Annotated in this window: 51 protein-coding genes, 2 tRNA genes and 1 pseudogene (1 of these 54 running past the window's edge); 17 read left to right on the top strand and 37 right to left on the bottom strand. The window is 44.7% G+C overall.

Annotation, left to right across the window (positions count from 1 at the left end; genetic code table 11):
• Nucleotides 1-251: 251 nt before the first annotated feature.
• Nucleotides 252-428 (bottom strand): annotated as a pseudogene (locus AB204_RS21215) (ABC transporter permease); the annotation flags it as partial.
• 436 nt (nucleotides 429-864) lie between these two features.
• Here AB204_RS21215 and AB204_RS05455 point away from each other — a divergent pair.
• The 4 genes from AB204_RS05455 (at nucleotide 865) to AB204_RS23765 (ending at nucleotide 6,686) form a co-directional block, all read left to right on the top strand.
• Nucleotides 865-3,873 (top strand): inverse autotransporter beta domain-containing protein, encoded by a 3,009-nt coding sequence (locus AB204_RS05455; RefSeq protein ID WP_047962374.1) that lies wholly within the window; start codon nucleotides 865-867, stop codon nucleotides 3,871-3,873.
• A 160-nt stretch (nucleotides 3,874-4,033) separates the two neighbouring features.
• Complete coding sequence (locus AB204_RS05460) at nucleotides 4,034-5,731, top strand: sensor histidine kinase (RefSeq protein WP_047962375.1); 1,698 nt, start codon at nucleotides 4,034-4,036, stop codon at nucleotides 5,729-5,731.
• Nucleotides 5,732-5,733: 2 nt separating this feature from the next.
• Complete coding sequence (gene btsR / locus AB204_RS05465) at nucleotides 5,734-6,453, top strand: two-component system response regulator BtsR (protein WP_047962376.1); 720 nt, start codon at nucleotides 5,734-5,736, stop codon at nucleotides 6,451-6,453.
• Nucleotides 6,454-6,554: 101 nt separating this feature from the next.
• Complete coding sequence (locus tag AB204_RS23765; RefSeq protein WP_268802283.1) at nucleotides 6,555-6,686, top strand: hypothetical protein; 132 nt, start codon at nucleotides 6,555-6,557, stop codon at nucleotides 6,684-6,686.
• Between the two features lie 126 nt (nucleotides 6,687-6,812).
• Here AB204_RS23765 and AB204_RS05470 read toward each other — a convergent pair whose 3' ends face one another.
• The 16 genes from AB204_RS05470 to rlmE all read right to left on the bottom strand — a co-directional run bounded on the left by AB204_RS05470 (nucleotide 6,813) and on the right by rlmE (nucleotide 25,120).
• Nucleotides 6,813-8,807, bottom strand: coding sequence for a DEAD/DEAH family ATP-dependent RNA helicase (locus tag AB204_RS05470; protein WP_047962377.1), 1,995 nt, complete (start codon nucleotides 8,805-8,807; stop codon nucleotides 6,813-6,815).
• Between the two features lie 170 nt (nucleotides 8,808-8,977).
• Nucleotides 8,978-9,862 (bottom strand): lipoprotein NlpI, encoded by an 885-nt coding sequence (gene nlpI, locus AB204_RS05475; protein WP_047962378.1) that lies wholly within the window; start codon nucleotides 9,860-9,862, stop codon nucleotides 8,978-8,980.
• Nucleotides 9,863-10,049: 187 nt separating this feature from the next.
• Entirely contained in the window at nucleotides 10,050-12,188 is a 2,139-nt protein-coding gene (pnp, locus tag AB204_RS05480) for a polyribonucleotide nucleotidyltransferase (protein WP_047962379.1), read from the bottom strand.
• A gap of 235 nt (nucleotides 12,189-12,423) precedes the next feature.
• Nucleotides 12,424-12,693 carry a 30S ribosomal protein S15 gene (gene rpsO, locus AB204_RS05485; RefSeq protein WP_047962380.1) on the bottom strand — a complete coding sequence of 90 codons (270 nt, stop codon included), beginning with the start codon at nucleotides 12,691-12,693 and terminating at the stop codon, nucleotides 12,424-12,426.
• Nucleotides 12,694-12,868: 175 nt separating this feature from the next.
• Nucleotides 12,869-13,816 (bottom strand): tRNA pseudouridine(55) synthase TruB, encoded by a 948-nt coding sequence (truB, locus tag AB204_RS05490; RefSeq protein ID WP_047962381.1) that lies wholly within the window; start codon nucleotides 13,814-13,816, stop codon nucleotides 12,869-12,871.
• Nucleotides 13,816-14,226 carry a 30S ribosome-binding factor RbfA gene (rbfA, locus tag AB204_RS05495; protein ID WP_047962382.1) on the bottom strand — a complete coding sequence of 137 codons (411 nt, stop codon included), beginning with the start codon at nucleotides 14,224-14,226 and terminating at the stop codon, nucleotides 13,816-13,818. Before rbfA ends, truB begins: the two co-directional genes overlap by 1 nt.
• 75 nt (nucleotides 14,227-14,301) lie before the next feature.
• Complete coding sequence (gene infB, locus AB204_RS05500; RefSeq protein WP_047962383.1) at nucleotides 14,302-17,073, bottom strand: translation initiation factor IF-2; 2,772 nt, start codon at nucleotides 17,071-17,073, stop codon at nucleotides 14,302-14,304.
• Between the two features lie 25 nt (nucleotides 17,074-17,098).
• Nucleotides 17,099-18,607, bottom strand: coding sequence for a transcription termination factor NusA (nusA, locus tag AB204_RS05505; protein WP_047962384.1), 1,509 nt, complete (start codon nucleotides 18,605-18,607; stop codon nucleotides 17,099-17,101).
• Between the two features lie 21 nt (nucleotides 18,608-18,628).
• The gene (rimP, locus tag AB204_RS05510) at nucleotides 18,629-19,081 is read right to left on the bottom strand and encodes a ribosome maturation factor RimP (RefSeq protein WP_047962385.1); all 453 of its coding nucleotides are present in this window, start codon (nucleotides 19,079-19,081) and stop codon (nucleotides 18,629-18,631) included.
• Between the two features lie 224 nt (nucleotides 19,082-19,305).
• A tRNA-Met gene (locus AB204_RS05520) sits at nucleotides 19,306-19,382 on the bottom strand.
• A gap of 58 nt (nucleotides 19,383-19,440) precedes the next feature.
• Nucleotides 19,441-19,530, bottom strand: a tRNA-Leu gene (locus tag AB204_RS05525).
• 87 nt (nucleotides 19,531-19,617) lie between these two features.
• Nucleotides 19,618-19,956, bottom strand: coding sequence for a preprotein translocase subunit SecG (gene secG / locus AB204_RS05530; RefSeq protein WP_047962387.1), 339 nt, complete (start codon nucleotides 19,954-19,956; stop codon nucleotides 19,618-19,620).
• A 200-nt stretch (nucleotides 19,957-20,156) separates the two neighbouring features.
• Nucleotides 20,157-21,494, bottom strand: coding sequence for a phosphoglucosamine mutase (glmM, locus tag AB204_RS05535; protein ID WP_047962388.1), 1,338 nt, complete (start codon nucleotides 21,492-21,494; stop codon nucleotides 20,157-20,159).
• A gap of 34 nt (nucleotides 21,495-21,528) precedes the next feature.
• Nucleotides 21,529-22,404, bottom strand: coding sequence for a dihydropteroate synthase (gene folP, locus AB204_RS05540; RefSeq protein WP_047962389.1), 876 nt, complete (start codon nucleotides 22,402-22,404; stop codon nucleotides 21,529-21,531).
• Between the two features lie 124 nt (nucleotides 22,405-22,528).
• Complete coding sequence (gene ftsH, locus AB204_RS05545; protein WP_047962390.1) at nucleotides 22,529-24,442, bottom strand: ATP-dependent zinc metalloprotease FtsH; 1,914 nt, start codon at nucleotides 24,440-24,442, stop codon at nucleotides 22,529-22,531.
• Between the two features lie 48 nt (nucleotides 24,443-24,490).
• Complete coding sequence (rlmE, locus tag AB204_RS05550) at nucleotides 24,491-25,120, bottom strand: 23S rRNA (uridine(2552)-2'-O)-methyltransferase RlmE (RefSeq protein WP_047962391.1); 630 nt, start codon at nucleotides 25,118-25,120, stop codon at nucleotides 24,491-24,493.
• A 135-nt stretch (nucleotides 25,121-25,255) separates the two neighbouring features.
• On the opposite strand from rlmE, the gene yhbY reads away from it, so the two are divergent.
• Complete coding sequence (yhbY, locus tag AB204_RS05555) at nucleotides 25,256-25,549, top strand: ribosome assembly RNA-binding protein YhbY (RefSeq protein ID WP_047962392.1); 294 nt, start codon at nucleotides 25,256-25,258, stop codon at nucleotides 25,547-25,549.
• A 117-nt stretch (nucleotides 25,550-25,666) separates the two neighbouring features.
• On the opposite strand, the gene greA is transcribed toward yhbY, so the two are convergent.
• On the bottom strand, nucleotides 25,667-26,143 hold the full coding sequence (gene greA / locus AB204_RS05560) for a transcription elongation factor GreA (protein WP_047962393.1): 477 nt from the start codon (nucleotides 26,141-26,143) through the stop codon (nucleotides 25,667-25,669).
• 272 nt (nucleotides 26,144-26,415) lie between these two features.
• On the opposite strand from greA, the gene dacB reads away from it, so the two are divergent.
• On the top strand, nucleotides 26,416-27,864 hold the full coding sequence (dacB, locus tag AB204_RS05565) for a serine-type D-Ala-D-Ala carboxypeptidase (RefSeq protein ID WP_047962444.1): 1,449 nt from the start codon (nucleotides 26,416-26,418) through the stop codon (nucleotides 27,862-27,864).
• 61 nt (nucleotides 27,865-27,925) lie between these two features.
• Here the strand turns inward: dacB and cgtA are convergent, their stop codons facing one another.
• The 3 genes from cgtA to rplU all read right to left on the bottom strand — a co-directional run bounded on the left by cgtA (nucleotide 27,926) and on the right by rplU (nucleotide 29,810).
• The gene (gene cgtA / locus AB204_RS05570) at nucleotides 27,926-29,095 is read right to left on the bottom strand and encodes an Obg family GTPase CgtA (RefSeq protein WP_047962394.1); all 1,170 of its coding nucleotides are present in this window, start codon (nucleotides 29,093-29,095) and stop codon (nucleotides 27,926-27,928) included.
• Between the two features lie 128 nt (nucleotides 29,096-29,223).
• Nucleotides 29,224-29,481: a 50S ribosomal protein L27 gene (gene rpmA, locus AB204_RS05575; protein ID WP_010845218.1), complete on the bottom strand. Its 258-nt coding sequence runs from the start codon at nucleotides 29,479-29,481 to the stop codon at nucleotides 29,224-29,226.
• Nucleotides 29,482-29,501: 20 nt separating this feature from the next.
• Nucleotides 29,502-29,810, bottom strand: coding sequence for a 50S ribosomal protein L21 (rplU, locus tag AB204_RS05580; RefSeq protein ID WP_047962395.1), 309 nt, complete (start codon nucleotides 29,808-29,810; stop codon nucleotides 29,502-29,504).
• A gap of 250 nt (nucleotides 29,811-30,060) precedes the next feature.
• On the opposite strand from rplU, the gene ispB reads away from it, so the two are divergent.
• Entirely contained in the window at nucleotides 30,061-31,032 is a 972-nt protein-coding gene (ispB, locus tag AB204_RS05585) for an octaprenyl diphosphate synthase (RefSeq protein ID WP_047962396.1), read from the top strand.
• A gap of 28 nt (nucleotides 31,033-31,060) precedes the next feature.
• Here ispB and AB204_RS05590 read toward each other — a convergent pair whose 3' ends face one another.
• Nucleotides 31,061-31,441 carry a DNA-binding protein gene (locus AB204_RS05590; RefSeq protein WP_047962397.1) on the bottom strand — a complete coding sequence of 127 codons (381 nt, stop codon included), beginning with the start codon at nucleotides 31,439-31,441 and terminating at the stop codon, nucleotides 31,061-31,063.
• Between the two features lie 75 nt (nucleotides 31,442-31,516).
• A complete protein-coding gene (locus tag AB204_RS05595; RefSeq protein WP_047962398.1) occupies nucleotides 31,517-31,864 on the bottom strand; it encodes a DNA-binding protein in 348 nt (115 codons plus the stop codon).
• A 187-nt stretch (nucleotides 31,865-32,051) separates the two neighbouring features.
• On the opposite strand from AB204_RS05595, the gene AB204_RS05600 reads away from it, so the two are divergent.
• Nucleotides 32,052-32,318, top strand: coding sequence for a helix-turn-helix domain-containing protein (locus AB204_RS05600; RefSeq protein WP_047962399.1), 267 nt, complete (start codon nucleotides 32,052-32,054; stop codon nucleotides 32,316-32,318).
• A 112-nt stretch (nucleotides 32,319-32,430) separates the two neighbouring features.
• Here AB204_RS05600 and mdh read toward each other — a convergent pair whose 3' ends face one another.
• The gene (gene mdh, locus AB204_RS05605) at nucleotides 32,431-33,369 is read right to left on the bottom strand and encodes a malate dehydrogenase (RefSeq protein ID WP_047962400.1); all 939 of its coding nucleotides are present in this window, start codon (nucleotides 33,367-33,369) and stop codon (nucleotides 32,431-32,433) included.
• 544 nt (nucleotides 33,370-33,913) lie between these two features.
• On the opposite strand from mdh, the gene argR reads away from it, so the two are divergent.
• Nucleotides 33,914-34,384, top strand: coding sequence for a transcriptional regulator ArgR (gene argR / locus AB204_RS05610; RefSeq protein ID WP_047962401.1), 471 nt, complete (start codon nucleotides 33,914-33,916; stop codon nucleotides 34,382-34,384).
• Between the two features lie 100 nt (nucleotides 34,385-34,484).
• Here the strand turns inward: argR and mpl are convergent, their stop codons facing one another.
• Entirely contained in the window at nucleotides 34,485-35,855 is a 1,371-nt protein-coding gene (gene mpl, locus AB204_RS05615; protein ID WP_047962402.1) for a UDP-N-acetylmuramate:L-alanyl-gamma-D-glutamyl-meso-diaminopimelate ligase, read from the bottom strand.
• Nucleotides 35,856-36,027: 172 nt separating this feature from the next.
• Between mpl and fbp the strand changes: the two genes are divergently transcribed.
• From fbp to ppa, 3 genes are all read left to right on the top strand, one after another.
• Nucleotides 36,028-37,032 carry a class 1 fructose-bisphosphatase gene (gene fbp / locus AB204_RS05620; RefSeq protein ID WP_047962403.1) on the top strand — a complete coding sequence of 335 codons (1,005 nt, stop codon included), beginning with the start codon at nucleotides 36,028-36,030 and terminating at the stop codon, nucleotides 37,030-37,032.
• 372 nt (nucleotides 37,033-37,404) lie between these two features.
• Complete coding sequence (locus AB204_RS20780; protein WP_053067838.1) at nucleotides 37,405-40,920, top strand: inverse autotransporter beta domain-containing protein; 3,516 nt, start codon at nucleotides 37,405-37,407, stop codon at nucleotides 40,918-40,920.
• A 251-nt stretch (nucleotides 40,921-41,171) separates the two neighbouring features.
• Complete coding sequence (gene ppa, locus AB204_RS05630; protein WP_047962404.1) at nucleotides 41,172-41,702, top strand: inorganic diphosphatase; 531 nt, start codon at nucleotides 41,172-41,174, stop codon at nucleotides 41,700-41,702.
• A 118-nt stretch (nucleotides 41,703-41,820) separates the two neighbouring features.
• Here the strand turns inward: ppa and AB204_RS05635 are convergent, their stop codons facing one another.
• From AB204_RS05635 to tamA, 3 genes are read right to left on the bottom strand one after another with little or no spacing between them, the layout of a single operon-like run.
• Nucleotides 41,821-42,168 carry a gamma-glutamylcyclotransferase family protein gene (locus tag AB204_RS05635; RefSeq protein ID WP_047962405.1) on the bottom strand — a complete coding sequence of 116 codons (348 nt, stop codon included), beginning with the start codon at nucleotides 42,166-42,168 and terminating at the stop codon, nucleotides 41,821-41,823.
• A 2-nt stretch (nucleotides 42,169-42,170) separates the two neighbouring features.
• Nucleotides 42,171-45,962, bottom strand: a complete 3,792-nt coding sequence (tamB, locus tag AB204_RS05640; RefSeq protein WP_047962406.1) for an autotransporter assembly complex protein TamB — start codon at nucleotides 45,960-45,962, stop codon at nucleotides 42,171-42,173.
• Nucleotides 45,959-47,701, bottom strand: coding sequence for an autotransporter assembly complex protein TamA (tamA, locus tag AB204_RS05645; protein WP_047962407.1), 1,743 nt, complete (start codon nucleotides 47,699-47,701; stop codon nucleotides 45,959-45,961). Before tamA ends, tamB begins: the two co-directional genes overlap by 4 nt.
• Before the next feature lie 136 nt (nucleotides 47,702-47,837).
• Between tamA and msrA the strand changes: the two genes are divergently transcribed.
• Together msrA and paeA are read left to right on the top strand one after the other, a co-directional pair.
• Complete coding sequence (gene msrA / locus AB204_RS05650) at nucleotides 47,838-48,485, top strand: peptide-methionine (S)-S-oxide reductase MsrA (RefSeq protein ID WP_047962408.1); 648 nt, start codon at nucleotides 47,838-47,840, stop codon at nucleotides 48,483-48,485.
• 178 nt (nucleotides 48,486-48,663) lie between these two features.
• A complete protein-coding gene (paeA, locus tag AB204_RS05655) occupies nucleotides 48,664-49,995 on the top strand; it encodes a polyamine export protein PaeA (protein WP_047962409.1) in 1,332 nt (443 codons plus the stop codon).
• A gap of 107 nt (nucleotides 49,996-50,102) precedes the next feature.
• Here the strand turns inward: paeA and AB204_RS05660 are convergent, their stop codons facing one another.
• Entirely contained in the window at nucleotides 50,103-50,309 is a 207-nt protein-coding gene (locus tag AB204_RS05660; RefSeq protein ID WP_047962410.1) for a DUF1107 domain-containing protein, read from the bottom strand.
• 342 nt (nucleotides 50,310-50,651) lie between these two features.
• On the opposite strand from AB204_RS05660, the gene AB204_RS05665 reads away from it, so the two are divergent.
• Nucleotides 50,652-51,209 carry a YtfJ family protein gene (locus tag AB204_RS05665; RefSeq protein WP_047962411.1) on the top strand — a complete coding sequence of 186 codons (558 nt, stop codon included), beginning with the start codon at nucleotides 50,652-50,654 and terminating at the stop codon, nucleotides 51,207-51,209.
• A gap of 91 nt (nucleotides 51,210-51,300) precedes the next feature.
• On the opposite strand, the gene cysQ is transcribed toward AB204_RS05665, so the two are convergent.
• Together cysQ and AB204_RS05675 are read right to left on the bottom strand one after the other, a co-directional pair.
• Nucleotides 51,301-52,044, bottom strand: coding sequence for a 3'(2'),5'-bisphosphate nucleotidase CysQ (cysQ, locus tag AB204_RS05670; RefSeq protein ID WP_047962446.1), 744 nt, complete (start codon nucleotides 52,042-52,044; stop codon nucleotides 51,301-51,303).
• Between the two features lie 211 nt (nucleotides 52,045-52,255).
• Nucleotides 52,256-52,876 (bottom strand): peptidylprolyl isomerase, encoded by a 621-nt coding sequence (locus AB204_RS05675; RefSeq protein ID WP_047962412.1) that lies wholly within the window; start codon nucleotides 52,874-52,876, stop codon nucleotides 52,256-52,258.
• 142 nt (nucleotides 52,877-53,018) lie between these two features.
• Between AB204_RS05675 and AB204_RS05680 the strand changes: the two genes are divergently transcribed.
• Complete coding sequence (locus AB204_RS05680) at nucleotides 53,019-53,276, top strand: AbrB/MazE/SpoVT family DNA-binding domain-containing protein (RefSeq protein ID WP_047962413.1); 258 nt, start codon at nucleotides 53,019-53,021, stop codon at nucleotides 53,274-53,276.
• Entirely contained in the window at nucleotides 53,276-53,605 is a 330-nt protein-coding gene (locus AB204_RS05685) for a type II toxin-antitoxin system PemK/MazF family toxin (RefSeq protein ID WP_047962414.1), read from the top strand. The genes AB204_RS05680 and AB204_RS05685 overlap by 1 nt, the downstream gene beginning before the upstream one ends.
• A 143-nt stretch (nucleotides 53,606-53,748) precedes the next feature.
• Here the strand turns inward: AB204_RS05685 and rplI are convergent, their stop codons facing one another.
• From rplI to rnr, 6 genes are all read right to left on the bottom strand, one after another.
• Nucleotides 53,749-54,201 (bottom strand): 50S ribosomal protein L9, encoded by a 453-nt coding sequence (gene rplI, locus AB204_RS05690; RefSeq protein WP_047962415.1) that lies wholly within the window; start codon nucleotides 54,199-54,201, stop codon nucleotides 53,749-53,751.
• A gap of 38 nt (nucleotides 54,202-54,239) precedes the next feature.
• Nucleotides 54,240-54,467: a 30S ribosomal protein S18 gene (rpsR, locus tag AB204_RS05695; protein WP_012986941.1), complete on the bottom strand. Its 228-nt coding sequence runs from the start codon at nucleotides 54,465-54,467 to the stop codon at nucleotides 54,240-54,242.
• 4 nt (nucleotides 54,468-54,471) lie between these two features.
• On the bottom strand, nucleotides 54,472-54,789 hold the full coding sequence (gene priB / locus AB204_RS21220) for a primosomal replication protein N (RefSeq protein WP_072061396.1): 318 nt from the start codon (nucleotides 54,787-54,789) through the stop codon (nucleotides 54,472-54,474).
• A 5-nt stretch (nucleotides 54,790-54,794) separates the two neighbouring features.
• Nucleotides 54,795-55,193, bottom strand: coding sequence for a 30S ribosomal protein S6 (rpsF, locus tag AB204_RS05705; RefSeq protein WP_047962417.1), 399 nt, complete (start codon nucleotides 55,191-55,193; stop codon nucleotides 54,795-54,797).
• Between the two features lie 190 nt (nucleotides 55,194-55,383).
• Nucleotides 55,384-56,121: a 23S rRNA (guanosine(2251)-2'-O)-methyltransferase RlmB gene (gene rlmB / locus AB204_RS05710; RefSeq protein ID WP_047962418.1), complete on the bottom strand. Its 738-nt coding sequence runs from the start codon at nucleotides 56,119-56,121 to the stop codon at nucleotides 55,384-55,386.
• A 57-nt stretch (nucleotides 56,122-56,178) separates the two neighbouring features.
• A protein-coding gene (rnr, locus tag AB204_RS05715) for a ribonuclease R (protein WP_047962419.1) crosses the window boundary here: on the bottom strand, nucleotides 56,179-57,671 show its 3' portion. The gene runs 1,066 nt beyond the window's last position; the window shows 1,493 of its 2,559 coding nt (coding positions 1,067-2,559); its start codon lies off the right edge, out of view; its stop codon occupies nucleotides 56,179-56,181.

The raw sequence follows: 57,671 nt of genomic DNA on the forward strand, positions 1-57,671 counted from the left end.
CATCAGGCTTGTGCTGTTCAGATATCAAGCTAACTAACTATATCGATAATATCGTGACTCTATTTAACAGGTTTATGATATTAACTAAATACATAAATAATGAGAATGTAAAAAAAAGAATTTCTATTATTCCCTTTCGTCATAAATGTAAACTTTAAATATCTATCTTTAATGAGCAGTCCGTAACCTAATTAACAGTTCGCGTAAATGTTTTCTGCTCAGGGATAAAAAAATCGCTTAACGCGCTGGGAAATATCCCGGAATACACTGTGCAATGGCAGTCCCATTTGGTTGACGCCTGCGATCGCTTTTGTGGCCCAAGTTGATGGCAAAGCCGATGAAACCACCCTTACCCAATCAGACATCGACTGAGGCGGCCAAATCGTTCCTGAAATATAGAAGATCGGCATAGTAATAAAGGTCAGTGTCCCACATGGAGATTAACGACCCGACCTGTCGCTTTAGAAGCAATGATGATCTCTGGCGCACAACTTTTCCCTGCAACAACAATGCCTGATCTCATCAAACCTATTTTTTTCCTATACTCTCTGTTTTTTAAAAACGATTAATCACAAAAGTTATATTGATCAATAATTGATTTTATGTTGGAATAAAAAACCTTATAAAGACAAAATCCCAGATCAATAGTCTACACGCTAACCACTCAACAGAGTTTGTTAACTATTTCGTGATATCTCAGATCAGGCAATTCCGTATTGTTATCTTACTATTTCGTCATGATTTGACGATTTCCCTCTGGGTACACGGTTTATGGTTGGTAGTAAATAGAACGTAATATTCTGAAATGGATAGGTTTACTGCTGGTTATCGCTCGATGTTTTTTATTTTTACAGGTTTACAGTTATGAAAAAAAAATTCGATAAGCCGCGGCTACAGAATCAGCAAAATAGGCTGAAACGTGTAGCATGGGTGAACATTATCACTCAATTTGTGTTTCCGGTTACTGGCGCATTTGCCCCCGCTATCGCTAGTGCCAAAACACAAGCGACTTTTCAAAATGAAAAATTAGCACGACCAACAGAGCCTTATATCCTGAAATCAGGGGAAACCGTCAATACCGTCGCCAAGCGCTACGGTTTAACCGTCACTGACCTGAAAAAAATTAATCAACTACGCACCTTCAGCAAACCTTTTATGACACTTGGTGCCGGCAGCGAAATTGATGTCCCTAAACCTCGAACCAATAAATTTCTGCCTTTCAACTATTCTTCGTTAGATCAATCTTCATTGAACAAAACTTCTGCTTCGGATGAAGAGTCACATCGTCTGGCTGAGGTTGCCTCTCAGGTTGGTCATCTATTAATCAATAACAACATTAAGAACGGAGCAATAAATCAATTAGGCAATCTGGTCACGAGTGAGGCTAATCAACAAATTAAAAATTGGTTAGCACATTACGGCACAGTTCGTGTGCAAACCAATGTGGATAGTCATGGAAGCCTGAATGGCAGCCAGTTAGATATGTTGTTGCCACTGCATGATACCCACAGCCGGCTGGATTTTACCCAGTTCGGTTTCCGCCGTATCGATAAACGCAATACTCTCAATATCGGGCTAGGAGAACGTCGTTTTTTTGATGGCTGGATGTTCGGCTACAATGCTTTCCTTGACCATGATTTCACCGGTGATAATACCCGATTTGGCCTCGGTGCCGAATATGCCCGTGATTATCTGAAATTGGGCGCAAACGGCTATCTCCGCTTAAGCAACTGGAAAGAATCACCTCTTCTGACTGACTATGATGAGCGACCAGCCAATGGATTCGATCTGAGAGTACAAGGCTATGCCCCCGCCTTACCACAACTCGGCGGTAAGTTAGTATATGAACAGTATTTCGGGAATGAAGTTAGCTTAATCAATAAAGATCACCGAAGCCAGAATCCTTCTATGTTTACGGTCGGAATTAATTATACTCCGGTTCCACTGCTGACTTTCGGCATTGAGCGCAAACAAGAGATGTCCGGTAACGGAGAAACACAGTTCAATATGGAATTGAATTATGTCATCGGCACTCCGTGGTCAGAACAGATTAATCCAGATGCCGTAGCATTCAAGCATTCTCTGCAAGGCAGTCGCTATGATTTGGTCGATCGTAATAATCAAATTGTTCTGGAATACCGCAAACGTGAAGTGATCTCTCTGGCAATGGAGAACCAGATTATCGGTCATGAGAATGAAACCAAACCTCTCCATATCAGCGTTAACAGCAAGTATGGATTTAAAGATATTCAATGGGAAGCCACGAGCCTATTTGTCAATGGCGGTAAAATCCAACATCAGGGCGGGACAAACTATCTGCTGACTCTGCCGAAATATCAACCACAGGGTAATAATATCTACACGGTAGGTGCCGTTGCTTATGATGAACAAGGCAATACGTCCAAACGAGTAGAAATGCAGGTGCAGGTACTCCCAGCAGAAATCAATGTCAATAGCTCTGCCTTTACAGCAAAAGATAAAGAGCTACTGGCGGATAATCGCGATACGACTCTTCTGACATTGACCCTGAAAGATAAAGATGGCAAGCCAGTCAAAGGGATTGCTTCCGAAATCAAATTAATCTCCAGTGGATTGAGTGGAGAAGGTCGCGATCCACAGATCGAAAAAATGCAAGAGACTCAGCCGGGCGTTTATAAATCCCATCTTACTGCGGGTGAAAAGATTGGGGTATTAAAAATTACGCCAGAAGTGAATGGGACTACCCTCAAACCTGTCGAAATCATGTTCGTACATCCAAGTACACCACTCGTCAAAAATTTAACCATCGTTGGCAAATTGGAGATGGGGCAAACCCTGAGTGCATCCTATACCTTTTACGCCAATGAAGGCGATACAACGGATAAATCCCGTTATGTATGGGGGAATAAAGACAATATTGATATTAGCAAAGGGCATACGATTACTGAGTCCGGCAAGCTCCCTAACTATACACTGACACAAGCAGATGCGGGGACAGTGAAAGCGATCGCGGTACAGGCACAAAACGCCCTTGGCCTTATCGGGAATACCCAAACTGTTGATACCAGCATGAGTACCGAACAAGGCAACCATACCCACGATGGAGGAAAAGGGGGAACTGTCAGGGGACTTGCCGATGATGTCATCATCACAACAAGTGCTGATAAGGCAAAGAAAGATGCCCCAATTACATTAAAGCTCAAAACCCTCTATCACGGGAAGCTGGTCAGAAATGTGGACGTCAGAATGAACGCTATTAAGTCTCTGAATCGCCAGAATGTTGCTGAAAAACCCACCCTATTATTCAATGGAAAAACAACTGAATATCAGGATTTCACTGATGAAAACGGTATGCTCAATATTACCGTGACCGATCCAAACGGGCTTGGTGTGAAGACGACATTCTCTGTCACTGCGGATGGTACTGCGCCGCCACAAACTAAGGATATGATCTTTACAGTTCCAACCAGCCCGGATGTTCCTGTCGCTAATTTTTGGGGGCATATGGCTGAAACCATGGTCGGTAAAAATGGCGAAGTCTTTAACCGGCCCAAGTTACAAGCAGAATTAAAAGCCTTAGGTATGGCAGGAATGACCACCTATGTTGAAAATGGTGAAATTTGGCCACGTCGTGTCTACAAAGGAGCAGAATGGTACTGTCGGAAAACACATGACACGCTGCCAACAGTAAATGAGCTGTGGGATCTGTACCTCGCCCATCCCGATAATACTATGCATGATGTATACGGCTGGCCACAAGATCGCTCCTATCGCTCTTCAAGCCCGGGGATAGACGAAAAAGGTAAAAATGCCCATTTTGCCGTGAATATCGACAAAGGGTTCGAACACGTTATTAATGAAATAGTCACCGACTACGTTATCTGCAAGGAATAATGCTATCAATCCGCCCCGATTGGGGCGGATAACCCTTTCCACACCAATTCCTTTCCTATAAATAGATTATCCTGCCAATGCCCTATTGACGGCGTTAAATTTAACCTTTGATAATGGCACATCAAATATATAGTCGTTATTAATCATACAATGAAAAGATATGTACGAATTTAACCTCGTGTTGTTATTACTCCAGCAGATGTGTATTTATCTGGTGATCGCCTGGCTGCTGAGTAAAACCCCCCTGTTTATTCCTCTACTGCAAGTTACCGTCCGTTTGCCACATAAGATGATGTGTTACGTTATCTTTTCCATCTTTTGCATTATGGGAACGTATTTTGGGTTGAATGTGAATGACTCGATTGCCAACACACGCGCGATTGGTGCTGTACTCGGCGGTTTTCTCGGTGGGCCAACCGTAGGGGCAATGGTCGGATTCACTGGCGGCTTACACCGTTATTCTCTCGGTGGAATGACTGCATTTAGTTGCATGGTATCCACCATTGTAGAAGGCGTACTTGGTGGCCTTGTCCATATTTACCTGATGAAACGGGGACAAATTAATAAGCTACTGAATCCGTGGACGGCGGCCGTTGTCACTTTCTTTGCTGAATGCACCCAAATGGGGATTATTCTGCTACTTGCTAATCCGTTCAATGAAGCATGGAATCTGGTGAAGGATATAGCAGCCCCGATGATTATCGCCAACAGTATTGGTGCAGCGATGTTTATCCGCATCTTATTGGACAGACGCGCCATTTTTGAAAAATATACCAGCGCCTTTTCTGCCCAGGCCTTGAAAATTGCTGTCTGTACAGAAGGGATTCTGCGTAAGGGATTCAATGAAGATAACAGTATGCGTGTAGCAAAAGTCATCTATCAGGAATTAGAAATTGGCGCAGTCGCTATCACTGACAGAGAAAAGTTACTGGCATTTATTGGTCTCGGTTCTGATCATCACCTGCCCGGTACGCCTATTGCTTCCGAACAGTCACGTCGCGCGATTGAAAATAATGAAGTCGTGTATGCCGATGGGAATGAAATCCCTTATTGTTGTTCCCTTAGTCCAATTTGTAAACTTGGCTCGACGCTGGTGATCCCTTTACGGGGAGAAAATCAGAAGGTGATCGGTACTATTAAACTTTACGAAGCCAAAAACCGTTTATTCAGCTCCATCAATCGTACCTTGGGTGAGGGAATTGCCAGTCTACTTTCAGCCCAGATTCTTGCCGGACAGTATGAGCGGAATAAGCAATCTTTACTGCAATCAGAAGTGAAGCTGCTTCACGCGCAAGTGAATCCTCACTTTTTATTCAATGCCCTAAATACACTACAAGCAGTTATCCGTCGAGATAGCCAACAAGCCAGCCAGCTTGTGCAGTATCTTTCGACATTCTTCCGCAAGAATTTGAAGCGGCCTGAAGAGATTGCCACGCTGGAAAATGAAATAGAACATGTGAATGCTTACTTACAAATTGAGAAAGCGCGCTTCCGTGAACGTCTTCAGATTGCCATAGAAATACCGGAATCCCTGCGCAATGCAAAACTACCTGCATTTTCCCTACAACCGATGGTAGAAAATGCCATTAAACATGGCACATCACAGTTACTTGATACAGGAAGAATTACGATTAGAGCGCACCAGGAAGCCAATTTGCTATTGGTGGAGATTGAAGATAATGCGGGACTTTATTGTCCAAAACAAATGGGAGACGGACTTGGAATGAGTCTGGTAGATAAACGTCTACAGCTCCGTTATGGTAAACCCTATGGCGTGAAAGTTGATTGCCAGCCCGAAGAATTTACCCGTGTCATTTTATGTTTACCATTGGAAAAAGAGGCGAAAAAAGCGGCGTAAATATGAATATATTGATTGTTGATGATGAACCTCTGGCTCGTGAGAATCTACGTTGTCTGTTGGAAGAGGAAACGGATATTCAAATCATCGGTGAGTGTGCCAACGCAGTGGAAGCGATTGGTGCCATTCATCGTCTGAAACCGGATGTGGTTTTCCTCGATATTCAAATGCCCCGCATTACCGGATTGGAAATGGTGGGAATGCTCGACCCTGATCATCGTCCTTATATTGTTTTTTTAACCGCGTTTGATGAATATGCGGTGCAAGCCTTTGAAGAGCATGCGTTCGATTATCTATTAAAGCCGCTGGAAAAAGAGCGTCTGAGCAAAACGTTGCAACGGCTGCGCTCTGGCTATCAAAAGCAAAATCTGGCGGATCTGCAACGCGAAGATGAGCAACTGAAATATATTCCTTGTACCGGATATAGCCGGATATGGCTGATGCCATTGGATGATGTTCTGTATGCCACTTCCCGCCTGAGTGGTGTGTATGTTATGAATGCCAATGGTCAGGAAGGTTTTACTGAGTTGACTCTGCGCACACTGGAAACCCGTACATCCCTGACCCGCTGTCATCGTCAGTATCTGGTTAATATGTCCCAATTGCGGGAAATTGTTTTTGGTGAAAATGGGCAGGCAGAATTGGTGTTAAGCAATGATGCATGTATTCCCGTCAGCCGTCGTTATCTGAAACCGCTAAAAGAAGAGCTGGGGTTAAATTAATCACTGTTTGAGGCATAATCTCGTCACCCTACAGGAAAAATAAACAAAGGAAATGATCTTGGCTGATTATAGGAGGGCTGAGTGCGGTAGAAGAGCGCATTTTGCAGGAAGTCGCTCATGCTGGTTTCAGAGGCAAACTAAGAAAAACCGTTATTCATCAAGGTGAGCGCTTACTTTCAGATATTGAAACCAAAGGCGAGTTGAATAAACGTATATCCAAAAAACCAACCTAAATTTCATATGATGTAAACGTAAAAAACCCTTTCTCCGTAAAGAGAAAGGGTCTTATTTAATACATCATTGCGATACTTTCAATGCAACAGCTAACCGCCAATCAAGTCAGGCGTTAACGTATTTGCTTATACGTTGCTAGTGCTGTTGCCACTGCTTTGACGACGACGTGGAGCACCGCCATTGAAATCATCGTTACTACGGCCACGGAAAGAGCCACGCTCACCACCGCCACGACGTTCGTTGTTAAAACGACGACCACCGTTACCGTTATTGCCAAAACCATCACGCTCACGACGTGGGCCATTGCCACCGTTGCCAGCGTTGCCAGCGTTGCCAGCGTTACCAGCGTTACCGCCATTACCATTACGGCCACCACCACGACGTTCACGGCGCTCAAATGGTTGTGCATCACCCATTAACTGCATGTTCATTGGTTTGTTCAGAATACGGGTACGCGTGAAGTGAGACAGCACCTCCCCTGGCATTCCTTTTGGCAGCTCAATCGTAGAGTGAGACGCAAACAGCTTGATATTACCGATATAACGGCTGCTGATATCACCTTCGTTCGCAATTGCACCTACAATGTGGCGAACTTCAACGCCATCATCACGGCCTACTTCAATGCGATACAGTTCCATGTCACCCACATCGCGACGCTCACGACGAGGACGATCACCTCTGTCACCACGGTCGCCACGATCACCACGGTCACCTCTGTCACCACGGTCGCCAAAAGCATTACCGTTACGGCGACGGTCATCACGATCGTTGAATTCACGGCGAGGACGACGTACTGGATCTGGTGGCAGAATCAGTGGGCGCTCGCCTTGTGCCATTTTCAGCAGGGCTGCGGCCAGTGTTTCCATGTCCAGCTCTTCACCAGTACCCAGTTTAGACAACAGAGCACGGTATTGATCCAGATCGCTGCTTTCCAGTTGCTGCTGAACATTAGCCGCGAATTTCTCCAGACGACGCTGGCTCAGAAGTTCTGCATTTGGCAGTTCAACTTCTGGGATCGTCAGTTTCATAGTGCGTTCAACGTTACGCAGCAGGCGGCGTTCACGGTTTTCAACAAACAACAGGGCACGACCCGCACGACCTGCACGACCAGTACGGCCGATACGGTGTACATAAGACTCTGCGTCCATTGGGATGTCGTAGTTCACAACCAAACTAATGCGCTCAACGTCCAAACCACGAGCTGCAACGTCAGTTGCAATCAGAATGTCCAAACGGCCATCTTTCAAGCGCTCAAGTGTCTGTTCACGCAAAGCCTGGTTCATATCACCATTCAGTGCCGCTGAGTTGTAGCCGTTACGCTCCAGAGTTTCTGCCACTTCCAGCGTTGCATTCTTGGTACGCACGAAAATAATCGCAGCATCAAAATCTTCTGCTTCGAGGAAACGTACCAGCGCTTCATTTTTACGCACTCCGTACACAGACCAGTAGCTCTGGCTGATGTCAGGACGGTTCGTAACACTGCTTTGAATACGAACTTCCTGTGGGTCATTCATGAAACGACGGGTAATGCGGCGAATCGCTTCAGGCATGGTTGCTGAGAACAGTGCAGTCTGATGTTCAGCAGGGATCTGGCTCATGATGTTTTCAACATCTTCGATAAAGCCCATACGCAACATTTCGTCGGCTTCATCCAATACCAGACCTTTCAGGTTGGACAGATCCAATGTTCCACGTTTCAGATGGTCCAGCAGACGGCCTGGTGTTCCCACAACAACTTGTGGTCCCTGACGCAGAGCACGTAATTGGACGTCATAGCGCTGCCCACCATAAAGTGCAACAACATTCACGTTACGCATGTGCTTGGAGAAATCTGAACATGCTTCGGCAACCTGTACCGCCAGTTCACGGGTTGGTGCTAACACAAGGATCTGTGGAGCTTTAAGTTCAGCATCAATGTTATGCAGTAAAGGTAAGCTGAATGCCGCAGTCTTACCACTACCAGTCTGTGCCATACCCAGCACGTCACTACCGTTCAGCAGGTGTGGAATACATTGTTGTTGAATAGGAGAAGGCTTCTCATAGCCCAAGTCTTCCAGTGCAGAAAGAATAGGTGCTGATAATCCTAAATCAGCAAAAGAGATTTCAGTCTCAGTGGTCATGTAATGGTGCCTCATTAATCGTGGCGGCCAGTCTACATAACACAGTGAAAAGAATTTCTGTCATTTTCATTTAAAATGTGAACTGGCTCAAATTATGTTATTAAACGAACAAACAAGCCCCCACCTCGCAAGATGTGGACTTAAAAATCTGTCGTGAAAATGTTCGTCAGCTATTGTTGGTTCGATTCCGATAAATCATCTTGTCTTTGGCCTAGTAGCGCCAATTCCAACAATGCGTAGCGGTGCTCAACAAAGTTATGAACATTGTTAGCTACCGTCAGCTTGAATAACGCAGCTGCGCTATCCTCATCCCCCAGACTTAGGTAATGTTTACCTAAATAGAAGTCAGTTTCACTGAGATGCTCAGCGAGCGAAGTGTTATCCGCTGAATTCTGTTGTAAACGCTCCATCAATATTTTCTCACTGATTTTGCCTAAATAGAATTCAACGATATTCCAGCCCCATAGCCCCCGGTTCGCTTTGTCAAAATGGTGCGACAAATTAGTCATTGCAACCTTAGGATCGATTTTCACTTCCACAAGGTACAACCACAACGAACGGAAGGGATCATTTGGATCGTCTTGATAAAACGCCTGCAGATCATCCTGCGCCAATCGATAACGGCCACCGTAATACAGTGCAATGCCGCGATTCATTCGCGCGTAATTGTAAGTTGGATCAAGCTCTAAAACAGAATCAAACGCTTCATAGGCAGAATCAAAATTACCTGCCTGCGTAAAATAAATTCCTAGATAATTAAAAATCTCAGGAATATCAGGACGGAGAGACAAAGCCACTGAAAAATCATTCTGCGCCAGTGCCCTCAGCCCGAGGCTATCATACAGCACACCTCTTTCATATAAAAGCTGTGCATACTCATCTTCCGTAAGTGACCGACTCGCAAGTATTTGCTCCATGCGAGCCAGAATAACCTCTTGTTGCAATGTCGGTTGTAATGGAATAGCAATAACTTCATTTTTACGCCATCCAGTGCTGCCACATCCCACAAGGAGAAAAATAGCCGCAACATACCACCAGCGCAGAAAAGAATTCATTTCCCACTCCCGAAGTCAGACATTAATCAGAATGCCCAGTTACTCCACCCACATTGTATATTTCAGGCATCCTGCCCAAAACTGACTTTTCCCTTCAACTTCGAACTATAGCGTTATTGACTGCAATTCAAAATAAATTAGGGATAAACGGCGCCCTTTTTACAGGACGCCGCGCTTTACGTCAAATTTATTCTACAGATGACTCCGGTGCCTGTGACACTTCATCGGTAGTAACTACGGCTTCTTTCATGCTCAGGCGGATACGACCCTGACGATCAATTTCCAATACCTTAACCGGAACTTCCTGACCTAATTGCAGATAATCAGTGACTTTCTCTACACGTTTGTCTGCGATTTGAGAAATGTGTACCAGCCCTTCTTTACCACCGCCGATAGCAACAAATGCTCCGAAATCAACAATACGGGTTACTTTACCGGTATAGATACGGCCCACTTCAACTTCAGCAGTGATTTCTTCGATACGACTAATAGCGTGACGCGCTTTATCACCATCAGTTGCCGCAATCTTCACCGTACCATCATCTTCAATTTCAATGGTGGTGCCGGTTTCTTCTGTCAATGCACGGATCACAGAACCGCCTTTACCAATCACGTCTTTGATCTTGTCTGGATTGATCTTGATGGTATGAATACGTGGTGCAAATTCAGAGATATCGTTGCGTGGGCTTTCGATTGCCTGCTCCATCACGTTAAGGATGTGCAAACGAGCACCTTTGGCCTGATTCAGGGCAACCTGCATGATTTCACGGTTGATGCCTTCAATTTTGATGTCCATCTGCAATGCGCTGATACCATCGCGGCTACCCGCAACTTTAAAGTCCATGTCGCCCAGATGATCTTCGTCACCCAGAATGTCAGACAGAACAATAAAGTTTTCCCCTTCTTTCACCAGACCCATTGCGATACCAGCAACGGCGGCCTTAATTGGCACACCAGCATCCATCAGCGCCAGTGACGCACCACAAACGGAAGCCATCGAAGAGGAACCGTTGGATTCAGTGATTTCAGACACAACGCGAACTGTATACGGGAATTCGGCAGGGCTTGGCATGACAGCCAATACACCACGTTTCGCCAGACGTCCGTGACCAATCTCACGACGTTTTGGTGAACCAACCATGCCGGTTTCACCCACAGAGTATGGAGGGAAGTTATAGTGGAACAGGAAGCGGTCTGTATACTCACCCATCAGCTCATCGATAACTTGCGCATCACGCTCTGTACCCAGAGTTGCCGCAACCAGCGCCTGTGTTTCACCACGGGTGAACAGAGACGAACCATGAGTACGTGGCAATACACCAGTGCGAACATCCAGAGCACGAACCATGTCTTTTTCACGACCATCAATACGAGGTTCACCACGCAGAACACGGCCACGAACAACATTTTTCTCCAGACCGGACAGCACATCAAGCACTTCGCTTTCATCCAGCTCAACGCCTTTTTCCGCTGATTCTGCCAAGACGATCGCAGAAACTTCTTCTTTGATGCTATCAACCTGAGCGTAACGTTCCTGCTTCTCAATAATACGGTAAGCATCGCCCAGACGGGTTTCAGCCAGTTCAGCAACACGGTCATGCAGAGGCTGGTTGATAGGCTCCGGAGCCCAATCCCATTTTTCTTTGCCTGCTTCAGCAACCAGTGCATTGATATTCTCAATAGCGATCTGTTGCTGCTCGTGACCAAACACAACCGCACCCAACATTTGCTCTTCAGTCAGCAGATCCGCTTCGGATTCTACCATCAATACCGCACCTTCAGTACCTGCAACCACCAGATCCAGACGGCTGTTTTTCAGTTCATCTCTGGTTGGGTTCAGTACGTACTGATCGTTGATGTAACCAACGCGAGCAGCACCGATTGGGCCATTGAATGGAATACCAGACAGCGCCAGTGCAGCAGATGCACCGATCATGGCAACGATATCAGGGTTAACCTGAGGGTTAACAGAAACTACTGTCGCGATGATTTGAACTTCGTTCAGGAAACCTTCTGGGAACAGAGGGCGTAAAGGACGGTCAATCAGACGGGCTACGAGGGTTTCACCTTCTCCCGGACGACCTTCACGACGGAAGAAACTTCCCGGAATACGGCCTGCGGCGTAAGTACGCTCTTGATAGTTAACAGTCAGGGGGAAGAAATCCTGGCCTGTTTTTACTTTTTTCTGACCAACAACGGTAACGAATACCGCCGTGTCATCCATATTTACCATAACGGCTGCTGTCGCCTGACGAGCCATCATGCCGGTTTCGATGGTCACAGTGTGCTGACCATACTGGAATTTACGAACAATCGGATTCAGCAAAATAATTTTCCTTTGTTAGTGTTGCCGACTTTTAAGATTCAGCAACAATGGATTTTCTCTTCTTGCTACACCCTCACGACTAATGACAGTGCTTACTCCCTTAAGGACTCTCATTAGCCGCGCGAGTCACTGTAGCGGAAGAGATTCAAATTTCAGAAACGGTATAACGTCTCTCAATTCCGTTTCCTAGAAGAAAAGGGGCCCGATTAGGCCCCTTTCCATCGAAACTCATCGATTAGCGACGCAGTCCCAGACGCTCAATCAGAGCGGTATAGCGTGCCACATCTTTACCCTTCAGGTAGTTCAGTTGCTTACGACGCTGTGCAACCTTTCTCAGCAGACCACGACGGCTGTGGTGATCTTTTTTGTGCTCTGAAAAGTGGCCTTGCAGTTGGTTGATGTCAGCTGTCAGCAGTGCGATCTGAACTTCGCTGGAACCACTGTCGTTAGCGCCACGGCCAAACTCAGCAATAATCTGCGCTTTTGCAGTAGTACTTAGAGACATAGTATAACTCCAAATATGTAGTTTAAAATGACAAGTGCCGATCTCTAATTCAGCAACTCATATATAGACGCGGTATTCTACGCTGCAAATAGGTGAAGCGCAAGACAGCACAATCGGTGCCCTTCATTGCATCTACACAATTTGTCTGCTTTGAATTCCTTATCAGTTACTATCATTATTCGATTTCAGTTTCAACAACCAGACGGCGGGGAGCTACCAGCCCATCATCGTCAATCACCGCAATACCGATGAATTTATTTTCATCTCCTTCGGTGACCCGCACCCATTCACCCGAAGCCAAGTTGTGACTGCTTCGAACTGGCTGCCCTTGTTTAAAATAAGACGCAACCACAGATGCCAAGTGAATCACAGGGAAATGAGCAACAGCGGTATCCATTGGCAATAGCAATGGATCAAGCAGTGTTCCCGCTTCAATTTCCTGATCTTCAGCCTGTTGTTTTAATTCATATAACTGTTCCAGCGTTACCATCCTTTGATTGGGATAATCGGCAACCTGTAAACGGCGCAAATAAATAACATGAGCGCCACAGCCCAAAAGTTCACCCAAATCATCAATGATGGTACGGATGTAAGTCCCCTTGGAACAGTGTATTTCCAATTCCAGTTCATTCCCTTCCCAGCGAATGAATTGCAATTCATAAACAGTGATAGGACGCGCTTCCCGCTCAATTTCAATACCCTGACGAGCATATTCGTACAGGGGTTTTCCTTGATGTTTCAATGCAGAGTACATGGAAGGGACCTGCATGGTATCACCACGGAATGTATCCAATGCATCATCAAGCTGGGATTGGGTTATTTGAACTTCACGTTCACGAATGATGGTTCCATGTGAATCTGAAGTATCTGTACGTTGCCCCAAACGGGCTATCACCCGATAGCGTTTGTCAGAATCCAGCAGAAATTGGGAAAATTTAGTCGCTTCACCAAGGCAAATCGGCAACATGCCTGTCGCCAGTGGGTCCAGCGCACCAGTATGGCCCGCCTTGCTGGCATTGAAGATCCGCCTTACTTTCTGTAACGCATCATTGGAGGAGATATCCTGCGGCTTATCCAGCAACAGTACACCGTGTATCGCACGGCCTCTACGACGGCGACCCATCACTTTTCCTCGTTGTGATCCGTAGATGTACGGCGCTGCTCATCATTTTTCACGACGTTGCTGACCAAGTTTGACATACGCATCCCTTCCACCAGAGAAGAGTCATAAGAAAACGTCAGTTCAGGAATGACACGCAGACGCATCGCTTTACCCAGCAGGGAACGAATAAAACCAGAGGCTTCATTCAATGCTTTGATACCTTCTTTAACCATTTCTGAATCATGTCCTTCCACCAGGACATTCAAAAAGGTCACAAATACTTTGGCATAGGCCAGATCGCGGGAAACCTCAACACCAGAGACTGTCGCCATGCCGATACGCGGATCTTTAACTTCACGCTGTAAAATGATGGCAATCTCTTTTTGCATTTCTTGTGCAACGCGCTGAGTACGACTGAATTCTCTTGCCATTGTTATATCTCCTGACATTTTGGGGGGCATTAAGCCCCCCAAGAATGGAATAAATCTATTGGATAGATAATGGTATTAATCGATGGAGCGTTTAATTTCAATCACTTCAAAGACTTCAATCATATCGCCAACGCGAACATCATTGTAGTTCTTCACACCGATACCACATTCCATACCATTACGGACTTCGTTAACATCATCCTTGAAGCGACGCAAGGATTCCAGCTCGCCTTCGTAAATGACCACGTTATCACGCAGAACACGGATTGGGTTATTACGCTTGATGGAACCTTCTGTCACCATACAACCAGCGACAGCACCAAATTTCGGTGACTTAAATACGTCACGGACTTCGGCCAGTCCCATGATTTGCTGTTTGTATTCTGGTGCCAGCATACCGCTCATAGCCTGTTTGATTTCATCAATCAGGTTATAGATAACGGAGTAGTAACGCAGATCCAGACTTTCGTTTTCGATGACACGACGTGCAGATGCATCAGCACGAACGTTGAAGCCCAGAATAATAGCGCTGGATGCTGCTGCCAACGTTGCATCAGTTTCGGTGATACCACCTACGCCTGAACCGATGATTTTCACTTTTACTTCATCAGTAGACAGTTTCAGCAATGAATCACAAATTGCTTCACATGTACCTTGAACGTCAGTTTTCAGAACGATGTTCAGTTCAGATACTTTACCTTCTTCCATGTTAGCAAAAATGTTTTCCAGCTTAGCTTTGTGCTGACGAGCCAGCTTCACTTCACGGAATTTACCCTGACGGTACAGAGCCACTTCACGCGCTTTCTTCTCGTCACGAACAACTGTCGCTTCATCACCCGCAGATGGAACATTGGACAGACCCAAGATTTCCACTGGGATAGACGGGCCAGCAGAAGTCACTTCACGACCAAGTTCGTTACGCATCGCACGGATACGGCCATATTCGAAGCCACACAGAACGATGTCGCCTTTATTCAGAGTACCAGTCTGAACCAGAATGGTCGCAACTGGGCCACGGCCTTTATCCAAGAAGGATTCAATGACCACACCATTTGCCATGCCAGTGCGTACAGCGTTCAGTTCAAGAACTTCAGACTGAAGCAGGATTGCTTCCAGTAATTCATCAATACCAATACCTGCTTTAGCAGACACATTGATGAACTGGTTTTCACCGCCCCACTCTTCTGAAATGATGCCGTATTGTGACAATTCATTCTTCACACGATCTGGATCAGCTTCTGGTTTATCGATCTTGTTCACCGCAACGACAACAGGTACGTTTGCTGCCTTAGCATGCTGGATAGCTTCGACAGTCTGAGGCATTACGCCGTCATCCGCAGCCACAACCAGAACAACGATATCCGTTGCTTTCGCACCACGTGCACGCATGGAAGTAAACGCAGCATGGCCTGGGGTATCCAAGAAGGTGATCATGCCTTTTTCAGTTTTCACATGATATGCACCAATATGCTGAGTAATGCCGCCCGCTTCACCGGAAGCCACTTTAGTGGAACGGATATAATCCAGCAGGGAGGTTTTACCGTGGTCAACGTGACCCATGATGGTTACAACTGGTGCGCGAGATTCTGCCAGCGTTTCACCCGTATCACGATCACTCATCAGCGCTTCTTCCAGTTCGTTTTCACGACGCAGGATAACTTTGTGCCCCATTTCTTCGGCAACCATTTGTGCTGTTTCTTGATCGATGACTTGGTTGATAGTCACCACTGCTCCCATGTTCATCATAGTTTTGATGACTTGGGCGCCTTTGACTGCCATTTTGTTAGCCAGTTCAGCGACGGTAATGGTTTCACCAATCACAACATCACGGTTAACCGCTACAACAGGTTTAGTGAAGCTCTGCTGTAAAGTGCTCGGCTTGCGATGTTTGCCTTTGGTACGGCCTGCGCGCGCTTCTTCACGATCAGCTTTAGATTCAGAATGCTTGTTATTCTTCTTCTGACGGGTAGCTTTGCCACCACGGGTGCGGGAACGACGATCGCCTTCAACTTTGGCATCATTTTCATCTTCCGCATCGCGGGCATGACGGGAAGTCGTTACATGGTAGTCAGTACTTTCATTGGTATCAGAATTATCAGACCATTTGTCTTTGTTTTCTTCTGCCATTTTACGCGCTTCTTCTGCAACACGTTTCGCTTCCTCTTCCACCTTACGGCGCATTTCTTCTTCAGCTTTACGTTTTAAATTTGCAGCTTCAGCTTCGCGACGCGCTTTTTCATTTTGTTGCGCGGCAGACCCAGTCTGAACTGATTTTTGTTTGGTTTCGGTATGTTGCTTAGTCACTTTTTCTTTTTCCGCCGCCTCACGCTGAGAGGGTTTTGCCTCTTCACGTTTGGCTTTTTCTTCTGCTTCACGTCGAGCGCTCTCTTCTGCTTCACGTTTGGCTATTTCTTCAGCTTCACGTTTAGCTTGCTCTGCCGCGAGTTTTTTCGCTTCAGCTTCAAGCCGCGCCTTCTCTTCTACCTCGCGCCGAGCCTGCTCTTCCGCTTCACGCTGCGACTGTTCTTCCGCTTTAGCTTGTTCAACAGCGTCGCGGTTTACATATGTGCGTTTTTTGCGGACTTCAATCGCTACCGATTTACTTTTGCCACCGGTGCCAGGAACGTTTAGTGTACTGCGCGTTTTACGCTGTAGTGTTAATTTACCTGGCTGGCCGCCAGAACCACCTTGTTCGCGGTTCAAGTGAGCCAGCAAAGCTTCTTTTTCTTTCTGGGAAACAGAGTCAGTTGCGGTTTTCTGAATGCCAGCATCAGTGAACTGCTGGATTAGACGTTCTACCGATGTCTGGATCTCTTCTGCCAGTAATTTTACGGTTACCTCTGTCATTCTGTTCCTTCCTGCTACAGTTTATTTATGCATCATCGCCAAACCAACAGATATTTCGGGCTGCCATAATGAGTTCTCCTGCTTTCTCATCATTCAGTCCTTCGATATCAGATAAGTCGTCGATACCCTGCTCGGCAAGATCTTCCAGAGTACAGATGCCACGGGCAGCCAGGTCAAACGCCAAAGTACGCTCCATGCCGGGCAGATTCAATAAATCTTCGGCAGGCTGCTGATCACTAAGACTCTCTTTCTGAGCCAGTTCCAGCGTTGTCAAGGCCGCTTTTGCGCGCTCACGAAGAACTTCAACAGTTTCTTCATCAAGACCCTCTACTGCCAGAAGTTCATTGATTGGCACGTAAGCCAGTTCTTCCAGTGTAGAGAAACCTTCCTCGACCAATACGGTGGCGAAATCTTCATCAATGTCGAGATGCTTAGTAAATGTATCAATAGAAGCATGAGCTTCTGCCTGATGTTTTGCTTGCAGCTCTTCCGCAGTCATGACATTCAGTTCCCACTTGTCATCACCACGATGTTTTTTCAACAGCTGTGCTGCCAGACGAACGTTTTGACCATTACGGCCAATCGCCTGAGCAAGATTACTGTTTTCTACGGCAACATCCATCGTGCAGTTGTCTTCGTCGACCACAATAGATGCAACATCCGCCGGAGCCATTGCATTAATGACAAACTGTGCAGGGTTATCGTCCCACAACACGATGTCAATTCTTTCACCGCCCAGCTCGCTGGAAACAGCTTGTACCCTTGCACCACGCATACCTACGCAAGCGCCAACCGGATCAATACGCTTGTCGTTGGTTTTCACTGCAATCTTCGCACGGGAACCAGGATCACGGGCAGCCGCTTTGATCTCAATGATCTCTTCACCAATTTCAGGCACTTCGATGCGGAACAGTTCAACCAGCATCTCAGGACGAGAGCGGGTAATGAAAAGCTGTGCACCACGAGCTTCAGGACGAACATCATACAGGACGCCGCGCACGCGGTCACCTGGACGGAAGTTTTCCCGTGGTAACATGTCTTCACGTAAAATGACCGCTTCAGCATTATTACCTAAATCCAAGGTAATATTTTCGCGGTTCACTTTTTTGACCTGACCGGTCACGATTTCGCCCTGTTGTTCACGGAATTGGTCAACAACCATAGCGCGTTCGGCTTCACGTACTTTCTGTACGATAACCTGTTTTGCCGTCTGGGTCGTAATACGGTCAAAAGTTACTGATTCAATTTGATCTTCAATATAACCACCCAATTCAATCTCTGGGCTATCATATTTTGCTGCTTCCAACGTAATTTCACGTGTTGGCTGTGTGACTTCTTCTACAGCCAACCAACGACGGAAAGTATCAAAATCACCGGATTTACGATCGATGCAAACACGAACGTCAATTTCCTGCTCATACTTTTTCTTGGTGGCTGTCGCCAGTGCAATCTCTAATGCTTCGAAGATTTTTTCACGAGGGAGAGATTTTTCATTAGAAACCGCTTCCACAACAGCCAGAATTTCTTTATTCATCCTAGTTGCCTCATCCGAACTTTAAAAGTGGGGTACCAGGTTCGCTTTCTGGATGTTGCTCAGTGCGAACACTTCGTCTTTTCCATCCACCGTAACCGTTATCATTTCACCATCAACAGCCTTGATGATACCTTGCCATTTGCGACGGTTCTGCATTGCCATGCGCAACAATAAACTGGCTTCTTCACCCATAAAACGCTGGTAGTGTTCAGCCTTAAACAGTGGACGCTCAAGCCCTGGTGAAGATATTTCCAGGTTATAAAGCACTGAAATCGGATCTTCAACATCAAGCACTGCACTGACCTGGTGGCTAACATCAGCACAATTATCAACAGTGATACCCTCTTCACTATCGATATAGACCCGCAGCGTTGACACGCGCGCGCGAATAAACTCCAGGCCAACTAATTCAAAACCCAAAGCTTCAACTGGTGCTGAAATCATCTCTGTTAATTTTTGCTCTAATGTGGACAAGCCCACCCCCAAGACATAAAAAAAGGGCTATATTAGCCCAGTAGTTCTGCTGTCAAATAACAAAAAACCCCGATACTCGGGGCTTTATGTAACTGGACCCTGTTTACTGCCAGTGGTCTCAACCAACTTCTCTCTATATCTTTCAAAGCAACCTTGCAAATTAGGATCGATATCTTAACGGCTGCTGGGTGACGACTCTGGAAAAGATACAGGTTGTTAAGAAGTGGTTGCGGGAGCCGGATTTGAACCGACGACCTTCGGGTTATGAGCCCGACGAGCTACCATGCTGCTCCATCCCGCGTTCGAAAACGTGGCAAATCTTACGCTGATAATACTAAAAACGCAAGTTTCTAGATTAATGGTGCCGAGGACGGGACTTGAACCCGTACGCCCGTTGTTTAGGCACTACCACCTCAAGGTAGCGTGTATACCAATTTCACCACCTCGGCACTGATTTTTTAGGACTGTTATTTTTAATGGTTAGTTACATTAACTATTTAAAACCAACAACCCTATTTCAATTCTGTTACTGAAAGTTACTGCGGGATATCACTATTTGGTTTTGCTGGCGCTACTGGAACTTCTGCTTGTTTTTCAACATTTACAGGTTCAGCAAGGTTATCCCATTTACTGCTTGCCCCAGTTTTATTGCTAGTCATGTTACCAAGAATCAGACTGATAACAATAAACAACGTTGCTAAGATAGCCGTCATGCGGGTCATAAAGTTGCCAGAACCCGATGAGCCAAATAATGTGTTAGATGCACCCGCACCGAAAGAAGCACCCATATCAGCACCTTTACCCTGCTGTAGCAGAACCAGAGCAATTAGCCCGATACCAACCAGCAAGAATATACCTAAAAGAGCTTCATACATATGTTGTACCCGTTTCCTCGTGGGGTTTACCACACAGCTTATTAGCAGCAACGCAATTTCATAGCGACGCCACACTGCATCACCCGCTCACAAAATTAGAAAAATTAACTTATTGAGCGGGTTTGAATACTAACCAAAGCGTTTAAGACAAGCAAGGTTAATTTTAAATACTGGCTCTGATCGAAGAAAAAATCAACAAATCAACCCATTTTTTTCACGGCATCCGCAATACGATGCGCTAATGCTGTGACCTGTTCTTCATCTTCGCCTTCCACCATCACGCGGATTAACGGCTCTGTTCCTGATTTACGCAGCAGAACACGACCCTGACCATTCAATTCAGTCTCAACTGATTTCACAGCTTCAAGCACAGGTTCTGATTGCAGAGGATCGGTGTTCCCCGTAAAACGAACATTAACCAAAATTTGAGGCAGAAGCTTCATACCACTGCACAAGTCATGCAGACTCATGTTATTGCGTACCATTGCGCTCAGCACTTGCAACCCGGCGACAATACCATCACCTGTTGTGGTTTTATCCAGCAAAATAACATGGCCTGAATTTTCTGCACCCAAACGCCAGCTTTTTTCCTGTAATTTTTCCAATACATAGCGATCACCGACTTTCGCGCGTTCAAATGGGATGCCAAGCTGTTTCAGTGCCAACTCCAGCCCCATATTACTCATTAACGTGCCTACAGCACCACCCCGCAACTGGCCTTGTCTCAATGCTTCACGTGCGATGATGTAAAGAATCTGGTCGCCATCAACTTTATGGCCCAAATGATCGACCATAATGATGCGATCACCATCGCCGTCAAATGCCAGACCAACGTCAGCCTGTTCTTCCAACACGCACTTTTGCAGTAAGCGAACATCTGTCGCGCCACACTCTTCGTTGATATTGATGCCATTCGGTTCACAACCGATGGTAATAACATCCGCTCCCAACTCTCTGAGCACATTTGGCGCAATGTGATAAGTCGCGCCGTTTGCACAATCCAGCACGATTTTTAGTCCATTCAGACTCTGTTCGCTAGGGAATGTACCCTTACAAAATTCAATATAGCGACCCGCCGCATCAACAATCCGATTTGCTCGTCCCAGCTCGGCAGATTCCACACACGTCAGTGGTTTCTCCATTTCAGCTTCAATCGCTTCTTCTACATCATCAGGCAGCTTAGTCCCGTCAATGGAAAAGAATTTAATGCCGTTATCATAGTAAGGATTGTGGGAAGCAGAAATGACAATTCCAGCTTCTGCACGGAAAGTACGTGTCAGATATGCCACGGCAGGTGTCGGCATAGGGCCAGTAAAAGATGCCGATAAACCCGCTGCGGCCAACCCTGCTTCCAGCGCTGACTCCAGCATATAGCCTGATATTCGGGTATCTTTACCAATGATAATTTTGCGAGAACCATGACGGGCCAAGACTTTTCCCGCAGCCCAACCAAGTTTCAAGACAAAGTCAGGGGTAATTGGGGTATTGCCCACTTTGCCACGGATACCGTCAGTACCAAAATATTTACGGCTACTCATAAAGTTATTTTCCTTTGCTGAACGTATTCTTTGCTCACAGCGTGTTTTTTGCTGACATCGTGTTTTTTACTGACGTCATGTTCTGCGCAGACAGTGTTGCCTGAACGATTTGCATTGCCTGAACGGTTTCTTTTACATCATGCACACGAATAATTTGGGCACCTTGCATGGCTGCAATCACAGCACAAGCAACGCTTCCTGTCACACGCTCCTGCGGTGGTACATGAAGTAATTGACCAATCATGGACTTACGTGACATTCCCGCCAGAATCGGCAAACCAAAATGATGGAATTCCTGCAAATGAGCCAATAACTGATAATTATGCGATAAGTTCTTACCAAAACCGAAGCCAGGATCAAGAATCAGGTTATTTTTTGCGATTCCCGCCGCAATACAAAGCTCAATTTGACTGTTCAGGAATGTTTTTACTTCCGATAAGACATCTTCATAATGAGGTTCAGATTGCATCGTGCGAGGTTGCCCCTGCATATGCATCAAGCAGACGGGCAATCCAGTTTGTGCCGCCGCATCAAGTGCCCCCGGCTCCTGCAACGCCCGAATATCGTTAATGATATGGGCTCCGGCTTTAGCTGATGCCTTCATGACGACAGCTTTTGAAGTGTCTACAGAAATCCAGACATCAAAACGCTGAGCCAGTGCCTCAATCACCGGAACAACGCGATCCAACTCTTCCTGCTCACCCACCTCATCTGCGCCAGGGCGTGTCGATTCTCCTCCCACATCAATAATGGTTGCACCATCCTCAATCATTTTAGCGGCATGTCTCAGTGCCGTATCAAAAGTATTATGGGTTCCGCCATCAGAGAAAGAATCAGGAGTCACGTTCAGAATTCCCATCACTTGTGGGCAAGAAAGATCGAGGACACTGCCTCTGGCTGTCAGTTTCATCGCTAGGGGGCCTTAATGTCAAAACCCCAGGCGGAACCTGGGGTTTAATTTAAGAAGTACAGTCCGTCAAATCCAAGGGCAACAATTTGTCATTACCCTTGGTTTGATAAGATTGCTAACCTCGTTATGCAGTCGGATTGTCATCCGCAGGTTTCGCAGTTTGTTGCGGAGATGATGGAGTATGGTTGTTATTACCACCATTATTTCCACCTTCCCAACCTGCCGGCGGACGTACTGCTGTTCGATTCATCAAGTCATCAATCTGAGGGGCATCAATGGTTTCATACTTCATCAATGCATCTTTCATTGAGTGAAGAACATCCAAATTATCCATCAGAATCTGACGTGCACGTATATAGTTACGATCGACGATAGCTTTCACTTCCTGATCAATTAAACGCGCAGTGTCTTCAGACATATGTTTCGCTTTAGCAACTGAACGACCGAGGAAAACTTCACCTTCTTCTTCCGCATACAGCAATGGCCCCAGTTTTTCTGAGAAACCCCATTGTGTCACCATGTTACGCGCAATGGATGTTGCCACTTTAATATCATTGGATGCGCCAGTAGAAACGCTGTCTACACCATAGATAATTTCTTCGGCTAAACGCCCGCCGTATAGGGTTGAAATCTGGCTTTCCAATTTCTGGCGGCTGGCGCTGATTTGATCGCCTTCTGGTAAGAAGAACGTCACACCTAACGCACGACCACGAGGGATAATCGTAACTTTATGAACAGGATCGTGCTCTGGCACTAAACGGCCAATGATGGCATGGCCTGCTTCATGATATGCCGTCGCTTCTTTCTGTTCTTCCGTCATTACCATTGAACGGCGTTCCGCGCCCATCATGATCTTGTCTTTGGCTTTTTCGAACTCAACCATAGAAACAACGCGCTTGTTACCACGAGCAGCAAACAAAGCGGCTTCGTTCACAAGGTTGGCCAAATCCGCACCAGAGAAACCCGGTGTGCCACGAGCAATGATAGATGCGTCAATATCAGTATCCAAAGGGATACGACGCATATGAACTTTCAGAATTTGCTCACGGCCACGTACATCTGGCAGGCCAACGACGACCTGACGGTCAAAACGCCCCGGACGTAACAATGCAGGATCAAGTACATCCGGACGGTTGGTTGCTGCGATAACGATAATACCTTCGTTACCTTCAAAGCCATCCATTTCAACCAGCATCTGGTTAAGTGTCTGTTCACGTTCATCGTGTCCGCCACCTAAACCAGCACCACGCTGACGTCCTACTGCATCAATTTCGTCGATAAAGATGATGCAAGGTGCAGCTTTCTTCGCTTGTTCAAACATATCACGAACACGGGAAGCCCCCACACCAACGAACATTTCAACGAAGTCAGAACCGGAGATGGTAAAGAAAGGCACTTTCGCCTCACCCGCGATAGCTTTAGCCAACAGCGTCTTACCCGTACCCGGCGGGCCAACCATCAAGATACCTTTCGGGATCTTACCACCCAGTTTTTGGAAACGACCAGGTTCACGCAGGTATTCAACCAATTCACCTACTTCTTCTTTTGCTTCGTCACAACCAGCAACATCGGCAAATGTGGTTTTGATTTGGTCTTCGGTCAACATACGGGCTTTGCTTTTACCAAAAGACATCGCCCCTTTACCGCCACCACCTTGCATCTGGCGCATAAAGAAGATCCAGACGCCAATCAGCAGTAGCATTGGGAACCATGAAATAAAGAGGGTTGCTAACAGGCCTTGTTGTTCTGGTGGTTCGCCAACAACTTTTACCTGTTTATTGAGTAGGGTATCCAGCAGCTTTTCATCCGGAATTGGCATATAAGTGCTGTATTTTCCACCGTTGTCTTTCTTAGTGAAATCAATGTCACGACCCGAAATACGTACTTCGCTTACTTGATTCTGCGATATTTCATTGATGAAACTAGAGTAATCAACCCTACGACCACTGGAATCGCTGGGACCAAAACTCTGGAACAATAACATCAAGACAACTGCGATGACTAACCAGAGAATCAGGTTTTTCGCCATGTCACTCAAGGGATTAACCTCATATTACAACTGTGTTAACAAATAGTAGTCAGGGTACTACACTTTCCGCCCTGTCGCTACAATGTATACTTCACGTGATCGTGCCCGCGAAGCTTCTGGTTTACGAATTTTTATCTTCGTAAAAAGGGAGCGTATTTCCCTCAGGTATTCATCAAAGCCCTCTCCCTGAAACACTTTGACAATAAAACTGCCCCCAGGGGCCAGCACATCACGACACATATCCAACGCTAACTCAATCAGATACATGGATCGGGGAATATCGACCGCGGGGGTTCCACTCATATTGGGAGCCATATCCGACATGACGACCTGGACTTTATTATCACCAACTCTTTCAAGCAATGTTTTCAATACAAGTTCATCACGAAAATCTCCTTGAAGGAAATCGACTCCAACTATCGGATCCATCGGCAAAAGATCACAGGCAATCACTCGCCCGTTATTGCCAATCTGGCTGACTACGTATTGAGACCACCCACCCGGAGCAGCACCTAAATCAACAACGGTCATGCCCGGTTTAAAGATTTTGTCGCTTTGCTGTATCTCATCAAGTTTAAACCAAGCGCGAGAGCGAAGCCCTTTTTTCTGTGCCTGCAGAACATATTTATCACTAAAATGTTCCTGTAACCAGCGACTTGAGCTTGCTGAGCGTTTTTTATTGGCCATTGTTCTTTCCAACTATACTAAAAAAAGCCTTACTTTTTTGCGCTCTCTTATCAAACCACACCATACTATTTATGGTGATAGATATGAGATGGCGGTAGAATATGTCGTTTTCAATCCCAACTAAGTAAAAAAACGATGACTCTTAACAAAAAACAAGTTCAACACCTGAAAAGTCTCGCTCATTCATTAAAGCCTGTCGTTATGATCGGCAACAATGGGCTGACCGAAGGCGTATTAGCTGAAATCGAACAAACTCTTTCGCATCACGAGCTTATCAAAGTCAAAGTTGCAGGCGAAGACCGCGAAATAAAAACTTTGATCGCTGAAGCGATTGTTCGTGAAACTGGTGCACATAATGTGCAAATTATAGGAAAAATTCTAGTTCTCTACCGTCCATCAAAAGAACGCAAGATTAGTCTACCTAAATAATCACGGCATATTTATACAAAAATGCCATAGTTAGCTATTTCTTTATCATGATAAAAAAGGCCAAGTCTGGCCTTTTTTATTCCATGTAAACGTAATAGCCGATTACCATGGTATTTATTAGATGTAATCCACATTCAAAACTTCGTATTCCACCTGGCCGCCTGGCGTAGTGATTACAACAACATCATCCACTTCTTTGCCAATCAAGCCACGGGCAATAGGTGAATTCACAGAAAGAAGATTTTCTTTGATATTCGCCTCGTCATCACCCACGATACGGTAAGTTTGCTCTTCATCTGAATCCACATTCAGTACCGTTACCGTTGCCCCAAAGATCACCCGACCATTGTTAGTCATCTTCGTGACATCAATCACCTGAGCATTAGAAAGTTTGGCCTCAATTTCCTGAATACGGCCTTCGCAGAAACCCTGCTGCTCACGAGCGGCATGATATTCCGCATTTTCTTTCAAATCACCATGCTCACGCGCATCAGCGATTGCAGTAATAATTTGAGGGCGACGTACAGTTTTCAAATGTTCTAATTCTTCGCGCAATTTATCCGCGCCACGTACCGTCATCGGAATTTGTTTCATTTATCAAACCTCTAAATCAATCCTAAGCCCAAACACATCTTCCTGATTTTTGTAATAACAGCACAATGAGCACACCCTATCAGGCGGGCCTCCAGACAATAAAAGGAGTGTAAACCCAGCATAATCTGAAGTTCACATGCATATTTTAACTACTAACCTATCATTCTAACGTAGAGTTGATGATGGATCATCGTTTACTTTTCCTTAAATTGCACCTTAGTATTATTAATACAAATATTATTGGAATACATCCACCTTCATATGCGAAATCTATGGCTCTTTTAAAAATTACCAGCAGAATAGCTTGTATGCTCAGCTTGAGTCTGAGTGTTTTCAGTGCAAATGCCTCTTCAATTGAGGAAAACACTCAGTATTTGCCGATGGGAACTCATGTCTCATTTATTGCCCAAAAAGTTAGCTCAAAAACGCCATTAGTTGATTATCACGGGCAACAAATGGCATTACCGGCAAGCACACAAAAAATTGTGACGGCGTTGGCAGCCTTGCTACAGCTTAGTAAGGATTACCGTTTTATAACCACACTGGAAAGTGATGCCAGTATCTCGAATGGAATATTAGAAGGTAATCTGACAGCCCGTTTTGTAGGTGACCCGATGCTAACGCGCTCGCAACTGCGCAACATGGTCGAAACATTAAAAAAATCAGGTATCAAACAGATTAATGGCGACCTCATCATAGATGTTTCCATTTTTGCCAGCCACGATAAAGCGCCCGGCTGGGTATGGAATGATATGACCCAATGTTTCAGTTCCCCCCCATCCGCTGCAATTGTGGATAAAAACTGTTTTTCAGTTTCACTTTACAGTTCAGAACAACCCGGCGAACTGGCATTTGTCCATATCCCCTCTTTTTACCCTGTTAAGGTTTTCAGTGAAGTAAAAACATTAGCCAAAGGCTCGCCAGAAGCAAAATACTGTGAACTGGATGTCACATCAGGTGACCTAAATCGATATACTCTCACTGGCTGCCTGACGCAACGTGATGAGCCGCTCCCACTGGCCTTCGCCGTTCAAAATGGTGCAAGCTATGCGGGAGCGATTCTGAAAAATGAACTGAGCATTGCAGATATTGAGTTGAACGGTGCTATACGACGCCAATCGATTCCTCAACGGCCAGAAAAAATTCTCGCCCTGAATCAATCAATACCATTGCACAGCATGCTTTCAATCATGTTGAAAAAGTCAGACAACATGATTGCTGATACCCTCTTCCGAACCCTTGGCCATCGCTATTTTAACGTTCCAGGAACATGGCGTTCTGGCTCTGACGCAGTTCGTCAGATTTTGAAACAAAAAGCTGGCATTGATTTAGGCAATACTGTCATGGTGGATGGTTCCGGCCTTTCTCGCCATAATTTAATTAAGCCTACAACCATGATGGAGATCTTACAATTTATTGCCCAACACGATAATGAATTAGATTTCATCTCCATGCTTCCTAAAGCTGGGTATGATGGTACTCTGGCTTATCGTCCCGGTCTGCATGAAGCAGGGCTGGATGGTAAGGTATTTGCCAAAACAGGTTCATTGCAAGGGGTTTATAATCTGGCAGGATTCATGACCGCCGCCAGTGGGCAGAAAATCGCTTTCGTCCAATTTATTTCTGCTTACTCCGTTTCTCCCGACAATCAACGAACTCGCCGTGTTCCATTAGCGCGTTTCGAAAATCATTTATATAAATCGTTATACCTGAGCCATTGACCAACGAAAAAGGGCGCTATTTTTGCGCCCTTTTGTCATGTTCGAACATCAGATATGAAGACTAGTGTTTATAGATAAACTCAATGCCTTCGTCGTCTTCTTCGTCCCAGTCATCATCCAAATCATCATCAGATGATGATTGCTGTAACTGTTCCTTGTGGTAATCGTCCCACATGAATTCAACTTTTTCAGGTTGGGATTCTTCCGACGCTTCTAAGCTACGAGGCTGGGTCTTCATGAATTCCATAATATCCCAACAAAGCTCTTTCACACCCTGACGGTTCACGGCTGAGATCATGTAATAATCACCTTCCCAACCAAGCTCATCAGCAATGGCTTTAGCCCGCTGTTTAGCGTCTTCTGGATCCGTCAGATCAACTTTGTTGAATACCAACCAGCGCGGTTTTTCTGCCAGTTTTTCACTGTACTTATGCAGCTCTTTGATGATGATACGCGCATTGTCAATCGGATCAGACTCATCGATCGGACAGAGATCAATCAAGTGCAGCAATACGCGGCAACGTTCCAGATGCTTCAGGAAGCGAATACCTAAACCGGCACCTTCTGATGCACCTTCAATCAAACCCGGAATATCTGCTACCACAAAGCTTTGCTCGCTATCCATGCGCACAACGCCAAGGCTTGGAACCAGTGTTGTAAATGGATAATCGGCTACTTTGGGTTTAGCTGCCGAAACAGCACGAATAAAGGTGGATTTACCTGCATTTGGCATCCCCAGCATGCCCACATCAGCCAACAGCATCAGCTCCAGCATCAGTTCACGGCTTTCACCCGGAGTTCCCATTGTTCTTTGACGAGGAGCACGGTTTACAGAAGATTTAAAGCGGGTATTGCCAAGACCATGGAAACCGCCTTTTGCAACCATAAAACTCTGTTCATGGTGCAGCATGTCTCCAAGCACTTCGCCTGTGGCAATGTCACGCACGCGGGTTCCGACTGGAACCTTGATGGTAATATCCTGACCGCGTTTACCAGTACAATCGCGGCTTTGTCCATTTTGACCACGTTCAGCACGGAAGGATTTTTCAAAACGGTAGTCAATCAGCGTATTGAGGTTTTCATCTGCCAGCAGATAAACGTCACCGCCGTCACCACCATCACCGCCGTCCGGCCCACCTTTTGGAATATATTTCTCACGACGGAAGCTGACGCAACCATTGCCACCATCTCCCGCTACAACCAGTATTCTGGCTTCATCTACAAATTTCATCATTTTTCTCCGTAGGATAGCCACTGTAAAGCTGGATGGCAGCTAGTACCCAGAGATGGCGTAATCCAGAATATAAAAAGCCCCGCAACGCATTGCGGGGCTTCCGATTCGATTAAGATTCAAAAAACTTATTCAGCTTCGATGCTGATAAATTTACGGTTTTTTGGACCTTTAACTTCGAATTTAATTTTCCCGTCAGCTAATGCGAACAGGGTGTGGTCACGGCCACAACCTACGTTGTTGCCTGCGTGGAATTTAGTACCACGTTGACGAACGATGATGCTGCCTGCCAAAACAGACTCACCACCAAAACGTTTTACACCCAGACGTTTGCTTTCAGAATCGCGACCGTTACGAGTCGAGCCGCCAGCCTTTTTGTGTGCCATTAATCTGCTCTCCTAAAATCTTAAGCGATGCCAGTGATTTTAACATCGGTGAACCACTGACGGTGGCCCTGTTGCTTACGGCTGTGTTTACGACGACGAAACTTAACGATTTTAATTTTCTCGCCACGACCGTGAGTAACAACTTCAGCTTTAATTTTAACGCCTTCAACTACTGGAGCGCCGATTTTGATGTCTTCACCATTCACGACCATCAGCACCTGGTCAAACTCAACAGTTTCACCTGTTGCGATGTCCAGCTTTTCCAAGCGAATTGTTTGGCCTTCGCTTACTCGGTGTTGTTTACCACCACTTTGGAAAACTGCGTACATATAAACTCCGCTTTCCGCGCACCCCCTAAAATTCTTTCCAGAGCGCGCTATAAAATATTCACAATAGGGCGCGAATTCTACGCAAAAACCGTTTGGAAGACAAGTGCAGAATTAGAACAGATGAGAAAAAAACGGAGTTTTTCAATTGTCATTTATTTGAACGGTTTTTCAAGTACAATCGATGTATCTTGATATCTATTGATATGCTAATTAATGAGCACAGCTCTGAATCAGAGTCCAAAGCCAAAACATGAATTTAGAATCGATAATAAAACTTACCGCTGATGACATGGCAGCGGTTAATGAAACCATTCTTAACCAATTAAGCTCTGACGTTACGTTGATCAACCAACTTGGTTACTACATTATCAGCGGTGGTGGCAAACGCATTCGACCGATGATCGCAGTGCTGGCGGGCAAGGCGCTCCATTGCGAAGATGAGAAGCACATCAAAGTCGCCGCTTTAATTGAGTTTATCCATACCGCAACCTTGTTGCATGATGATGTCGTTGATGAATCTGACATGCGACGCGGCAAAGCAACAGCCAACGCCATTTACGGCAATGCAGCCAGTGTCCTTGTGGGAGATTTCATCTATACGCGCTCATTTCAGATGATGACCGATCTTGATTCGATGCGCGTATTGAAACTGATGTCTGATGCCACAAATGTGATTGCTGAGGGTGAAGTTATGCAGTTGATGAACTGCAACGACCCAGATATTTCCGAAGATGATTATATGCGCGTTATCTACAGTAAAACGGCTCGCCTGTTTGAAGTTGCTGCGCATTCAGCAGCCATTCTTGCCAATGCAACTCCAGAGCAAGAAATCGCCTTGCGTGATTATGGCCGTTATCTTGGCACTGCGTTTCAACTCATTGATGATCTTCTGGATTACGATTCTGATAACAACACGCTCGGTAAGAACACAGGGGACGACCTGAACGAAGGCAAACCAACATTGCCGCTTTTGCACGCCATGAACCATGGAACGCCAGAACAATCGGCACTGATACGCAGCGCCATTGAACAAGGCAATGGCCGCCATTTGCTGGATACTGTACTGGCAACAATGAAACAGTGTGGTTCACTCAAATACACCCGCCAACGGGCGGAGGAAGAAGCGGATAAGGCAATTTCAGCGTTGCAAATACTGGAAGACACTCCATACAAGGCGGCCCTGATGGGTTTAGCCCATGTCGCAGTACAACGACTTTCCTGAGCTTAAATCAACCAGTATCCCAGCTTGTTCAATCTGGGATACTGTCTTTATTATCAATATCTTGAATGATTGCGTATTGGACGAGGCTCGCTAGCCCTTTTCTCAAAATAAATTTAACTATTCTTTCCCTTTCCGACTTGGTCAGCTGGTAATAAGCTTCTACCCAAATCATAAACGGGTCCTGTCGTTTGTTTCGGTAATACTCGACCGAATTCTCACTGACAGTCAGTACATTCAGAACTTCTTCTGGCAAGCTGTTGACATTATATTCAAGCGCCTTTCCCTGCACCCCACGCTTACGGCGTTGTTCCCAACCCTCGCGTCTTGCCATCAGGTTGACTCCTTGGGGAGACGATGGCAGCCCTGCGAGGCTGATGAGTTCCTTTGCAGAATACCATTCTTTTTTCATCTCTTTCTCCTCGCTTTGTACCGGAGCAGTGAAGAGAAAGCCAAATTTTAAACATTTGGCTTTTCAAAAGCTGCCTCAAGTAGCTGTGATTTTTTCTAAAAAACTTCTTATGCCATCTCGTAATATCACTTCGGTAATTACCTCCTTTTCTTCCTCGGTGAGTAAATTAAATGCACTCACCCAAATGGATAAAGGATCTTGCTTCTGAACCTGATATTCCGCTGGTGTTTCATGAAGTTCCAAAGCCTCCAAGGTTGATTCAGGGAAACAAGAATAATGGTATTCAATCGCCCTTCCTTGAACACCTGTTCGTTTTTGCCTCAACCATTCTTCACGTTTTGCTCTGGCATTAACTCCTTGTGGTGATCTAGGTAACTCGCCTACACCGGTCAACTCCATTGCCGTATACCACTCTTTTTTCATAATGTTTCTCTATTTTTGTAACCAAGTTCAAAAAAGAAGTTATTAAGAAAAAATTAGAAATATTTTTAGAAAAAATAATGTTATTTTATTTTCTTAATAACAGATTCGTGTTCGTTATTAATTTCACACTAACGCTTTAGTTATACCACTAATGTGGCTTCAAATTTAATAGGAAAGGATTAAAAAAATGATTTCTATGAAATCTGATTGGCATCCTGCTGATATTATTGCTGCTTTACGTAAACGTGGAACGACACTGGCAGCTGTTTCTCGTGAAGCTGGTCTGAGCTCATCAACTTTGGCGAATACACTTTCTCGCCCATGGCCCAAGGGAGAATGGATAATAGCGAATTATTTAGAATTACATCCGTCTGAAATATGGCCAAGCCGCTATTTCAATCCACATACGGGAGAACTATTAGAAAGAAAAGTCAGAGATAAAAAGAATAATTAGCTATCAATTTAATTATCCAAAGAAAAACCGCTAGTTATTTTCGAACTAGCGGTTTTAGTTATCTAATACATTTAACTTAATTCGTATATTAATAAATTACGAATTAAATAAATTAACTATTAATAAATTGTTCGCCTAACTCAATATCTTTATTCAAAACATCCAGCATGTTATCTAATGACTTCTGTTCGAAAGCACTCAACTTGCCAATATCTAAATGTTCTTCGATACCATTTTTACCCAAGCGGACAGGCTGAGCAAAGAAACGAGCATATTGGCCGTCACCTTCGACATAGCTGCATTCGATAACATTGCTTTCGCCTTGCAGACCACGGATCAGAGAAAGCCCTAAACGTGCCGCGGCCTGTCCCATAGACAGAGTTGCAGATCCGCCACCTGCTTTCGCCTCAACCACTTCAGTACCTGCGTTCTGGATACGTTTGGTCAATGCTTCAATTTCTTCATCAGTGAAGCTAACACCTGGAATCTGAGACAGCAGTGGCAGAATAGTTACGCCTGAGTGCCCACCAATAACCGGAACTTCCAGTTCTTCTGCTTTTTTGCCTTTCAGTTCAGCAACAAAAGTATTGGAGCGGATGACATCCAGTGTTGTCACACCGAACAGGCGATTTTTATCATAAACACCTTCTTTTTTCAGAACCTCAGCCGCGATCGCCACAGTGGTATTAACCGGGTTAGTGATAATTCCGATTAATGCTTTTGGCGCAGTTTTAGCAATCTGTTGAACCAGATTACGAACGATCCCAGCATTGATATTAAACAGATCGGAACGATCCATACCAGGCTTACGTGCCACACCCGCAGAAATCAATACCACATCTGCGCCTACCAAAGCAGGGGTTGCATCTTCACCAGAAAAACCAGTGACTTTGACTTCCGTTGGGATATGGCTCAGATCGGCTGCCACACCTGGGGTCACCGGAGCAATGTCATACAAGGAAAGTTCTGAACCTGAAGGAAGCTGGGTCTTGAGTAGAAGGGCAAGTGCCTGACCAATACCACCGGCTGCACCGAGAACTGCAACTTTCATCCTGATACTCCTTAAATAAGTGCTGTAAAAAAACTTAAACCTGTTTGGTCAAGAGAGTGCTTTCATTTTTCCATCACTACACATCACTACACATCACTACAGTGACAAAATGATGGCAAAGCAAACCCTCAATCCCATTCATCACTACGTTCTAAAAACAATCTGTTAACAGCCAGATTATCTACCTAATGGCCTTATGATGGAACACCAAAGTTGCTTTATTCTAGACAAAAGGCTTATCTGTTAATGAGATAACGGACACTATTTTGAGAATTATTCCAGTAATATGATTAATAGTCTGCTTGATCTTCTTACACTTCCCTTCCACATGAAAAATACAATTTAATTAACAATACATTTACTAAGCTTAATAGGTGGGGAAAATCAATAAAAATGAAATCATTAATAGCCAGACAGCTAATAAGATTATAGAGAGGGAATATTCAATTATGCTCTATATTTGGGTTTTTTCGTCTCTTTCTTGAATAAAAATTCACTCTTTTGCATAATGTCTGCCTTATAACGGATTCAACGATGGTGAAATATGCGTGTTCCTTCGAAACAGGAAGATTTGGTAAAAGCTTTCAAGGCATTATTGAAAGAGGAAAAATTCAGCTCTCAAGGTGAAATTGTTGCAGCACTTCAGGACGAAGGGTTTGAAAATATCAACCAATCTAAAGTTTCCAGAATGCTGACAAAATTCGGAGCTGTCAGAACCCGTAATGTAAAAATGGAAATGGTCTACTGTTTGCCGGCAGAACTGGGCGTTCCCACAGCCACCAGCCCATTAAAAAATCTGGTATTAGATGTCGATTATAACCATAGCATTGTCGTCATACGTACTAGCCCGGGGGCAGCACAGTTAATTGCACGCCTGCTAGATTCATTGGGTAAAGCAGAAGGTATTCTTGGCAGTATTGCGGGAGATGACACTATTTTCTCCACACCAGCACAAAACTTCACGACAAAACAGCTCTATGAAGCCCTTCTCAACCTGTTTGACCAAGAGCTCTAATCTGGTACTGTCACATACTTATAAAACCAGCGAATATCAGCGCAGACTAAAAGAGGATCGTCCGACAGGTGCGATCCTCTTACGTCAATGAACTGCCCGATTAGGCCGCGTTTGCTTTCTTCGCTAATTCAGCCAGCAATTTCTCATGGATGCCATCGAATCCACCGTTGCTCATAATCAGGATGTGATCGCCCGGCTGCGCCGTTTCAACAATCATCCTAACCAGAACATCAATGTCAGCGCTCCAACGAGCGGGTTGAATACACTGTTCAGCAATTTCAACCACCTGCCACGGAATATTGACGGGTTGATAAAGAAAGACTTCATCGGCACGTCCCATGGAAGGGGCGATATCATTTTTACTCATCCCCATTTTCATGGTATTCGACCGAGGTTCCAATACGGCAAGGATCCGTGCCATTCCGCCTACTTTACTTCGCAGTGCTTCCAGTGTGGCTAAAATAGCCGTTGGATGATGCGCAAAATCATCATAAACCGAGATCTGATTGACTTCTCCACACAGTTCAAGGCGGCGACGGGCATTGATAAATTCTCCCAGTGCCTGACAGGCATCCACAGGCTGAACTCCAACATGATGGGCGGCTGCAATCGCAATCAATCCATTATGCATATTGTGCTCACCAACCAATGACCAGTTCACTTCACCAACCCATTCGCCATGATGGAATACTTGGTAATGGCTGCTGTCCTGACTGACTTTTTTCGCCTGCCAGTTTCCGGTTTCACCAAGCTGCTCTAACTCACTCCAATACCCCATTGAGAGTACCTGTTTCAGGTTAATGTCATTATCGGGGGCAATGATCTTACCCGTGCTCGGAACAACTCTGACAAGATGATGGAATTGTTTTTGAATGGCAGCCAGATTTTCGAAAATATCAGCATGATCAAATTCAAGGTTGTTCATGATCAACGTGCGAGGGCTGTAATGTACGAATTTTGAACGTTTATCAAAGAAGGCGCTGTCGTATTCATCTGCTTCAATCACGAAAAATGGGCTTTCACCGATTTGTGCTGAAACATCAAAATTACCCGGTACGCCACCGATCAAAAACCCCGGCTTATAACCACACGCTTCCAGAATCCATGCCAGCATACCCGCCGTTGTTGTTTTGCCGTGGGTTCCAGCGACAGCCAATACCCAACGTTCCGGCAATACATAATCATGCAGCCATTGCGGACCAGAGGTATAAGGAATGCCACGATCCAACACTGCTTCCACACAGGGATTGCCGCGTGTCATCGCATTACCAATGATCACTATATCTGGCACAGGATCGAGCTGCGCAGGATCGTATCCTTGAATCAGCTCAATACCCTGTTTTTCCAGCAAAGTGCTCATTGGTGGATATACATTTGCATCGGATCCAGTGACTTCATGGCCCAGTGAACGAGCAAGGATAGCCAACCCTCCCATGAAAGTACCGCAGATGCCAAGAATATGAATACGCATTTATTTCTACCCAATATCATGAACTGTATCACTATTCTAACCATCTAAGCTGAGATTAGAAATGCAATAGCCTATGAATCATTTGATTCTTTAGCTAAACTGCCCGCGCATGAGTGCGACACAAAAGTGAAGCACGCTTCCTAAAACCACAATCAAATTCAAGGCCTTTGTCATGAAAACATTAGGCGAATTCATCGTCGAAAAACAGCAAGACTTTCCTCATGCTACAGGTGAACTGACAGCACTGCTGTCTGCTATCAAGTTAGGTGCCAAAATCATTCACAGGGATATCAACAAAGCAGGTCTGGTGGATATTTTAGGTACTAGTGGCGTATCCAACGTTCAGGGTGAAGTTCAGATGAAACTGGACCTGTACGCCAACGAAAAACTCAAGGCAGCACTCAAAGCACGCGGCGAAGTTGCAGGTATTGCTTCCGAAGAAGAAGACGAGATCGTTATTTTTGATGGCGACCGCGCAGAAAACGCGAAGTATGTTGTTTTGATGGATCCACTGGATGGTTCTTCGAATATTGATGTAAACGTTTCCGTCGGGACTATTTTCTCAATTTACCATCGAATTACCCCGATTGGGCAACCTGTCACTGAAGAGGATTTTCTGCAACCGGGAAATCATCAAGTTGCAGCGGGTTATGTGGTTTATGGTTCATCCACAATGTTGGTTTACACCACAGGTTGTGGCGTTCACACTTTTACTTACGATCCTTCTCTTGGCGTTTTCTGCCTAACCCACGAAAAAGTCCAATTTCCAGAAAAAGGCAATATGTACTCTATCAATGAAGGAAACTACATCAAATTCCCGATGGGAGTGAAAAAGTACATCAAATATTGCCAAGAACAGGATGAAGCAACTCAACGCCCTTACACTACCCGTTATATCGGCTCTCTGGTCGCGGATTTCCATCGTAATCTGCTGAAAGGCGGAATCTATATTTATCCAAGCACGGCAAGCCATCCAACAGGAAAACTACGTTTACTGTACGAATGCAATCCGATCGCATTTTTGGCAGAACAGGCAGGTGGCAAAGCGAGTGATGGCGCGAACCGCATTCTGGATATCGTGCCAAATAAACTGCACCAGCGTGTCCCTTTCTTTGTCGGTACAAAGTCAATGGTAGAGAAAGCTGAAAGTTTCATGGCTGAGTTTCCTGATGAATAAGTAGTTTTATTCATTCATGAATTTAAGGGGTGGTTTTCCACCTCTTTAAATATTCTAGTCCCTTCCAAGCCACAAACTCATTTATCAAACTCAGAGCCTGTTCTCAGCAAGCGTTAATATTCCCTTCTCCTTAAAAAATACAAAAAGTCATTATTTTTTGTTATCAATTGATAACTATTTCTCATTACGCAATATAACAAAATATTTCCTAATGTATGTAAAGAAAGAGAATATTTCCTTTTTATTAAACAGATAGTTATAAACAGATAGTTATAAACAGATAGTTAATTCCAATAAAATTCAACTTTCCCACATCAAAGACACAATACTTAAAGTGCTGGCGACAGCCCATATTTTATGAGGAACTCATATATGGACTCGTATATTAATCGTAAAGTTATTCGACTTTCTGTTCTTCTATATTCTCTTTCTTTACCTTTTATTCCGGCAAGTGCATTTTCGACAGATAAAGAAAATCATGATACTAAAACAGAAAGAAAATTCTCAGAGAAAACCCAAAAAGAAAATAGATCTCATAATGGGAATAAAGCCAATAATCATGACGAAAATGCCGATGTAGGGGCTATCACCCGAAATATTCAACACGTTGGTCAGTTGCTATCCTCTTCCCCCTCTGAACTCACAGAACAGGCTAAATCCTACGCGTTGGGGAAAATAAATAATTCGATATCAACCGAAACCCAAAAATGGTTGTCCCAATTTGGGACGGCCAAAATTAATTTTTCCCTTGATAGAAAAGGAAAACTGGATAACGGCTCCTTGGATCTGCTGCTACCGTTCTACGACAATAAAGCGGACTGGCTGCTGTTCTCCCAATTAGGTTACCGCAATAAGGATAACCGCCATACGGTAAATTTAGGGTTTGGTGGGCGCTATTTCACCCCGACTCATTGGATGTATGGATTAAATTCCTTTTATGATCATGAAATCACGGGGAGCAATCAACGATTAGGTTTAGGCGCAGAGGCTTGGACAGATTACCTTAAACTCTCAGCGAATACTTACTGGCGCTTGAGCCAATGGCACCAATCGCCGAAAGAGCAAAGCTACGAAGAGCGACCTGCCAACGGGTTTGATCTCAATAGTGAATTTTTCCTTCCCGCTTACCCTAACCTTGGTGGCAAGTTAAGTTACGAGCAATACTTCGGTGATAACGTCGCCCTGTTCAATCGTGATACCAAACAGAAAAATCCCAGCCTCACCCGGTTTGGTCTGAATTACACACCCATTCCGCTGATTACTATGGGAGTCGATTATAAGCTGGGTACTAAAGGAAACAGCGAGACGCTTTTCTTGGCGAATCTGAATTATCGCTTTGGAATCCCCTTTGATATGCAGATTTCACCTCATAACGTTGCTTCCCTGCGCACATTGACAGGCAGCCGTTATGATTTGGTGCAAAGAAATAACAATATCGTTCTGGACTACAGAAAAAAATCAGAATTATCCATTAACGTACCCAGTGACTTAAGCGGATACAGTACTCAGCCGGTTCGGGTAAACGCGAAAATCACTGCCAACAAACCCTTAAAGCCGACTATCTGGACAGCTAACAAAGAATTCAGGGAAAATGGGGGAGTTATCGCATACTCTGATAGTGATTACGCTGACGTAACCCTGCCGAAATATAATACTCAAGGAGGGAACAGCTATATCCTATCTGCCACCGTCGAAACAAAAGACGGCAGCAGTGTCAAAAAAGCCCAAACAAACCTGACCGTTGAGCCATTTGTCATTAAAGACCAAAGCATCAGACCCATTGGAGACGGCCCTGCGATTGCCGATGGGAAACCCGCCTATAATCTGGCTGCAACGATCACTTACGGCAATACAAATAATGCACCTCTCAAGGACGTGACTATTCCAAATGTAAAATGGACCCTCGATCCCCCTACTGCAAATGCACAACTGAAATGGGATACATCAGGTGCACTCAATCAACAAGGTCAGCTCATCGCGACTCTGGCAAGTACCGCAACCCTCGATAAAAATATCAAGGTTTATCTGGAAATAGCGGGTATGCCAAAAGTGGAGATAAAAGGTGACAAATCCATCACTTTTATCGATGTTGCCTCCAAATACAGTATCTCAGATCCGAAGGTTGAACCTGAAGGCCCACTTTCAATTCTTGATGAAAATAATATTTATACCTTCAAAGCCACTATCTTGGATGAGAACAAGAATCCCCTGAAAAATCAAAAGATAGAAGCCACATGGCATTCAGGAATAACAGGTCACAATAATGATAAAGTTGTTTTCAAGTCCAGCACGACCACAAATGATCAAAACCAACTGATTGCAACGCTTAAAAGCACCGAAGAGCTGAAAGATGTCATTGTGAAGCTCAGCATTAATGGAGACAAAGAATATACATTTAAACCCGTTAGCTTTGTCGATGATTCCAAAAGTATTGGTATCAAAAGTATAAATCTGGAGGGTAACCCGCCTTACATAGCATTAGGGAATAATAAGCCACAGACTATTAATCTAGTCATACATAATGAGCGCGGAACCCCCTATTATCAGCAACCCATTCCAAACCTTAAATGGTTCACAGAGCCTGAAGGTCTGGAACAAAAAGGGTTATCTATTAAGCCACAGGAAACCTCTGGGCAATATGTCACAGATCCGCAAGGTCAAATCGCAGTGCATATCACAAGTACTCAAGCTATGAAAGACGTGAGGATTGGATTCTCAGTCAATGGTGGAAAAACGAGAAACTACTCTGAATCGTTCGATTTCGTGGCACCAACATCTCAAGACTTAGGTGCGACATTAACAGGAGATATAACAACCAAATATTACGATTCATTGCCAGGCATTACTGACAGAAACGGATATGCCCTTAAGGTAAAAATCATTGATAAAGACAAAAAAGAACCCATTAAAAATCAAAGCATTGAAGACATGATCTGGGCTACAAAATGGAAAGGATCAGAAAACCACCTGCCAGAAGACTTTGTGGTCATTAACATACCCGGCCAAGCTGTCTGGACTACAGACTCCAACGGTTATGTGACGGCTTATTTAACAAGAGCAGAGAAGAAGGGAGAGCCTGAAATGTACAGTCCATATGGTATTAAAGATATCATGGGCACTGTTAAATTAAGTTCTGGCGAAACGCTCGTGTCTGCTCCTGTCAATTTCGATCCTCAATCTCAGGAAGCAAAGTTACGAACATACACATTCGAAGCATCATCACATAAACCTACAGATCCGTACAAGGATGTTAGCGAGCAAGAAAAACCGTTTACCTGGACTAACATGCTGTATTTTTATCTGGTAAGAAATGATGGTAAGTCACTCAATATCGGTGAATTTCCAGGGGGTAAATTTGACATTAAAACATCCACATCAGATACCGGGATTGAATTTGATAATGATAATGGCATGATACACACCCCTACATTACTTTCCATGCGCACTTTCAACCCTGGGCCGGTAACAGTTACTGTTCGTTTAACAGAATCCGATACAGGCAAGCTGTCAGACCATTATTATAAATTCAATCCCCACAGATATTTCTTCTTCCCTGAAATTACGGTTTCTGCGAGTGTTCCTCATAACGAACTCAATAAATCTTGTGAAAACCTTGAGGGTTTTCGTAAGTCAACAACAGTAACAATGGATGATATTGGAATTGGAGATGTAGGTGGAGGCAATTCATACTCTCGTGAATTCCCTGTAGAAAAGTTTCCAAAATTTGGACTCTTCTATTCAAATAACACTACGCCTTACATAAGGATCAAAGAATCAGACGCTGATAACGCACCTTACTTGGTATACAACTATAAGACCGGGAAAATAGAAGAAAAAAGCGCACTCAAAGAGGATGCCGAAATAAATCTGGTGTGTAAATTAAAGTAAGTTGCTTAATCCGTCATTAATATCAACGCACAGCCCCAATGATTATTGAGGCTGTGCTTTTTTATAACGTGATTTTCAATTGTTATCTTATAGAGCGTTCCCTGCCTTACGTTAATGCAATAACAAACATAACACGGCCTGTAATCTTGTTTATCCGTCGCGATCTCAGCCGAAAAACCAGAGGACTTTAAGCCTGTTTTGTCTATAATACCCCACACTCCATTTTGGTTTTAAATTGAAGGAAACCTTTTATGAGCCTGAACAACGTACCGGCGGGTAAAGAACTACCAGAAGATATCTATGTCATCATTGAGATCCCAGCTAACGCAGATCCTATTAAATATGAAGTAGACAAAGAATCTGGCGCTCTGTTTGTAGACCGTTTCATGTCAACAGCTATGTTCTACCCATGCAACTACGGCTACATCAACAATACTCTGTCCCTTGACGGTGACCCTGTTGATGTACTGGTTCCAACACCTTATCCATTGCAGCCGGGCTCTGTCATCCGCTGCCGCCCAGTCGGTGTTCTGAAAATGACCGATGAATCTGGTGAAGATGCAAAACTGGTTGCTGTTCCTCATACCAAATTGAGTAAAGAATACGATCACATCAAAGATGTGAACGATCTGCCAGAACTGTTACGTGCGCAAATCACCCACTTCTTTGAACATTACAAAGATTTGGAAAAAGGTAAGTGGGTAAAAGTAGATGGCTGGGACAATGTCGAAGCCGCTAAAGCTGAAATTATGTCTTCTTTCGAACGCGCTGCCAAAAAATAACCTTAACGGTTAACAGCGAGTTTTGATTGTAAAAAACCTCTGCCCCTTCATGGACGCAGAGGTTTTTTTTGACGCTCACTTTTATTAAAAAATAATATAAGCAGTGGATCGCTGTTCTTTATTCTTCTCCGTAGCGTTTCAACCAGTCACCACTTGTTATCCGACTCAATCCCTCTACAGGCAATTTATAAAGATAAATCCATGCTCTACCATAAGGTGTTTCAATCAGTTCCCTTTGATACTCCTGAGAGTTCTTTTTCAACTCATCCAGCTCTGTCAGTATAGATGGCGTAATGCGGTATACTTCGCATTCGATTGTTCCTTCACCACGGATAACAGCGGGATAATGCCCAAGGTCATAAATCTCATAACCTTCTAACTTGTGTTCTCCTAACAGTTGGGCATCTGTCATCCAGTGATGGTTACCTTGTTTGCGCCTCAGGCTGCCATAAACAATAACTCGCATTTTTAAAACTCAAACTCATAGAGCAGATCTAAAGCTTGATCAATACCAGATACCGCGTCCAGATACAATCTTGGCATAACACGATAGCGCAACGTCAGTGTTGCCAAAGAGTCAAAAATACCCACCCCATACTTCACTTGTAAGTCTTTGGTAATCCTGCCACTAACGACAACCTGAGATTTATCACCAACGCCTTGAGTATCCAAAGCCAAATCAGAGACACCAAAAGTTTCACCAATCTTGCCAACTAACTGACCACTCTGCGCAACGCCCAAACCAATCAGCATTGCCGTCATCTGCGAGTTGTCAGAATCCCCTTTTTCCAAGCCCTCTCCACGCAAAAGGAAGGATAAAGCTTCTTGTTGTGATTTTGCGGGATCAGAGAAAATTTCCACTTTAGGCTTATCCGCCAGACCGGTCACCCTCACTCCGGCAATAACGCCATTCGCCGTCGATTCCGGGTTGCGGATCGCTTCAATATTCAATAATGGCTGATCTGGTGGGCCAGAGAACATAATCGTTCCTCTGCGTACCTGCAAATCTTGTCCATAAGCATGGAAGCGCCCTTCCGGAATATCAATCTGACCATTCAGCCCTAGCCCCTGTTTATCCTGAAGGACTTTTAAAGCCCCCTTAAGCTGTGCTTCCAGACCAAATGCACTCAAACGCACATCATTACCAATATGAACATTCAAGTTACTTTGAATCAGAATAGACGATTTTTTCTTCCCTATCGGCTGGAGATTTTTATCCAGCATCACTTCATCAGAAGAAACACCTACCGCTGATTCCGGCAGTTCCTGAACCGTAATGCGTGCCCATGGAATATCAACATTGCCATCAAGTTTCAGTAGATTTGGTGTCGCTTCCAGCACCAGATTCGGGCTGACATCGACCTTAACCATCGGAGGAACAACCACACGTAATTTGTCGGCATTAGCTGCGATTCTGGCATACCATGCATCTAAACTGCGCCAATCCGCATGACCATTCAGGTTTAGTTGCCCCTTAGGCGTTTTAATCATCCCATTCAAATCAGAGCGGACACCATCAAAATGAACGGCTAACTGGCCTTGAGAGATATCGAATGGCAGCCAATGACTACTCATTTGCAGGTTATCGGCTTTGAGTAGACCGAATAACAACGGGTTCTTGGCATTCCCTCCAAGACGCAAATTCGCATTCACCCCTCCTTCCGCTTTTTCACCTTTGCCCAAGATAGGTTTAATCAACTTCAAGGAGAGATCTTGAATATCTACGTTACCCGATAATTTGCGCCGGCCTTCCAAATCAGCCACCTGAACATTACCGTTCAACTGTCCATTGCCAACCAGTTTGACTAACCAGCCTAAATTTGCCTTGCCATTTTTCAGACCAGCATTCAATGTCAGCGTTTCAAAATCGATCGGTAACGTAATACCTTCTACAACCTGCCGAACCTGAACACCATTCCCTTGCAAGTCGATTTTTGCTTGTGGTAACCCTTGACCTGCTACCCATTTGACATCGGCATCACCACTGAATACCCCCTTAAGCTGAGTGCTTTTATCAAGGAATGGCCGGAGCATCGCTAAGTCAAAGCGTTCAAGCGCAACTTGTGCATAACCGTTTTTCCCGGCTTCAATCGGTTTTGAAAAACACACTTGAGCATTGGGATTGAGCCAACAGTGAGCTCCGACAATGGCTCTCTGTTGTAGATTAAAGTAATCAATTGTAATCGCTTTGCTTAAGCGCCACTCACCAACAGCCGTATCAAAATGGGTATGATTGATATTGCCTTTCCAACGTTCCTGCTGGCGATCAAAACTTCCATTAAGTGCCAACTCGCCTGATACTGGAGAACCCTCCACTTTTACTTGTAAATCATGCTGCTTTTCTGTGCCCTTGGCATTGAGTATCAGGCTATTGATGGCTAAATCTGCCTGTTTCAAATGGCGAACAACAACCGATAACTGTCCTTGAATCTGTTCCGCCGAGCGTATATCCCCCTTGATCACGGCGCTATCCACTCGCAGAGAATCCTGCCACCGCACCCCACGCGCATTTAAATCCGCGATGATTTGAGGGGCTTTCATATTACCGCGCAGTTTGACATTACCAGTGATAAAACCACCCAGTCCCGGCAGTAACCCATCCAATTGCGGCGCGTTAATATCACCATCCAGTTTCCAGGCCTCATCGGTAAGCCGCCCCTGCGCATTTAACGTATTACGCCCAAACGCAAGATCAAACTGAGGAATGTCCCACTGCCCTGCTGCATTACCTGATGCTGTACCATAAACTTTGACTGCGTTCTGCTTTACATGACCGTGAAGGGCAATTTCCGGTATCTGAAGTTGCCAGCTTCCACCATACAAACTGCCACGTACTGCCATTTTACCATCCATTCTGGCCGGCCATTCCGGCCACTGTTTGGCCGTATTAATGCCATCCAGAACCAGCTTGGCATTCCAACTTACCGCCTTACTCCAATCAACAACCCCCGTGACTTCAGCTTTACCCTGTAATGCAGCCAGACGCAAACGTGTTAACCGGAGAGATTCTTCATTACCTTTTGCATCCAGCATTAATAATGCCGGAGGAATATCACTCCCCTTAATATCAGAACGAAGCGAAAGATCGTAACGGCTGGCTTGACCATTAAAGCGCAGTTTTACGCCATCAAGCTGATATTCCGCTTTTTCTTTCAATGGCCATTTCAGTTGGCTGCTTTCCAGTGTCAAGCGTAAAGGCAAGCCTGCCTTTGCCAATTCAGCCTGCGCATCCAGATTGGCAGAAACAGGCCCGGAAAGGTGTAACGCGAGATCAAGCTGCTGTAAAAAAGCCCCCTTCAGCGTTAGGTCGATTTTTTGCCCTTTCAACTCATTCAGGTTATTTAAATTATCTACTTTCCCTTTAACCATCAGGTTGATTGGCCACTGCTCAGAAAGTTTTGCCGTGCCCTGTATCGCAAGTGAACCTTCTGGCACCGACACATTCAAGGTTTTTACATCGATTTGCTGTCCCTGATTGCTGGCCTGTAGCCTCAAGTCATTAATCGTGATGTCGGTATCTCCGGTCAGACGAAGCTGGCGGCCATGAATACCATCTACAGTGATATCAAGGGGAATCGGAATATTGGGTAATGTCGTTAAGAGCGGCTTGGCAAACAACGCCTTCAAGGTTTCACTCAAGGGCTTCTCAGATTCGATCTGCTGTTTAGTCTTTGGCGTTGTTTTCTGTACTGTATCAGTGGGTTCAGACGGTGATTTTGGCAATGCCACCAACAGATTAGTGATTTCCGTTGGCTTTAATGACAACTGTTTTTCCCGCCACTGAGCGCCAGATTTAAATTCATCCAATGCAATAGCGATATCATCCACTGTGACATGGATATTTTTCAAAGAAAGCAAATCCAGTGAAATAGGATAAGGCGTTGTCAATTCGGTCAAGGGTTCCGATGCCGGGGATGGCTCCGATGGCGGAAGTTCAGCCGTATTGACCGAAACAACAACACCTTCTGTCGTCAGGGCATTGACACATACATGGCTGTGTCTCAAACAGGAAAGCCGCAACGAAAGATGCAGATTGTCAGCACTGACATCAACGCCCGGCATCTGATATTTCACGCCTTTTAGCGTTAGGTCGCGCCAACCTCCGCTGACACTGGCAATATCCAATCCGGGCACCCAACGTGCGGCACTGTTAATCACAAAGTGCAAACCGGTTTGCGTGCCAACCAATCCTACAACCGTCATCAATAACAGGCCAACAATCAGCAGGAAAATAATACTGACCCTCTTTACCCACTTCATAGTTCAGCCCCTAGACCGATATAAAATTCAACATTGTGATTATTTGGATCTCCGATTGGCGTTGCCAAATCAAATTTTATCGGCCCAACAGGTGAAGCCCAGCGCACACCCATCCCCGCGCCTGTTTTGAAATTACTCCTTCTAATGTCATCCACAGCCTCACCTGAATCTACAAACAAAGCACTCCACCAATTACCATAAATATTGTATTGATACTCCAACGAACCAACGGCCAGTTTTGATGCCCCGACTAATTTACCCTTTTTGTCTGTCGGTGAAATTTTCTGGTATTTATAGCCACGAATGCTGCGATCACCACCGGCAAAGAAACGAAGATCCGGCGGCACTTTTTCGAATTGACTGGTTTCTATCCAGCCCAGATCGGCCCGTACCACAAGACGATGATTTTCCGGATAAGATCTGATCCAAACGTGATGTGCCTGTAACACGAGGAAGTCCACATCAGACCGCCAAGTCTTATCAGAAATATCTATCGAATAACGCTGACTATCGCCCCAAAAAGGCATAGTTCCACCACGCTGACGAAGGCGGCTGACATTTATCCCCGGATAAAGCAGCATGGTGGTATTTGTCACATTGGCTTGGGTAAAGTGGCTGAGACTCCAGCGAATATTGACACCATACTGCCAGCCAGTAGAGCGATCCCAGTTACGGGCAAGGTTCAACGTTGCTGTGTCCGCAATCGTGTCGTTGATATCTTTACGTTTATAGCCCGTTTGCAGTTCAAAATATTCTTCGAGTGGATTGGCTTTCAGCGGCATCTTATAAGATGCGTCAATGATTTGTTCCCGGGCAGAAAGGTTAAGACTGGTGCTAAAACTATGCCCACGGGAATTAAGCCAGGGTTTTTTCCATTTTGTTTGTACACGGGGACCAACATCAGTGGCATAACCACCACCCAATTCAACATAGTTGGCAGAACGAGGGACTAACGAAGCATCCAGTGGCAATATCTTATCCTGACTCTCGCGCCCTACTTTAAAATCAGGTACAACAACCGCAGAATTAAACCAACCCGTATCCACCAAACGACGGTTGAATTCCGCCAACTGTTCCGATGTGTAATATTCATCTTTTTTGAAAGGAATCAGGTTATTCAGGTAAGTTTCACGAATTTGCGAACCATGGAATATTACAGGGCCAAAGTGATAACGTTGCCCGCTATCGAAATCAAAATCCCAAATCGATTCATGCAGTTCTTTTGATACCCCTAATTCACTCTTCTTCATCACGGCATCAAAATAACCTTTTTTGACCGCAAGATTAGTCAATGCACCTTTAAAACTTTCATATTCCCAATGATTAAGAATGGTCCCTTTTTTGGGCGTATTTTTTTTGATGAGGGCGGCATAATCTTTATCTGTTTTTGCACCACCTTCTAAATCAACATTCACTTCAGCCACTCGCACAGGTTCACCAAGGGTTACCTTTGCAGTCAGAACAGGGCGGGCTGGCGGAGTATTCTCTTGATAGGTAAATTCAACGGTGGGATTATAATAGCCCAGTGGACGAAGCCCTTGTCGTATAGCTTTCTCCACACGTGCGCGAAAACGACCATCAGGAGACACTTCATCAGTACTGATATTTGAAAGTTGCACTCTGGCATTTTTTTCCAATTCGCCAGAAAGTCCTTCTACTTTTAACCGTAAATTTGCACTGTAAGCCGATGGAGTGACGATAGATACAAAAAGCGCGCATATGAGGGGGTATCGTGACACTCGAACTCCTAATATTTATCTATCTACAGGGTAAGATCCAACAATATAAAAATGCTGTAATAAGTTAATTCTGGTAAAGTTTTAAAGATATACAAGCAACACATAACCATAAAACCCGTGAATAATAGGAGGAATCTTGCCAAATTCAGTCAATGAAAGCCAACATGTTTCTTCACAAGATGCTTTATCTGGTAGGGCCACCCCATTAACTGTATCACCCTACCATGTCATCACACAGCATGCGATAGACAACATTCCAGAAAATATGGAAATCGCCTATGTAGGTATGGGATGTTTCTGGGGCGTTGAACGTCTTTTCTGGCAACAGGAAGGCATTTATACCACCTCTGTAGGTTACAGTGGCGGTACAACACCAAATCCGACTTATGAAGAAGTTTGCACAGGCTTAACCGGGCATGCCGAAGTGGTCAGGATCGTGTTTGATCCAACCCAAATAACCTATGCACAGTTATTAACGCTGTTCTGGGAAAATCACGATCCCTCCCAGGGTATGCGTCAGCACGGTGATATCGGCACACAGTACCGTTCTGCCCTTTACACCGTTTCAGCACAACAACATGAGCAAGCGATTGCCAGCCGCGACCAATTCCAGCAAATAATGGCTCAAAATGGCGACCAACGTACTATCACGACAGAAATCCGTGAAGCCGGGCCATTCTATTTTGCCGAAGATTATCACCAGCAATATCTCTACAAAAATCCTGAAGGGTATTGTGGATTAGGTGGTATTGGAATCTGCTTCCCTCCAACGCACAGAAATTAACCGATTTAGTTAGCCCAATGTTATAATTATTGGGCTAGACCCAAAGCCTGATGGAATTAGGCTATTATTTACTTTACGGCATATCGCCGTAATTTTTTCTTTATAGGTTTTTTCATCTCCCTCCAGTGCTATTCAAATAACACCTACCCTGTCGCTGGGGACAAGATACGGACACTTTATGTTAAACAGTTTATTAGTAATAGTTTTGCTCTGTACTATTAGTGCGTTTTTTTCGTTATCAGAAATTTCGCTGGCTGCTTCAAGAAGAATCAAATTAAAACTCATGGCTGATGAGGGAAATCTCAACGCTGCCCATGTTCTTAAACTACAAGAAACTCCCGGCATGTTCTTTACTGTCGTTCAAATTGGCCTGAATGCCGTCGCAATCCTTGCGGGGGTTGTTGGAGAGTCCGCTTTTTCTCCCGCTCTGAAGACCCTGTTTATAAAGTTCATGCGCCCGGAATGGGCAGACCAGCTAGGTTTTCTCTGCTCTTTTGCCATCGTTACGAGTATCTTTATCCTGCTTGCAGATTTAACCCCTAAACGCATTGGTATGACTCAGCCCGAAGCCATTGCCGTGAAAATTGTCAACCCAATGCGTTTCTGCCTGACTATTCTTAGCCCGCTGGTCTGGTTGTTCAATGGCCTCGCTGACTGTATCTTCAAAATCTTTAAGATCCCAATGGAGCGTAATGAAGACATCACCTCCGATGATATTTATGCTGTCTTTGAAGCAGGTGCAGTTGCAGGTGTACTACGTAAACAAGAGCATGAGCTGATTGAAAATGTTTTTGAACTGGAATCACGCACCGTACCTTCTGCCATGACCTCCCGTGAAAGTGTGGTGTATTTTGATAAAAGTGAAGATGAAAACAGCATTAAAGAAAAGATCTCCACCCATCCCCATTCAAAATTTCTTGTTTGTGATGGCGACATTGATCATGTCATTGGTTATGTAGATTCAAAGGATCTACTCAATCGCGTCCTGAGCGGCCAAAGCCTCAATCTGAAAGAGGGCGTTCAAACCCGCAGTGCCCTGATGATCCCGGATACTCTCTCACTTTCTGATACATTGGAAAGTTTTAAAGCCGCGGGTGAAGACTTCGCAATCATTCTCAATGAATATGCTTTGGTAATGGGGGTCATCACCCTCAATGACGTTATGACCACATTAATGGGAGATTTAATCGGTCAGGGACAAGAAGAACAAATCGTTGTTCGCGATGAAAATTCATGGCTGATTGAGGGTGGCACACCAATTGAAGATGTCATGCGAGTTCTGGATATCGATAACTTTCCAGATTCCAGTAATTATGAAACCATCGCTGGCTTTATGATGTTCCGCTTACGCAAAATTCCTAAACGCACAGATTTTGTGAAACTTGGCGGTTATAAGTTTGAAGTGGTGGATATTGATAACTATAAGATCGATCAATTGCTCGTGACAAAAGTTGTTGATTCCCTTGTTCAACCCAACCAACCTGGTGCTGAACAGCCACATGAAGCGTAAAAATAAATAGCGAAGATCAAAAAACGGCCGCAAGGCCGTTTATTATACTAATAATGTGCGATTAATAATGGCACATATCTATCAGTAAATGAGCATTTGTAGAAAAATTATCCCATTTCGGTCTGTAAGCGCAATACTTGCTGATTAACTTCACTCATTACATTGAAATGACGTTTATCTTTTATCTTCGGTGGTAAAATTTTCCCGTAGTTAAATTCAAAAGCACCCATCTCTTTAATGTATAAACGCCCACGAAATAGGGTTTTTACGTAGAGAGCAATTTTCAGTGGGTTATAGTGGTGAAAGATTTTCATCTCTGTTTTTTTCCTCCCATGCTTCTTACGATATCATTCTATTGCATCAAACAATTTACATCACACAAGCAGTGAATCAAAAGACACATCACTGTCATGCAGAATGTATAGACTACGTTTATAGAAATTTGTTCCCCTCAAGTGCAAAGATTTAATCACTGCTTCAGCATAACATCATGAAACGTAATAGAATTATTCAACAAAAATGTATTATTAAGCTTATACATTATTCTAAATGTTACCAAAATGTTTACTTTATTGAGGACAGACCAGTTAACAAGCGCTATGCTGAGTATGATGTTCCCTGATAACATGCTACACCATGTCAAATAAGGTATAAATATGATAAAAAACATCACGTTATATGCATTATTGAGTTTAATGCCAATATTTGCATTTGCCCATAACATCACGTTGGGACAACACGTTCCTGCGGTTAATGTGACAGATAAAGGTGAACTGTTGCTTAACGATGGCAAATTCAGCTACCAAAATTGGAGTACTACCGAGCTTCCGGGAAAAGTGAGAACTATCCAGCATATTGCCGGTCGTAGTTCCGCAAAAGAGATGAATGATCCCCTTATCCAAGCATTGAAAAATGCGGATTTACCCAAGGATCAATATCAAACAACCAGCATCGTAAATACTGATGATGCTATTTTTGGCACCAGCGTTTTTGTCCGTAATAGCCTTGAAGACAGCAAAAAGCAGTTCCCGTGGTCACAATTTATTGTCGATAGCGATGGGTTGTCTAAAACAGCCTGGGGATTGGAACCGAAAAGTTCAGCAATCATTGTGCTGGATAAAAACGGTAACGTGAAATTCGTCAAAGATGGCAAACTAAATAACGAAGAGATCACACACGTTATCAGCATCATCAAAGACGAACTGAAAAAATAACCTGAACCGCAATCAGATTTTTAATTGTGGTAATTTTAATGGTCGTACAGTGATAATGGCTCTGACATTGTGAGCCATTATCATCTCAACATTAAAAAATACTGACTCTGAACCCTGGATTTAGGAAAGATTCACGCGGTGCATAATTCAATGTTTTTCCTTCCCAGTCCGTTACATGTGCACCTGCGGCAATTGCAACAGCATGACCCGCACCAGTATCCCAAATATTGGTTGGCCCAAAACGGGGATAAAGTTGGGCTTTTCCCTCAGCAACCATACAGAATTTAAGCGAAGATCCTACAGAAAGGGTATCGTGAGTCCCTAATTGGGCAAGATAATCTTTCAATTCCTCATCATCCCGATGAGAACGGCTGACGACTACAATTGGTCGCGTCGCAGAAATAACTTTAATGGGAAGGGTTTGACCATTGGCTTCCTTCCACGCCTGACGACCTTGCCCTGAATACAAAACATTCTGCACAGGAACATAAACGACACCCATTACAGGCACACCATCTTCAATTAATGCAATATTGACGGTAAATTCACCGTTCCGACGAATAAACTCTTTCGTCCCATCCAGTGGATCAACCAACCAATAGCGCTGCCAGTTCTTCCGTTCTTCCCACGAAGGAGGATCTTCCTCTGATAACAATGGGATATCAGGCGCAATGCGCGATAATCCTGCTTTAATAATTTTATGAGCGGCAATATCTGCAACAGTAACAGGTGAGTCATCCGCTTTATGTTCCACTTGCAACGGTTGCTCAGCCTGATAAACCTCCATGATCGCCGCGCCTGCTTCCCGTGCCAATTGGCAGATCTGTTGTAGCATCATACACCTCTGCATTCATTGTTCAGCTATCCCCTTACGCTTTCGAATTGAAAACTATCTGGGCATACCCCTTGAAGCTACATTTTTAGCGCATTTTTTACTGGAATAGCGAATACTTTATTGCTCAATGATTCCCAAATTCCCCAATGCTCCTAAAATGTACACAAAAAAATAGCCGGATAACCGGCTATTTTTTTGATCCAATAGAAAGTTACAGGATTTCCAATAATTCTACTTCGAAGATCAATGTGCTGTAAGGAGGAATAGACGCGCCTGCGCCACGCTCACCATAAGCCAGATTGTGAGGAATATAGAGTTCCCATTTAGAACCTACTGGCATCAGGGTCAAAGCTTCAATCCAACCCGGGATCACGCCGCTGACAGGAAATTCTGCCGGTGTGCCACGTTGTACTGAACTATCAAATACCGTGCCATCAATAAGACGGCCAGTGTAGTGAACACGAACACGGTCAGTGCGGGCCGGAATAGAACCTTCGCCTTGTGTCAGGACAGAAAACTGCAAACCAGATTCAGTACTGCTTACACCTTCACGCTGAACATTTTCTGTCAGGAATTTTTTGCCTTCTTCTGCCATCGCCTGCTGATGTTCACGACGAACGCTATCAGCACGTTCATGTATCTCACGCAGTGCACGATGCAGCTCTTCTACAGGGATCGCAGGAGAACGGCTTTCCAGCGCATCACACAGCCCTGCTAACAGCGCTTCGGGTTCCAGCCCCTGTAAACCAGATTCCTGTAATTGTTGCCCAACCTGCAAGCCAATACCGTAACTTGCTCGCGCTTCAATAGACTCAAAAGAAGGTGTTGTCATGAAAATACCTGTTATTAAATGAGTGAAGGTTCAAGCATAACAGCACTGCCTGAATGGGTAAACGCGTGAGGAGGTTTTACTCTTGTAAAACACAAATATATTATTATACTTTAGTATAACTTTAATAAAAGGAGGGCCAGACATGACTGCTGTTGTCATCCGCCAATCTGGTGGAGCTAATATAGTTAGCATCCCAAAAGCCATTGTGAAAACACTTAATTTGCATACTGGTTCAAAATTAGACCTATCCATTCAGGATAACAAAATTGTGCTTACACCCATCAAAGAAGAGTTGACGCTGGAATCATTGTTGGCTGGAAGCCCTAAAGAATGTTTCACGGTAACAGACGAGGATAAAGAGTGGCTCAACGCTAAACCTGTTGGTAAGGAAATACTCTGATGTACATACCAGACAAAGGAGATATTGTCTCAATAGACTTCGATCCGAGCGCAGGAAAGGAAATCATGAAACGCCGCCCTGCATTCGTGATCTCTCGCAAGATGTTTAATGAGCATACCGGATTTGCTGTTGTAGCCCCAATCACCAGTACAGTGAGAGGAATGAAGCTAGAAGTTCCCTTACCCGAAGAATTATCTACCCAAGGTACAATTCTCATTCATCAGGTTAAATCCTTAGATTTTTTGGATCGTCAGGTCAAATTTATTGAGAAAGCACCTCAAGACATTATCGACACAGTGACCGAGATAACTAAGGCCATCATTTCATAGGTAAGTATTGGGTAAGGGCTCAAGCCAGAGAGTTGCCACACTGTTCGTTGGCTTTCAGAGTCAAAATAATATCTTGGTTTAAATAATAAAAAACGCTGGCATTGCCAGCGTTTTTTGTCACATGTTCTTCAGCTAATCAGGGATTAAGCTTCTGAAACGATGTTAACGTTCAACTGTGCGAATACATCGCTGTGTACCTGGAAGTGAACTTCGTGCTCACCAACAGTACGCAGAACGCCGTTAGACAGGCGAACTTCGCTCTTAGATACTTCAACGCCAGCAGCAATAACTGCATCAGCGATGTCACGAGTACCGATAGAACCGAACAGTTTACCTTCGTCACCCGCTTTAGAAGCGATGGTGACAGAACCCAGTGCAGTGATTTTCTCTGCACGAGCTTCTGCTGCTGTCAGAACGTCAGCCAGTTTAGCTTCCAGTTCAGCACGGCGAGCTTCGAAGAATTCGATGTTTTTCTTAGTCGCAGGAACAGCTTTGCCCTGTGGTACTAAGAAGTTACGGGCATAACCCGCTTTAACGTTAACTTGGTCACCCAGGCTACCCAGGTTTGCTACTTTATCAAGCAGAATAACTTGCATTACCTTATCCTCTCAAAGTCGTTAATGGACTGAGCCTATTACTGATGACGATCAGTGTAAGGCAACAGAGACAGGTAGCGCGCACGCTTGATAGCACGAGCGAGCTGGCGCTGGTATTTTGCACGAGTGCCAGTAATACGGCTTGGTACAATTTTACCGCTTTCGGTAATGTAGTTTTTCAGCGTAACAATGTCTTTATAATCGATCTCTTGTACGCCTTCCGCTGTGAAACGGCAGAACTTGCGACGACGGAAATAACGTGCCATTTGGCTAGTCTCCAGAATCTATCAATTCAATCTGCTCGGCATGAAGAACCAATTTGCTAAGACCATTACGCCCATGATGGGAATTAATGAATCCTGAAACAGTGATTCTACTGCCGACCGTTATACTGTGAGTATATTCCTGTAACAATTGTCCGCTGGCAATGACGGGCATTCTGCACCATGACTGCCTGCTGAATCCGGCTTCCTGTTGTTGTGAACGATGTTCAAGCACAAACTGACAATGTGGAATGCCGGATGGACTGACTCTTCGTATCGGTGTCTTGCACACTGTGCCAGAGAGCACCAAACGATTCGTTGTCACGGTGATTACTCTTCAGAATCCCCAGCTTCATCAACATCATCAACCAGGTCTTCTTCCAAGACCAGATCACGGCTACGACGTTCGTCTTTAGCCTTAACCATTGGTGATGCTTCAGTTACTGCGTGCTTAACGCGCATAACCATGCTGCGGATAACGGCATCGTTGAAGCGGAAGTTAGTTTCCAGCTCATCAATCGCTTCTTGTGGCGCTTCAACGTTCATCAGAACGTAGTGAGCCTTGTGCAGTTTGTTGATTGGGTAAGCCAGTTGACGACGGCCCCAGTCTTCCAGACGGTGAATCTGACCTTGCGCGTTAGTGATAGTCGCACTGTAACGCTCGATCATGCCCGGAACCTGTTCGCTTTGATCAGGATGGACCATAAAAACAATTTCGTAATGACGCATTAGCATTGCTCCTTACGGATTATTCAGCCTCCTGTCAGGGTCAGCCGTGGCCCATGGAGGCAAGGAACGTGTTTAGTACGGCTGAAAAATCGACGCGTCACTATACCCGTACAAGACAAAAAACTCAAGATACCGGTAAAGAAAACGCGTTTATTCTTCTTTCAGACGCTTTCGAATGAAAGAACTTGAATTATTGAGTGTTTCTCTGGCGCACGATTTCAAACAGGCATACCCCTGTAGCAACCGATACATTCAAGGAAGAAACTGAACCCGCCATAGGAATACTGATCAGCTCATCGCAGTGTTCGCGGGTCAGTCGGCGCATACCCTCACCTTCCGCGCCCATGACCAAGGCCATAGGGCCAGTCAGTTTGCTCTCATATAACGCATGAGTCGCTTCTCCCGCAGTGCCAACGACCCAGATATTGTGTTCTTGCAGTAAGCGCAGGGTACGGGCAAGGTTGGTAACGCGAATCAGTGGAACGCTTTCCGCCGCGCCACAGGCAACTTTTTTCGCTGTCGCATTCAGTTGTGCTGAACGATCGCGCGGAACGATAACCGCATCAACCCCCGCAGCATCCGCAGTACGCAGGCAAGCTCCAAGATTATGTGGATCGGTGACGCCATCCAATACCAGCAGGAATGGACGATCCAACCCTGATAATAAATCAGGCAGATCACTTTCCTGATACTGACGCCCCGGTTTAACCCGTGCAATGATTCCTTGGTGTACCGCGCCTTCTGTCTGGGCATCCAGCCATTGGCGATTGGCAAGTTGCACAGCAATGCCGATGCTTTCCAGTTCCTGCAACAATGGGGTTAAACGGCGATCTTCACGCCCTTTCAATACATAAACTTCCATGAAGCGTTGTGGATCGCTCTCCAACAAAGCTTTAACGGCATGAATACCGTAGATAATTTCACTCATGACTGGCTAATACCTAACTCACTGATTAACTGTTTTTACCGGCTGTTTTATGGGCTATTAACCCGCTCTTTTTTTCGCGCGTTTCGCTTTCAGTTTTGCCGTAATTCTTTTGGTCTTGTCAGACTGTTTTTTCTTTTTGCTTTGCTTGGTATTACTTTGATCTTCATTACCTTGAGTAGCATTACTTTGATGAGTATTGCCTTGCTTAGCATTGCTTTTCTTGGACGATTTAGGCTTTTCCGCACTTTTCTTTTTACTGAAAGCGCCATCTGACTCAACATTGGCTGATTTTTTATAATCACGGCCTTTTCTGTCATTTTTACGTTCTGGCCTGCCTTTTTTCGCTTTATCGCGCGCTGTTTTACCTTGGTTTCGTGCCTTACGCGTTGTTGAAAGCAAAGTAAAATCAATATTACGTTCATCCATGTGAACCGCTTCTACGCGGATTTCAACCTCGTCACCAAGGCGATAAGTCTGCCCAGAAGATTCACCAATCAAACGCTGACCAACATTATCATATCGATAATAATCGTTATCCAGCGTCGAAACATGCACCAAACCATCAATGAACAGATCATGCAAACGAACAAAGAAGCCAAAGCCTGTCACGCTGGTAATCAATCCGGTGAAAACATTGCCTACCTGATCCTGCATGAAATCACATTTCAGCCAATCTGCTACATCCCTTGTTGCTTCGTCGGCACGGCGTTCCGTCATGGAGCAATGATTACCCAGTTGCAGCATGTGATCCATATCATTATGCCAACCGCCTGTCGGTGTCGAGCTATGTTCAGCGATACTATGTTTAACAACACCATGTTTAACAACACCATGTTCAACAACACCATTCTCTTGCGATAATAAGTACTTGATCGCTCGGTGTAACGCCAAATCAGGATAGCGGCGAATCGGTGAAGTAAAGTGAGAATAAGCACGCAGCGACAAGCCAAAGTGACCACGGTTTTCAGGCTCATAGATCGCTTGTTTCATTGAACGCAGCAGCATGGTCTGCAACAGCTCATGATCCGGCCGATCCGCGACGTCCTTCATCAACTGTGCATAGTCTTTCGGTTCTGGTTTCATCCCACCCAATAGACTCAGCCCCAATTCGTTGAAGACTGAACGCAGGTTCAGAATACTCTCTTCTCTTGGTCGGTCATGAATACGATATAACGCAGGCTCCTGATATTTCTCAACAAAGCGAGCCGCAGCGATATTTGCCAGAATCATGCACTCTTCAATAAGTTTATGCGCATCGTTGCGTACAACTGGCTCGATCCGCTCAATACGACGTTCCGCATTAAAAATAAACTTGGCTTCTTCAGATTCAAACGAAATGGCACCACGCTGTTCACGTGCCTGTTCTAATGCCTGATAAAGTTCATGCAGATGCTCAATATGATTCACCAGTGGTTTATAGTGATCACGCACCTCCTGATCGCCCTGCAAGATTTTCCAGACTTTCGTATAAGTCAAACGAGCATGTGAATTCATCACTGCTTCGTAAAACTTATAGGAAGATAGTTTGCCTTGGGCAGAAACCGTCATTT

The sequence above is a fragment of the Xenorhabdus khoisanae genome (assembly GCF_001037465.1).
GTDB lineage: Bacteria > Pseudomonadota > Gammaproteobacteria > Enterobacterales > Enterobacteriaceae > Xenorhabdus > Xenorhabdus khoisanae.

Excerpts from the sequence above, each read along its gene's own strand:
- AB204_RS05455 (WP_047962374.1), top strand. The coding sequence starts at position 865 with ATGAAAAAAAAATTCGATAAGCCGCGGCTACAGAATCAGCAAAATAGG.
- AB204_RS05460 (WP_047962375.1), top strand. The coding sequence starts at position 4,034 with ATGTACGAATTTAACCTCGTGTTGTTATTACTCCAGCAGATGTGTATT.
- btsR (WP_047962376.1), top strand. The coding sequence starts at position 5,734 with ATGAATATATTGATTGTTGATGATGAACCTCTGGCTCGTGAGAATCTA.
- AB204_RS05470 (WP_047962377.1), bottom strand. The coding sequence starts at position 8,807 with ATGACCACTGAGACTGAAATCTCTTTTGCTGATTTAGGATTATCAGCA.
- nlpI (WP_047962378.1), bottom strand. The coding sequence starts at position 9,862 with ATGAATTCTTTTCTGCGCTGGTGGTATGTTGCGGCTATTTTTCTCCTT.
- rpsO (WP_047962380.1), bottom strand. The coding sequence starts at position 12,693 with ATGTCTCTAAGTACTACTGCAAAAGCGCAGATTATTGCTGAGTTTGGC.
- truB (WP_047962381.1), bottom strand. The coding sequence starts at position 13,816 with ATGGGTCGCCGTCGTAGAGGCCGTGCGATACACGGTGTACTGTTGCTG.
- rbfA (WP_047962382.1), bottom strand. The coding sequence starts at position 14,226 with ATGGCAAGAGAATTCAGTCGTACTCAGCGCGTTGCACAAGAAATGCAA.
- infB (WP_047962383.1), bottom strand. The coding sequence starts at position 17,073 with ATGACAGAGGTAACCGTAAAATTACTGGCAGAAGAGATCCAGACATCG.
- nusA (WP_047962384.1), bottom strand. The coding sequence starts at position 18,607 with ATGAATAAAGAAATTCTGGCTGTTGTGGAAGCGGTTTCTAATGAAAAA.
- secG (WP_047962387.1), bottom strand. The coding sequence starts at position 19,956 with ATGTATGAAGCTCTTTTAGGTATATTCTTGCTGGTTGGTATCGGGCTA.
- glmM (WP_047962388.1), bottom strand. The coding sequence starts at position 21,494 with ATGAGTAGCCGTAAATATTTTGGTACTGACGGTATCCGTGGCAAAGTG.
- folP (WP_047962389.1), bottom strand. The coding sequence starts at position 22,404 with ATGAAACTGACAGCCAGAGGCAGTGTCCTCGATCTTTCTTGCCCACAA.
- rlmE (WP_047962391.1), bottom strand. The coding sequence starts at position 25,120 with ATGGCCAATAAAAAACGCTCAGCAAGCTCAAGTCGCTGGTTACAGGAA.
- yhbY (WP_047962392.1), top strand. The coding sequence starts at position 25,256 with ATGACTCTTAACAAAAAACAAGTTCAACACCTGAAAAGTCTCGCTCAT.
- greA (WP_047962393.1), bottom strand. The coding sequence starts at position 26,143 with ATGAAACAAATTCCGATGACGGTACGTGGCGCGGATAAATTGCGCGAA.
- dacB (WP_047962444.1), top strand. The coding sequence starts at position 26,416 with ATGGCTCTTTTAAAAATTACCAGCAGAATAGCTTGTATGCTCAGCTTG.
- cgtA (WP_047962394.1), bottom strand. The coding sequence starts at position 29,095 with ATGAAATTTGTAGATGAAGCCAGAATACTGGTTGTAGCGGGAGATGGT.
- rpmA (WP_010845218.1), bottom strand. The coding sequence starts at position 29,481 with ATGGCACACAAAAAGGCTGGCGGCTCGACTCGTAACGGTCGCGATTCT.
- rplU (WP_047962395.1), bottom strand. The coding sequence starts at position 29,810 with ATGTACGCAGTTTTCCAAAGTGGTGGTAAACAACACCGAGTAAGCGAA.
- ispB (WP_047962396.1), top strand. The coding sequence starts at position 30,061 with ATGAATTTAGAATCGATAATAAAACTTACCGCTGATGACATGGCAGCG.
- AB204_RS05590 (WP_047962397.1), bottom strand. The coding sequence starts at position 31,441 with ATGAAAAAAGAATGGTATTCTGCAAAGGAACTCATCAGCCTCGCAGGG.
- AB204_RS05595 (WP_047962398.1), bottom strand. The coding sequence starts at position 31,864 with ATGAAAAAAGAGTGGTATACGGCAATGGAGTTGACCGGTGTAGGCGAG.
- AB204_RS05600 (WP_047962399.1), top strand. The coding sequence starts at position 32,052 with ATGATTTCTATGAAATCTGATTGGCATCCTGCTGATATTATTGCTGCT.
- mdh (WP_047962400.1), bottom strand. The coding sequence starts at position 33,369 with ATGAAAGTTGCAGTTCTCGGTGCAGCCGGTGGTATTGGTCAGGCACTT.
- argR (WP_047962401.1), top strand. The coding sequence starts at position 33,914 with ATGCGTGTTCCTTCGAAACAGGAAGATTTGGTAAAAGCTTTCAAGGCA.
- mpl (WP_047962402.1), bottom strand. The coding sequence starts at position 35,855 with ATGCGTATTCATATTCTTGGCATCTGCGGTACTTTCATGGGAGGGTTG.
- fbp (WP_047962403.1), top strand. The coding sequence starts at position 36,028 with ATGAAAACATTAGGCGAATTCATCGTCGAAAAACAGCAAGACTTTCCT.
- AB204_RS20780 (WP_053067838.1), top strand. The coding sequence starts at position 37,405 with ATGGACTCGTATATTAATCGTAAAGTTATTCGACTTTCTGTTCTTCTA.
- ppa (WP_047962404.1), top strand. The coding sequence starts at position 41,172 with ATGAGCCTGAACAACGTACCGGCGGGTAAAGAACTACCAGAAGATATC.
- AB204_RS05635 (WP_047962405.1), bottom strand. The coding sequence starts at position 42,168 with ATGCGAGTTATTGTTTATGGCAGCCTGAGGCGCAAACAAGGTAACCAT.
- tamB (WP_047962406.1), bottom strand. The coding sequence starts at position 45,962 with ATGAAGTGGGTAAAGAGGGTCAGTATTATTTTCCTGCTGATTGTTGGC.
- paeA (WP_047962409.1), top strand. The coding sequence starts at position 48,664 with ATGTTAAACAGTTTATTAGTAATAGTTTTGCTCTGTACTATTAGTGCG.
- AB204_RS05660 (WP_047962410.1), bottom strand. The coding sequence starts at position 50,309 with ATGAAAATCTTTCACCACTATAACCCACTGAAAATTGCTCTCTACGTA.
- AB204_RS05665 (WP_047962411.1), top strand. The coding sequence starts at position 50,652 with ATGATAAAAAACATCACGTTATATGCATTATTGAGTTTAATGCCAATA.
- cysQ (WP_047962446.1), bottom strand. The coding sequence starts at position 52,044 with ATGCTACAACAGATCTGCCAATTGGCACGGGAAGCAGGCGCGGCGATC.
- AB204_RS05675 (WP_047962412.1), bottom strand. The coding sequence starts at position 52,876 with ATGACAACACCTTCTTTTGAGTCTATTGAAGCGCGAGCAAGTTACGGT.
- AB204_RS05680 (WP_047962413.1), top strand. The coding sequence starts at position 53,019 with ATGACTGCTGTTGTCATCCGCCAATCTGGTGGAGCTAATATAGTTAGC.
- AB204_RS05685 (WP_047962414.1), top strand. The coding sequence starts at position 53,276 with ATGTACATACCAGACAAAGGAGATATTGTCTCAATAGACTTCGATCCG.
- rplI (WP_047962415.1), bottom strand. The coding sequence starts at position 54,201 with ATGCAAGTTATTCTGCTTGATAAAGTAGCAAACCTGGGTAGCCTGGGT.
- rpsR (WP_012986941.1), bottom strand. The coding sequence starts at position 54,467 with ATGGCACGTTATTTCCGTCGTCGCAAGTTCTGCCGTTTCACAGCGGAA.
- rpsF (WP_047962417.1), bottom strand. The coding sequence starts at position 55,193 with ATGCGTCATTACGAAATTGTTTTTATGGTCCATCCTGATCAAAGCGAA.
- rlmB (WP_047962418.1), bottom strand. The coding sequence starts at position 56,121 with ATGAGTGAAATTATCTACGGTATTCATGCCGTTAAAGCTTTGTTGGAG.